39 protein-coding genes, 1 tRNA gene and 2 pseudogenes (1 of these 42 running past the window's edge) are annotated in these 57,671 nt (G+C 39.4%); 22 read left to right on the top strand and 20 right to left on the bottom strand.

Translation table 11 applies throughout. The features are described from left to right. Together ftsH and rsfS are read right to left on the bottom strand one after the other, a co-directional pair. Positions 1–332: the 5' end (the start) of an ATP-dependent zinc metalloprotease FtsH gene (ftsH, locus tag IPO27_15855; GenBank protein ID MBK8847916.1), read on the bottom strand. Its footprint begins 1,741 nt before the window's first position; only the first 332 of its 2,073 coding nucleotides appear in the window; the start codon lies at positions 330–332; its stop codon lies beyond the left edge, outside the window. Positions 333–471: 139 nt separating this feature from the next. Continuing rightward, positions 472–924, bottom strand: coding sequence for a ribosome silencing factor (gene rsfS / locus IPO27_15850; protein MBK8847915.1), 453 nt, complete (start codon positions 922–924; stop codon positions 472–474). A 69-nt stretch (positions 925–993) separates the two neighbouring features. On the opposite strand from rsfS, the gene IPO27_15845 reads away from it, so the two are divergent. Together IPO27_15845 and IPO27_15840 are read left to right on the top strand one after the other, a co-directional pair. Continuing rightward, a complete protein-coding gene (locus IPO27_15845) occupies positions 994–1,743 on the top strand; it encodes a biotin--[acetyl-CoA-carboxylase] ligase (GenBank protein MBK8847914.1) in 750 nt (249 codons plus the stop codon). A gap of 145 nt (positions 1,744–1,888) precedes the next feature. After that, positions 1,889–1,962: transfer RNA gene (locus IPO27_15840), tRNA-Arg, on the top strand. Between the two features lie 58 nt (positions 1,963–2,020). Here IPO27_15840 and IPO27_15835 read toward each other — a convergent pair. The 6 genes from IPO27_15835 to IPO27_15810 all read right to left on the bottom strand — a co-directional run bounded on the left by IPO27_15835 (position 2,021) and on the right by IPO27_15810 (position 9,474). Then, on the bottom strand, positions 2,021–2,944 hold the full coding sequence (locus IPO27_15835; protein MBK8847913.1) for a UDP-3-O-(3-hydroxymyristoyl)glucosamine N-acyltransferase: 924 nt from the start codon (positions 2,942–2,944) through the stop codon (positions 2,021–2,023). A gap of 3 nt (positions 2,945–2,947) precedes the next feature. Further along, a complete protein-coding gene (locus tag IPO27_15830; GenBank protein ID MBK8847912.1) occupies positions 2,948–3,238 on the bottom strand; it encodes an ATP-dependent Clp protease adaptor ClpS in 291 nt (96 codons plus the stop codon). A gap of 152 nt (positions 3,239–3,390) precedes the next feature. Continuing rightward, positions 3,391–4,128, bottom strand: a complete 738-nt coding sequence (locus IPO27_15825; GenBank protein ID MBK8847911.1) for a hypothetical protein — start codon at positions 4,126–4,128, stop codon at positions 3,391–3,393. Then, entirely contained in the window at positions 4,128–4,778 is a 651-nt protein-coding gene (locus IPO27_15820; GenBank protein ID MBK8847910.1) for a lipoprotein signal peptidase, read from the bottom strand. The genes IPO27_15825 and IPO27_15820 overlap by 1 nt, the downstream gene beginning before the upstream one ends. Before the next feature lie 243 nt (positions 4,779–5,021). Continuing rightward, positions 5,022–5,426 carry a TraR/DksA C4-type zinc finger protein gene (locus IPO27_15815; protein MBK8847909.1) on the bottom strand — a complete coding sequence of 135 codons (405 nt, stop codon included), beginning with the start codon at positions 5,424–5,426 and terminating at the stop codon, positions 5,022–5,024. 661 nt (positions 5,427–6,087) lie between these two features. Continuing rightward, positions 6,088–9,474: an isoleucine--tRNA ligase gene (locus IPO27_15810; GenBank protein ID MBK8847908.1), complete on the bottom strand. Its 3,387-nt coding sequence runs from the start codon at positions 9,472–9,474 to the stop codon at positions 6,088–6,090. 688 nt (positions 9,475–10,162) lie between these two features. Between IPO27_15810 and IPO27_15805 the strand changes: the two genes are divergently transcribed. The 4 genes from IPO27_15805 to IPO27_15790 are packed head-to-tail and all read left to right on the top strand — an operon-like array spanning position 10,163 to position 15,378. Then, positions 10,163–11,728, top strand: coding sequence for an alpha-amylase (locus IPO27_15805; protein ID MBK8847907.1), 1,566 nt, complete (start codon positions 10,163–10,165; stop codon positions 11,726–11,728). A 23-nt stretch (positions 11,729–11,751) separates the two neighbouring features. Beyond that, positions 11,752–12,768 (top strand): substrate-binding domain-containing protein, encoded by a 1,017-nt coding sequence (locus IPO27_15800; GenBank protein MBK8847906.1) that lies wholly within the window; start codon positions 11,752–11,754, stop codon positions 12,766–12,768. Between the two features lie 10 nt (positions 12,769–12,778). Further along, positions 12,779–14,269, top strand: a complete 1,491-nt coding sequence (locus IPO27_15795; protein MBK8847905.1) for a sugar ABC transporter ATP-binding protein — start codon at positions 12,779–12,781, stop codon at positions 14,267–14,269. A gap of 8 nt (positions 14,270–14,277) precedes the next feature. Next, the gene (locus IPO27_15790; protein MBK8847904.1) at positions 14,278–15,378 is read left to right on the top strand and encodes a sugar ABC transporter permease; all 1,101 of its coding nucleotides are present in this window, start codon (positions 14,278–14,280) and stop codon (positions 15,376–15,378) included. Positions 15,379–15,978: 600 nt separating this feature from the next. Here IPO27_15790 and trxB read toward each other — a convergent pair. Continuing rightward, positions 15,979–16,923: a thioredoxin-disulfide reductase gene (gene trxB, locus IPO27_15785; protein ID MBK8847903.1), complete on the bottom strand. Its 945-nt coding sequence runs from the start codon at positions 16,921–16,923 to the stop codon at positions 15,979–15,981. Between the two features lie 97 nt (positions 16,924–17,020). Between trxB and IPO27_15780 the strand changes: the two genes are divergently transcribed. From IPO27_15780 to IPO27_15755, 6 genes are all read left to right on the top strand, one after another. Beyond that, positions 17,021–17,566: a hypothetical protein gene (locus tag IPO27_15780; protein ID MBK8847902.1), complete on the top strand. Its 546-nt coding sequence runs from the start codon at positions 17,021–17,023 to the stop codon at positions 17,564–17,566. Beyond that, complete coding sequence (locus tag IPO27_15775) at positions 17,539–18,066, top strand: hypothetical protein (protein ID MBK8847901.1); 528 nt, start codon at positions 17,539–17,541, stop codon at positions 18,064–18,066. Before IPO27_15780 ends, IPO27_15775 begins: the two co-directional genes overlap by 28 nt. Continuing rightward, on the top strand, positions 18,039–19,751 hold the full coding sequence (locus tag IPO27_15770) for a PD-(D/E)XK nuclease family protein (GenBank protein MBK8847900.1): 1,713 nt from the start codon (positions 18,039–18,041) through the stop codon (positions 19,749–19,751). Before IPO27_15775 ends, IPO27_15770 begins: the two co-directional genes overlap by 28 nt. A 63-nt stretch (positions 19,752–19,814) precedes the next feature. Continuing rightward, positions 19,815–20,939, top strand: coding sequence for a lamin tail domain-containing protein (locus tag IPO27_15765; protein ID MBK8847899.1), 1,125 nt, complete (start codon positions 19,815–19,817; stop codon positions 20,937–20,939). 29 nt (positions 20,940–20,968) lie between these two features. Next, positions 20,969–22,288 carry a CotH kinase family protein gene (locus IPO27_15760; protein MBK8847898.1) on the top strand — a complete coding sequence of 440 codons (1,320 nt, stop codon included), beginning with the start codon at positions 20,969–20,971 and terminating at the stop codon, positions 22,286–22,288. A gap of 7 nt (positions 22,289–22,295) precedes the next feature. Then, positions 22,296–23,348, top strand: a complete 1,053-nt coding sequence (locus IPO27_15755) for a PorP/SprF family type IX secretion system membrane protein (GenBank protein ID MBK8847897.1) — start codon at positions 22,296–22,298, stop codon at positions 23,346–23,348. Positions 23,349–23,408: 60 nt separating this feature from the next. On the opposite strand, the gene IPO27_15750 is transcribed toward IPO27_15755, so the two are convergent. The 5 genes from IPO27_15750 to IPO27_15730 form a co-directional block, all read right to left on the bottom strand. Then, positions 23,409–24,329 (bottom strand): T9SS type A sorting domain-containing protein, encoded by a 921-nt coding sequence (locus tag IPO27_15750; protein MBK8847896.1) that lies wholly within the window; start codon positions 24,327–24,329, stop codon positions 23,409–23,411. A 298-nt stretch (positions 24,330–24,627) separates the two neighbouring features. Beyond that, positions 24,628–26,952, bottom strand: a complete 2,325-nt coding sequence (gene pbpC, locus IPO27_15745; GenBank protein MBK8847895.1) for a penicillin-binding protein 1C — start codon at positions 26,950–26,952, stop codon at positions 24,628–24,630. 42 nt (positions 26,953–26,994) lie between these two features. Continuing rightward, positions 26,995–28,482 (bottom strand): hypothetical protein, encoded by a 1,488-nt coding sequence (locus IPO27_15740; protein MBK8847894.1) that lies wholly within the window; start codon positions 28,480–28,482, stop codon positions 26,995–26,997. A 53-nt stretch (positions 28,483–28,535) separates the two neighbouring features. Then, positions 28,536–32,414: an alpha-2-macroglobulin family protein gene (locus tag IPO27_15735; GenBank protein ID MBK8847893.1), complete on the bottom strand. Its 3,879-nt coding sequence runs from the start codon at positions 32,412–32,414 to the stop codon at positions 28,536–28,538. Between the two features lie 745 nt (positions 32,415–33,159). Beyond that, positions 33,160–33,654: a DUF4199 domain-containing protein gene (locus IPO27_15730; GenBank protein MBK8847892.1), complete on the bottom strand. Its 495-nt coding sequence runs from the start codon at positions 33,652–33,654 to the stop codon at positions 33,160–33,162. A 42-nt stretch (positions 33,655–33,696) separates the two neighbouring features. Here IPO27_15730 and IPO27_15725 point away from each other — a divergent pair, with 42 nt between their 5' ends. Further along, entirely contained in the window at positions 33,697–34,251 is a 555-nt protein-coding gene (locus tag IPO27_15725; GenBank protein MBK8847891.1) for an NUDIX hydrolase, read from the top strand. A gap of 353 nt (positions 34,252–34,604) precedes the next feature. Here IPO27_15725 and IPO27_15720 read toward each other — a convergent pair whose 3' ends face one another. Further along, entirely contained in the window at positions 34,605–36,854 is a 2,250-nt protein-coding gene (locus IPO27_15720) for a hypothetical protein (GenBank protein ID MBK8847890.1), read from the bottom strand. A gap of 200 nt (positions 36,855–37,054) precedes the next feature. On the opposite strand from IPO27_15720, the gene cphA reads away from it, so the two are divergent. Then, positions 37,055–39,709: a cyanophycin synthetase gene (cphA, locus tag IPO27_15715; GenBank protein MBK8847889.1), complete on the top strand. Its 2,655-nt coding sequence runs from the start codon at positions 37,055–37,057 to the stop codon at positions 39,707–39,709. Positions 39,710–40,336: 627 nt separating this feature from the next. Here cphA and IPO27_15710 read toward each other — a convergent pair. Continuing rightward, entirely contained in the window at positions 40,337–42,226 is a 1,890-nt protein-coding gene (locus IPO27_15710; protein MBK8847888.1) for an arginine--tRNA ligase, read from the bottom strand. Between the two features lie 22 nt (positions 42,227–42,248). Then, the gene (locus IPO27_15705) at positions 42,249–44,438 is read right to left on the bottom strand and encodes a S9 family peptidase (protein MBK8847887.1); all 2,190 of its coding nucleotides are present in this window, start codon (positions 44,436–44,438) and stop codon (positions 42,249–42,251) included. Between the two features lie 377 nt (positions 44,439–44,815). Here IPO27_15705 and IPO27_15700 point away from each other — a divergent pair, with 377 nt between their 5' ends. From IPO27_15700 to IPO27_15685, 4 genes are all read left to right on the top strand, one after another. Next, entirely contained in the window at positions 44,816–45,277 is a 462-nt protein-coding gene (locus IPO27_15700) for a hypothetical protein (GenBank protein ID MBK8847886.1), read from the top strand. Continuing rightward, complete coding sequence (locus IPO27_15695) at positions 45,274–45,507, top strand: hypothetical protein (GenBank protein MBK8847885.1); 234 nt, start codon at positions 45,274–45,276, stop codon at positions 45,505–45,507. Before IPO27_15700 ends, IPO27_15695 begins: the two co-directional genes overlap by 4 nt. Before the next feature lie 87 nt (positions 45,508–45,594). Then, positions 45,595–45,954, top strand: a complete 360-nt coding sequence (locus IPO27_15690) for a TlpA family protein disulfide reductase (GenBank protein MBK8847884.1) — start codon at positions 45,595–45,597, stop codon at positions 45,952–45,954. 224 nt (positions 45,955–46,178) lie between these two features. After that, a complete protein-coding gene (locus IPO27_15685; GenBank protein MBK8847883.1) occupies positions 46,179–47,597 on the top strand; it encodes an HD domain-containing protein in 1,419 nt (472 codons plus the stop codon). Between the two features lie 847 nt (positions 47,598–48,444). Here IPO27_15685 and IPO27_15680 read toward each other — a convergent pair. From IPO27_15680 to IPO27_15670, 3 genes and pseudogenes are all read right to left on the bottom strand, one after another. Beyond that, positions 48,445–49,687 (bottom strand): annotated as a pseudogene (locus IPO27_15680) (imidazolonepropionase). A gap of 12 nt (positions 49,688–49,699) precedes the next feature. Next, positions 49,700–50,287, bottom strand: a complete 588-nt coding sequence (locus IPO27_15675) for a DNA-3-methyladenine glycosylase (protein ID MBK8847882.1) — start codon at positions 50,285–50,287, stop codon at positions 49,700–49,702. Next, complete coding sequence (locus tag IPO27_15670; protein ID MBK8847881.1) at positions 50,284–51,555, bottom strand: NAD(P)/FAD-dependent oxidoreductase; 1,272 nt, start codon at positions 51,553–51,555, stop codon at positions 50,284–50,286. The genes IPO27_15675 and IPO27_15670 overlap by 4 nt, the downstream gene beginning before the upstream one ends. 70 nt (positions 51,556–51,625) lie before the next feature. On the opposite strand from IPO27_15670, the gene IPO27_15665 reads away from it, so the two are divergent. The 4 genes and pseudogenes from IPO27_15665 to IPO27_15650 all read left to right on the top strand — a co-directional run bounded on the left by IPO27_15665 (position 51,626) and on the right by IPO27_15650 (position 56,814). Next, positions 51,626–52,429, top strand: a complete 804-nt coding sequence (locus tag IPO27_15665; protein ID MBK8847880.1) for a TIGR00159 family protein — start codon at positions 51,626–51,628, stop codon at positions 52,427–52,429. 50 nt (positions 52,430–52,479) lie between these two features. After that, positions 52,480–53,196 carry a DUF4197 domain-containing protein gene (locus tag IPO27_15660; protein ID MBK8847879.1) on the top strand — a complete coding sequence of 239 codons (717 nt, stop codon included), beginning with the start codon at positions 52,480–52,482 and terminating at the stop codon, positions 53,194–53,196. Between the two features lie 77 nt (positions 53,197–53,273). Further along, a complete protein-coding gene (locus IPO27_15655; protein MBK8847878.1) occupies positions 53,274–54,404 on the top strand; it encodes a Rieske 2Fe-2S domain-containing protein in 1,131 nt (376 codons plus the stop codon). 442 nt (positions 54,405–54,846) lie between these two features. After that, a pseudogene (locus IPO27_15650) lies at positions 54,847–56,814 on the top strand (DUF2075 domain-containing protein). Positions 56,815–57,671: the final 857 nt, after the last annotated feature.

Below are 57,671 nucleotides of genomic sequence, written 5' to 3'. Positions count from 1 at the left end.
TAGTAATGAGGCCCTTTGTTAGGGGTTCCGGTAAATGGATTTAAACGCAAATCTCTATATCGAGCATCATTCTTTAACCGTTCATCTTTTATGTAAATATCTACCTGAACTTTTGCCAATACTTCAATTCGTGCTACATCTTTTCGTTGCAGCATTTCGCTCGAAAAGTTTTTCCAATTGGTTTTTACAGGCCCACTATTGCTTACAGCAATAGCAGCTGCTGCTAATGTAAAAAGCAGGATACCATAAATCCAATAAATATTAAAACTGAATTTTGGCCCGCCTATCTTGGGTTTATTTTCGCGCTTATCCGCACCTTTGTTTTCCGACATTAAATTATCTTATTCGTTTTGTATATAAATGATGTTCTATTTGCAAGTCGCTTGTATGAGCTCTATATTGTTTGTCCGGCAATTTAATAGAATCAATTTTTAGTTAATTTAACTAATTACCAGTCTGACTTGATTTTTTCTATGCTATTTGTTTTATTTCTGCATCGCCCCAGAGCCTTTCGAGGCCATAAAATGCACGCTTCTCTTCTACAAAAACATGGGCAATTATGTCAAAGTAATCGAGGAGTATCCATTCGGCATTAGCCACACCTTCAACATGCGATGGATCAATTTTCAGAAGTTTATAAACGACTTCCTCAACGGAACGGGCTATTGCTTCGGCTTGTGTGGTGCTAGTACCATGGCATACAACAAAGTAATCGCACATACTACCACTCAGTGCCCGCATATCCATTACGGTTATCTGATGCGCTTTTTTCTCTTGCATTCCGGCAACAATGGCGTCAAGCAAGCTTAATTCAACTTCCTTCTTTTTGGGCTTAGCCGCCTTTTTTACAACTGCCTTCGCTGGTGCAGCTGTCTTTTTAGTTTTTACTTCTTTGGTTTGTTTATTTTTTATTTCTTTTGTCATTAAAACGTATTTCGAAAATAATGGTTGCGAAGTTACTTATTTGTTGAAACTATTACTATACATTATTGCATGCAGGACCAATTCTATTTTCTTGACATTGTTGACAGTACCAACATATATGCTGCCAATTTGTTAGCTGCTAACCCTAAAAGTTTCACAACGATTGTGGCGCGCTATCAAATTGCGGGCCGCGGGCAACAGCAAAATAAATGGGAAAGTAACGATGGCGAAAACTTGCTTATGTCAACTATTTTTAAACCCAATCAACTTCACACAACTAACCTCTACTCGCTTTACATGGCTTCTTCGCTGGCAGTGTGCGCCCTGTTAGACAACCACCTGAATACCAAATCTGTTATAAAATGGCCGAACGATATTTTGGTTGACGGTTCGAAAATAGCGGGTATTTTAATCGAAAATTCTATTCGTGGCACACTTGTACAGGATTGCATTGTGGGTGTTGGACTTAATGTAAACCAACATCATTTTAGCACCTACAATATTCCGGCTGCTTCGATGCATACCATTGGCGGAAGTAATTATGACATAAAAGAAATTGCTTATAAGCTTTTGCAAAGTATTAAAAAGTATTTGGGCTTGTTAGATGAGGGTGACTTTGAAAATCTTCGGAAAGAGTATCTCGCTAAATTATATGGTTTTCAAACCTTGATTCCTTTTCGAAAAAACAAAATGATATTTAACGGAAAAATTATAGACATAAGTGAGACAGGCGGTCTGATTGTTTCTGTGGATGATGATGATATGCACAGTCAAATCAGCTTTTTTCAACCTAAAGAAATTGAATTTGTTTTTGATTAACCTTATAAAATTTAAAAATAAACTAAAAACAAACTCAAAGGATAGCGGCCGTATTAGCGGTTGCTTCTAAATATCTTTCCAAAAAATATTTGCTTGAAAAAATAAAAGATTTACCTTCGCGCCTCCAAAATCAGAATATTCAATAGGTCGCGTAGCTTAACTGAATAGAGCACCTGACTACGGATCAGGAGGTTCGGGGTTTGAATCCCTGCGTGACCACAAAAAAAGCGAACTAAAAGAGTTCGCTTTTTTATTTTTACTATGCTGCTTGTTTAAATCAGGAATTTCGCTGCTTAACAAGTTGCTTTAAGAGCGCAACTTCTTTCATTTTTTCGCGAGCGTTTATTGCGGGGCTTCCAAAAACTACTTCGCCCGGTGCTGTATCAGTACCAACACCCGATTGAGCTAACACAACCGTGCCCTTGCCTATGGTCAAATCCTTGTTGATGCCTGCCTGACCCCAGATAATTACTTCATCTTCTATGGTTGTTACTCCTGCTATTGCCCCAAAAGCAGCTATTAATACATTCCTACCCAATATACTATCGTGCCCTATATGCACATGATTGTCGAACTTTGTACCGGTGCCAATATAGGTAGTAGCACTTACTCCCCTGTCAATGGTGCACAAGGCGCCAATCTCTACGTTATCCATTATACAAACATCTCCTCCACTCAACATTTTATCATAACCAACTTCTCGCTTTTTGTAATAAAAAGCATCGGCACCTATAACCGTATTTGCATGAATGATGCAGTTATTACCAATGCGGCAATTGTGATATACAACAACGCCACTATGTAATACGGTGTTGTCGCCAATGATTGCATTGGCACCAATTGATACGTTGGGGTGAATAACGCAGTTGCTTCCTATTTTGGCCGAAGGGTCAACCATGGCTGTTGAGTGTATAGCTGGAAAAAACCTAGCAACTAAAAAATTATAGGCAGCAAACGGGTCCAGATGAATTAAGATGGACTTACCATCAGGCACTTCAATCTCCTTATTTATTATAATGGTAGTGGCAGCTGAGTTTATTGCTTTTGCATAATACTTGGGATGATCAACAAAAGTTACATCTCCCGGTACTACCCTATGAATCTCGTTTATTCCACATACTTCCTGATTTGCATTACCCGCATAGGGGCATTGCAGCATTTGAGCCAATTGAGCTACAGTAAGAACCGGATTTAATCTCATGTATTAATCGATAGTTGCCGAAAGTCCCCTTTCTAAAAGTGCAGTACACATAGGTTCCAACTTTCGAAAGTCGCCTTCTTTCACTATACATTTGCCATTAAAATGTACAATATGTGCACATTGTTCAGCTTGGGTTTCATCATGATTGCAAATTTGAACCAAACTTGTAATTACCCAATCAAAGGTATTTACATCATCATTGAATAAAACTATTTTATGAGATGGTTTTTTTTCTTCAAGCACCATCACATCTTCTTCGGTGTCGTATTGATAAGAAAAATCAACTTTATTCATTTGCAGATAAAAAATTTAGGAGGTGCAAATATAGTAATAAAAAAATTTAGTTGACAAAGAGATTTTTTAAGAGCCTGTTCAAGATTTATCGGTCCTAAAAATGGTTAAAAAAAGCGCTCTGACAGTCAAATCATAATCAGCAAAAAAATTTGCTATCTATACCTTTTTATCATTTCGTAAAACTCAAATTTCTTTTTTACAAACATAATAAACTCATACTGCGAAGCACTTTTAAGAAATTGGTCATTGACATTGCAGAAATCGATAAAATTGTCAAACTTATCATTATCGAGGTCGATTATTTGGTTAGCAACATACTTGGCTAAAAGCTCGCGCAGCAATTCTCTTCTTCTATCATCATTTCGCCTTTCAGCTATCTCGCGCTTGGCTCGCTCGCGCTTGCTAAACTGCTGATACAAAAAGGTTATAGGACTTTGCATGGCATCGGCACCATCTATAACATAGTCCTTCTTTTGGTATCCTAGTTTCTCTATATCTTTTTGAATTTCTTCAAGGTCGCGTGGCGCAAATACAGTTACTTCTTTCAATTGCACTTTCAAAATGGTTAGGGCAATTTGCTTTTTTATCACTGGTTGATAGTCCTCAGTAACCAAACATATTTTCTGGTTGGTATAGCCGGGAGCACTGATAAGTAAGGTATCGCTGTGTAGCATCTTGAAAGAGAAACCTCCGGTAGCACCCGAAAATATTCCTTGACGTGTTCGCAGGTTTATCAGCATCAGGTTATTGATAGGCATTTTTGTTTCTGCATCTATAACGGTACCGGTTAATTGGACACTTCGCAAAGAATCGTTTGCCCACTGGGCAACCAGTTTTTGGTTACACAGCAAGGCGAATGCTATCAGCAGGGCGAAAAAGAGTTGCTTCATTAACTTATAGCCTCTGTTGTTTTTGAATTTTCTTCTATTGTTGAATCGGAATGTGGATGTTCTTCGTGAAACACTTTTTTCTGAAAAATAATCATGATGGCTATACCTACACTGATTGCACTATCTGCCACATTAAAAACAGGTCGAAAAAACTCAAAATGTTCACCACCCCAAACTGGGAACCATGAAGGGAGCACAGCCGAAACTAGCGGAAAATAAAACATATCAACCACCTTTCCATGCAAAACCGAAGCGTAACCACCATCGGGCGGTAAAAACTGTGCTACCTGATAGTCGCTTGCTGAAAACAAAACACCGTAAAAAACGCTGTCAATTATATTTCCAAGGGCACCGGCAAAAACCATTGAAAGTGTTATAATAAAATAATTGTTGCCTGTAGGAATCACTTTGCGAAACAAATAATATCCCATAGCGCTAACAAATACGATCCGGAAAAAACTTAAAGCAAACTTTCCCAGTTGTCCTTCAAACTCAAGCCCAAAGGCCATTCCATTATTTTCAACAAAATGAATAAAAAACCAATTGGTTACCTCATGATTCTCGCCCAGAATAAAATTGGTTTTGATGTATACTTTTGCGAATTGATCAATTAGTAATATTACGAATACAATGAGTAACGACTTTTTCAACGAATTATAGTTTATTTATTATTTGAGTTCATCATCATGCCCTTTTGTTTTTTTCCTTGCTAAATAGATTACCAATGGAGCAAAAATTAAAAGTGCAATAATCAAAATCAATATCGTAAAGGACATTATTTATTTAAATATTTTATTTTAGGCTTTGCCAAACTTATTATTTGCCAAAAAATAAACGGCAAAGATGAGATATTATTTCACCCTTGCCGTCAACCTTTAGAAGTGCCTTTTGGCTTAATTATCTTTATACTGTTGCAGCTTGGCTTCCATACTTTGGGTAGTATGAGGTACAGCGCGCAATCGCTCTTTAGGAATAAGTTTTCCGGTAACGCGGCACACACCATACGATTTGTTTTCAATACGGATTAATGCATTTTCAAGTTGTTCAATAAATTTACGCTGACGGGCAGCTAATTGAACTGCTTCTTCCTTGGCAAGTGTATCGCTTCCATCTTCAAGCATTTTAAAAGTGCTTGCAGTGTCATCCGTACCATGCTCATTCGCATGATTTATTTGCTCTTGCAACAAAGTATACTCCTCGCGGGCATCGCTAACTTTCTTTGTTATCAATTCCTTAAACTCAGCCAACTCGGCATCACTGTAGCGTTTTTTTTCGCTGCCGTCTGCATTATATTGCACTGGAGTTGGAGCAGGTTTAGGACCCTCCTTTATTGGAATAATTATAGGATTCAACAATGCCGGGTTGACGGGTTTGTCGCGTAGGGCAATTTTCGGTGGCGCAGGTTCTCCAGCGTTTTTTGCACGCGAAGGCCTCGACCTGGGTTTGCCCATCGGCTTCATTCCATGTCTTGCTGGAGCTGCACTTGTTGCTGGTTTAGCTGGAGCTGCACTTGCTGCTGGTTTAGCTGGAGCTGCACTTGATGCTGGCTTGGCAGGGGCAGCACTTGATGCTGGTTTAGCAGGGGCAGGCTTGGCTTCCTTTTTTGCTGCAGGTTTCGACTCCTGCTTCACATCTTTCTTTGCGCCTGGCTTTGGGGGTTGTGCCTTTACTGGCATATTAACAACAGCCCTTGCTCCTATCGGTTTTTGGGCTGGTTTTGCAGCTGCCTTTTTAGGTGCCGGTTTAGCAACCTTTTTAGCTATAGGCTTTGCAGCCTTTTTTGCTACTGGTTTGCTCACTTTTTTTGCTACCGGCTTAGCCGCCTTTTTTGCAGCAGGCTTAGCTGCTGGTTTAGTTGCCTTCTTTGTTACAGGCTTACCTATTTTCTTACTCTTTGCTTTTGTAGCCATTTTCTTTAGTCCTTTCTTTAATTTTTTAACTTAATTAAATTAATCTTAATCATGCCTTAGTTACTGATACGGCCGCTGTTGTATTCTCGTCAAGCTCAATGCTGACAGCGCTTTCAAGCGATTCAACCGGTAAAAACTCTAATGAGGCTGCTAAAATTTCGCTGCAAATATATACTTTATTCATTTCGATAGCCCTTTTAACTATATCGTTTGCATTTATACCTACTATAATTTTGTCTGTAACATCAAAATCGCTCTCCTTGCGTATATTCTGCAAGCGGTTTACTAGTTCACGGGCGATGCCTTCATTCTGCAATTCTTCGGTAATTGAAATATCCAATGCCACTGTTAAGCGCCCGTCTGTTGCAACCTGCCATCCCGGAATATCCTCTGAAAGCACCTCGATATCTTCGGTGCTTAACTCAAAAACCTGATTATTTACAGTAAATGTTTGTTTGCCATTCTTTTCAAACACCATTATTTGCTCTGCATCCATTTCCAGTATCATTGCTGACAAATCTTTCATGGCTCCACCGGCTTTTTTTCCCAATACCTTAAAATTTGCCTTGGCCTTTTTCTTTAATATACCAGATGTATCGCTAAGGTATTCCAATTGCTTTACATTTACTTCGCTAAGCACAAGATTCTTGATTAATTCTACCTGCTCTTGCACTTTTTGATCACCCACCGGGAGCAAAATTTTTTGTAGCGGTTGACGTACTCTGATATTTACTTTTTTGCGTAGCGACAAAACAAGCGAACTTATATCCTGCGCCATCTGCATCCTGAGCTCCAGGTCCTTGTCTATATTGGTCTTATTTCCCTTCGGGAAATAAGCGATGTGCACCGACTGATGTTGATCTATACCCGTTACCGAATTCAAATTTTGGAATAACACTTCGGCATAAAACGGAGATACAGGAGCAATTAACCTAGCAACGGTTTCGAGGCTGGTGTAAAGCGTTTGGTAGGCTGCAATTTTATCTTCCGAGTACTCGCCCTTCCAGAATCGTCTGCGACACAAGCGCACATACCAGTTGCTCAGATGATCGCATACAAAATCCTGTATGATACGTGTTGCGCGTGTTGGCTCATAATCGTTGTAAGCAGCATCTACTTCTATTATCAAACTATGGAGCAATGATATTATCCAACGGTCTATTTCCTGACGTGATGATAAGACTACTTCTTTTTCCTTAAAAGTGAAATTATCGATATTGGCATACAGTGCAAAAAACGAATAGGTATTATGTAAGGTTCCAAAAAACTTGCGTTGTATTTCAACAATACCATCGGTATTAAACTTCAGATTTTCCCAAGGGTTGGCATTGCTAATCATGTACCAGCGGGTAGCATCGGGCCCATATTTGGCAAGCGTTTCAAAAGGATCAACGGCATTGCCAAGGCGCTTGCTCATTTTATTTCCATTCTTGTCGAGCACCAGTCCGTTTGAAACTACATTTTTAAAAGCTACCGAATCGAATATCATGGTACCAATGGCATGCAGGGTATAAAACCAACCTCTTGTTTGGTCAACACCTTCGGCAATAAAATCGGCAGGAAAGGCGCGAGCTGAGTCGTTGCCTTTTGCAAAGGGCAAAGCGGAATCATCGCCCAGATAATGAAACTGAGCATAAGGCATAGCTCCACTATCAAACCATACATCTATCAAATCCAATTCGCGTTTCATCGGCTTACCCGATGGAGCTACCAAAACTATATCATCAATGTATGGACGATGCAAGTCGAACGCATCTTTATTATCGGCAGTTACACGCTCAGGGAATGGATTCGATTTCATAAAACCTGCCGCCACCGATTTGTTTATTTCAGTATGAAGTTCTCCTAAGGTGCCAATGCAAATTTCTTCGTTGGCATCATCAGTGCGCCATATCGGAAGTGGAACACCCCAATAGCGTGAGCGCGAAAGATTCCAGTCTTGCAAATTATTGAGCCATTCGCCAAAGCGGCCTGTACCAGTATGTTCCGGCTTCCAGTTAATGGTTTTATTTAATTCCGCCATGCGCTCTTTACAAGCCGAAGCTTTTATAAACCAACTATCGAGGGGATAGTAAAGCACAGGCTTATCGGTTCGCCAACAATGCGGATAGGTATGTTCATATTTTTCAATCTTAAATGCGCGGTTGCTTGTTTTAAGCTTTACAGCTATATCTACATCTACCGACACATACTCGCTTTCGGGTTGGTCTTTGTAATTTTTTACATACCTGCCGGCAAAGTCTGTAACGGTATCTATAAACTTTCCTTGCTTATCAACTAAAGTAAGACTGCCAATACCGTGTTGCTTAGCAACTCGAAAATCATCGGCACCAAAACTGGGGGCTATATGAACTATTCCTGTTCCATCTTCGGTAGTTACAAAATCTCCGGGTATAATCTTAAATGCATCGCCTGTTTCAGGTTGGGCATAAGGCAAAAGTTGTTCATAACGCATACCTGCAAGTTGAGCACCTGCAATGCTTGTTAGTTTGCGATATGGTATTTGCTTATCTGTTGCTTTATATGCAGCAAAATCTAACAATTCATTTTGCTCATTAAAATATTTTGAAACCAATGCCGAAGCCAATATAACAAAGATGGGTAAATTTGTATACGTATTATACGTATAAATAACATCATACTTTATTTTATCGCCAACAGCAAGTGCGGTGTTGCTGGGCAGCGTCCACGGGGTGGTTGTCCATGCTAACAAAAAAATTTCGGCCGTATCATTCTGTGATAAGTTTCTGGCATTCGATATTAATGATTGACTCTCGGCATTTTGCAGTAAACGAAACTGTGCCACTACCGTAGTGTCTTTTACATTCTTGTAGGTCCCCGGCTGATTTAGCTCGTGTGTGCTCAATCCTGTTCCAGCAGCTGGACTGTAAGGCTGTATGGTGTATCCTTTGTAAAGTAATCCCTTCTTGTATAACAGGCTTAGCAAATACCAACAACTCTCAATATAATAATTCTCGAATGTGATGTAGGGATTATCCAGGTCAACCCAATAACCCATTTTACGAGTAAGGTCATCCCAAACATTTTTGTATTTCATTACCTCCTTGCGGCAAGCATGGTTATAATCATCTACACTTATTTTTTTTCCAATATCCTCTTTGGTAATGCCCATCGACTTTTCTACGGCAAGTTCTATTGGTAAGCCATGGGTATCCCATCCACCTTTGCGATTAACAATAAATCCTTTCTGCGTTTTGTATCGGCAAAAAATGTCTTTAATAGCCCTACCCATAACGTGATGTATGCCCGGCATACCGTTGGCCGAAGGCGGGCCTTCATAAAATGTAAAAGCTTCGGCACCAGCACGAGCCTTAATGCTTTGCTCAAAGGTGTCTTCAACTTCCCACTTAGCCAATACATCAGCAGCCAATGCGACCAAATCAAGCTGCTTATATTCCTTATATTTATTCATAATTTTTTTTTTGGAAAAAGGTGGCCAAAGGTAAGAAAGTTGACATGATACAAAAAGCAGCTAAAAACATACGCAGCAATTCATACTTAATAAGCACTTAAAACAGCAGAAGCTTTAGCCTTCCAAATAAATGTATTGAAATTACGAAATAGGTATTGGGAATTAGGAATTGAGAATTACGAATTACGAATTAAGAGGCACCAAGTGACCCATTAATTAACGAATGTTTTGAATGAAATTGAAAAAACAATTTTCCATCTGAAACCAAAAATAAAATGATACGAAAAACCCAGCTCAGTATATGTAGCCCCAGTTGGGGTGCATTAGCTTAGTAATGATGTTTTGAAATGTCTAATTAAATTATCCTTGTAGATTTGAGTTTTTTGAAAACAATAAACACATGCAGAATATAGCGGCCGCGCACCCGTGGCGCTACAGGGCGCTGCCTCACTAAGCCACCAAAGTAATTGTAGCTTTTAAAAAAAAATACAAAATGTTGTGTCAAGAAAAAGCTAAACGTAGATGTTGGATGGCGCCCTTTAGTGCCACCGGTGCGTAGTTGACTTGAGGCTTGAATTCAGCACAAGTCCAGGGCATAAGCGCCCCTACCTTTTTTACCCTCTTTTTAATCCAACTTGTATAATTAGCTTGTATAAGAACTTATATTTAATTTTTCTACTTTCGTCCACCTATGAAAAAACTCCTGATTAGCATTTCCATATTGCTTCATTGCTTGTTTACTCATGCCCAATATAAGAATAGCAGCGAGGTTACCATTCAACTTGGAAAAAATTATAACATAGGTTTTCCGAATTGCGTGTGCTACGAAATTTTTGTCCGCTCATTTTGCGATAGCAATGGTGATGGCATTGGCGATATCAATGGAATCACCTCGCGACTCGATTATCTTAAGGAGCTGGGAATTGGAGCCATATGGATCACACCTTTCAACCCCTCACCTACTTACCACAAATACGATGTAACGGATTATTATGGTATCGATTCGGAGTATGGCACCCTCGATGATATGCGCACCCTTATTGCCGAAGCTCATGCCCGCCAAATTAAAATCATCATGGATTTGGTGGTTAACCATTGCTCGAGCGATCACCCTTGGTTTAAAGAGGCTTGCAAAAGCGAGTCTAATGCCATGCGCAATTATTTTGTTTGGAAAAAAGAAAATGAACTTTCAAAAAAAGATGATGGCTGGCATTATGTATATCGCAACAATAAGCCCGTAAAAGGAGAAAAGTATTATGGATTTTTTTGGGGTGGCATGCCCGATTTAAATTTTGATCATCCATCGGTTCGCAAAGATATTATCGAAATAGGAAAATACTGGTTGCGCGATATGGGTGTAGATGGTTTTAGACTGGATGCAGCTAAATGGATTTTTCCTCCCGGCAGAGAAAATGAAAACTATACCTGGTGGCAGGAATTTACTTCTGCCATGCGCGCTGTAAAGCCCGATGCATTTTTTCTTGGAGAGATAACTGACAATGCAACTGCTACCGCTCCGTATTTGCAGAATGCACTTACCTCCGTTTTTAATTTCGATTTGGGTTTTAAAATAATTCCCACCATGCAGGAAATGAACGATTCGGGAATTGTTGCCGTGGTAAATAATGCCAGAACATTTTATGCTAAACAGGCTCCCGGTTTTATTGATGCAACCTTTCTTACTAACCACGATCAAAATCGCATCGGCAGTGACCTGCAAGGCAATATGACCAAGATGAAACTGGCAGCTTCAATATTGCTGACACTACCCGGCACACCATTTATTTATTATGGTGAAGAGATAGGCATGCTTGGAAAAAAGCCGGACGAAAATATTCGTGAACCATTTTTATGGGATGCAAAAGATAAAGATGATGGACAATGTCAATGGTTGAAATCAATATACACAGTTTATGGAAAAGTTACTCCCTTAAAAGAACAACAAGATGATCAGCAGTCGCTGTATAATCACTATAAGCGACTGATAGATGTGCGCAATCACTTTAACTCGCTTCGCCTTGGAGAAGCGGAAGCAAGCCCGCTTTCAGATTTGAAGCACATGATCTATGTCATGAAATTTAAAAATGAGCAAATGATAGTAGTGCATAATCTGAATGATAAAGTTTTTGAAATAGACCCGATGATGATTGCCAAAGGCAATCACGAGGTTATATTTGCCAGTGGCGAAGGTGCATCTTTTGCAGGCAAGATAATGTCGATACCAGCAGGTAGCAGTATGATGGTTTTAGTAAAATAAATTTAAAGTAACGGTAACTATATATGAAGTTTTTTAAAACAAACATTTTTTATCTCTTGTTATTTACAGCAGCATTATTTGCTGGCTGTAACAATGGAGCACAAAAGAAAAAAGTAATTGGTCTGAGCATGGATACGTACACCGAAGAGCGGTGGGCCAAGGATGCTGCCATGTTTAAGAAAGAGGCAGAGCGTCTGGGCCTGGATGTAGAGATACAAGCATGTAATGGTGACGAAAATCTCCAGAACAAACACATCGAAAATTTTGTAACCAAACAAGTAGATGCCATTGTTATTGTTCCACATAACAGTAAGACATGCGCCACTGCCATAAAGCAGGCTAAAGAAGCAGGGATACCCGTAATTGCTTACGACCGATTAATTAACGATGCCGACCTTGATCTTTACATTTCGTTCGACAATCAAAAAGTGGGCGAAATGCAAGCGCAGTATATCCTCAATATTGCACCCGAAGGAAACTACATTCTTGCCGAAGGCTCCTCTACGGATAACAATGCACTACTCTATCATCAGGGCCACTTGAATGTATTGAAGCAGGCAATTGATGCAGGGAAAATAAAAATTATAATGGATCAATATTGTAAAGACTGGCTGCCTGCCGAGGCACTCAAGCAAACACAAAATGCACTAACATTATGCAACAATAATGTAGCAGCTATAGTTGCTGCCAACGATGGTCTTGCAAGTGGTTGCATACAGGCATTGAGCGAACAGCAATTGCAAGGCAAGGTGCCGGTGAGTGGTCAGGATGCTGAAGTGAGTGCAATACAACGCATAATAGATGGCACACAAACGATGACCGTTTACAAACCCATTAAACTTCTTGCAACGCAAGCTGCACAGGCCACAGCCATGCTCATTAATAAACAACCCCTGCAGGGTGTTAATGCTAAACTGAACAATAATTTTAAGGAGGTGCCAAGCATTCTACTGGCGCCCATTGCCGTTGATAAAGCAAACTACATGAGTACGGTTGTTGCTGACGAATTTATTGATAAAGGAAAATTAAAAATCCAATAATAAGGTCAGGATGTTGCAAATGCAAAATATATCAAAGCAATTCGGTCAGGTATATGCTTTGCAGGATGTAACCCTTACCGTAAACGATGCAACTATACACGCCATTTGCGGAGAAAATGGTGCAGGCAAATCAACCTTAATGAAAATCTTGAGCGGGGTATATGCGCATCATATGTTTGAAGGCACCATCCTTCTCGATCAGGTTGAAATGCAATTCGAAAACATCCGCCAAAGCGAACATGCAGGCATATCCATTATTGCACAAGAACTTGCCCTGGTACCCGAAATGAGCATTGCCGAAAATATTTTTCTGGGACACATGCCACTTAAAAGTGGCATGATTGATTATGCTACCATGCACAACGAAACTGCCAGGCTGCTCCACATGCTTGGGCTTGAACTTAGTGCCGATACCAAAATTACCGAATTAGGAATTGGGCATCAGCAATTGGTAGAAATTGCCAAAGCACTTTCGAAAAAATCAAAACTGCTGATACTTGATGAACCTACTGCAGCACTTACCGAAACAGAATCAAAAAAGTTGTTACAACTGCTTATCAATTTAAAGCAACAAGGCATAACGCTAATTCTTATTTCACATAAGCTGGAAGAAGTATTTGCCATTGCCGATAACATTACCGTTTTGCGTGATGGAAAAACCATAGCCACAAAAAAAACAACAGATATTACTACCGATGAAATAATTTCGTTGATGGTTGGGCGCGTGCTCACCAAGCTTTATCACAAACCTGAAATTGAAACCGGAGAAGTTCTTTTGGAAATAAAAAATTTATCAACACAACTGGCCGAAAAATCTGTACACAAAAATATAAGCCTGAATGTAAAGCAAGGCGAAGTAGTTGGTATAGCTGGCCTTATAGGTAGTGGCCGTACTGAGTTATTGCAACTGTTGTTTGGCGCACGCACATTTAAAACAGAAGGGCAAATCTTTTTTTCCAATACAGAATACCACGTCCGTAAGCCGCAGAATGCTATTGACAAGGGTGTAGTACTTATAACTGAAGACCGAAAAAAATACGGGCTAGTAACCGACCAAAGCATTTTGTTTAATAACACCTTGTCGTTTCTTAAATATTTTTTACGTGCAAACACCATTTCGCCAGAAAAAGAAATAAGCTATACCAATCAATGCATAACAGCCTATAACATAAAAGCCAACAATGTACAGCAGTCAATTGCATCGCTCAGTGGTGGCAATCAGCAAAAGGTGGCCATTAGCAAATGGCTCTATCATACGCCACAACTTTTACTTGCCGATGAACCAACACGCGGAGTAGATGTGGGTGCAAAAGCAGAGATCTATTCCATCTTATATAAAATGGCAAAACAAAAAACAGCAACCTTGGTAGTATCGTCTGATTTACCTGAACTAATGGGCATTTGCGACCGTATCTATGTTATGTGCAAGGGTAGTATAACAGCAATGTTTCATCGTAAAGATTTTAATTCTGAAAAAATAATGGTTGCAGCCGTGCAATAAAAAGAGGTATGATAAAACAATTATTTCAATCACGATTGGCATTTGTAATTATTGCACTTATCATTATTGCCATTGGCTTTAATCTTGTTACGGATGGGCTTTTTCTATCGCCACGAAATTTCACAAATCTGATGCGGCAAACTTCGGTAGTGGGGTTGCTCGCATGTGGAATGGTGTTGGTAATTGTTGCTGGCGAAATTGATTTATCGGTCGGATCTGCGGTAGCCCTTTGTGGTGGATTTGCAGCCATAAGCAATTGTTTATTTCAGCTTTCACCAATTGCCGCTGTGGTAGCAGCCATGCTTGGCGGCCTTGCCATTGGTGCTATTAATGGCTGCCTGGTAGCATATACGCGCATTCCTGCATTTATTGTTACACTAGGTGGATTGCTTATTTATCGTGGCTTAATAAAAGGTGTCACCAAAGGTGAAACGATAGGACCGATAGCTGATTCGATACAACAATTCGGCATTGGTTTTTTGCCTTCTTATGTAGCATGGATAGTTCTTGTATTATTCTCTTCGCTTTCTTTATTTGGAATTTACCAGGCTATGAAAGCAAAAAAGAATGTAATTCCTGCTGTGCTTGGCTTGCTGACAACACTTGCATTTGCTGCCATGCTCTTTAGTTACAAAGGTATACCGGCACAGGTATTGCTCCTTGCAGTGGTGGCATTGCTAGTTCATTTAGTATCAACAAAATTCCCATTTGGCAGACATGTGTATGCTATAGGTGGCAACCGCGAAGCTGCCTTTTATTCAGGAATAAATATTCGTGAGCATGTGCTCTATATTTACTTATTGCTTGGTGGCATGATTGGTTTAGCATCCATTGTTTATACAGCGCAACTTGGCAGCGCCACACCGGGTGCTGCACGCAACCTCGAACTTGATGCAATTGCCGCTTGTGTGATTGGCGGTTGCAGCCTAATGGGTGGCCGAGGAACGATTGCTGGTGCGCTATGTGGTGCGCTTATGATGGCATCGCTCGACAATGGCATGAGTCTGCTTAATGTGCAGGATTTTTTGCAGGATATAATAAAAGGTTTAATTCTGGTAGGTGCTGTAGCACTTGATATGGCTCCAATGGCAGCAAAAGCACGAAGATGATTTTATCAGGCCGGTTTGTGGTTTAGAAATTTCGATTTTTCTTTTATCTATTTTTCAAATTAATATCATCCTCAAATAATGAACCTGTCCCTTACTCTAATTGCTCCTAATTGTGCCTTGATTTTTTTTATCGGTTTCATTTGTATAAACCTTGCGCCCTGCTTTGGCTTATTGTTTTTTCCTTTAGCTTTTGCATTAACTCATCGCCTTGCTTAGGCTTATTATTTTTTCATTTCACTTTCTATTAAAATGTCGCCCCGCTTGGGCTTAATCAGCTTTATAAAAATCTCAGAGCTCCGTAGAAGCGATATCTTAATAGAAGCAAACGTGCCTCTTTTGTTTAGCTCCGTAGGAGCGACACCATTTTCCTCAAATATGCATTCCGTGTAAGAATTAATTTGATTTATAATATTTGATGCGCCCTAAATTCCTGGCGATTACAAAGGGCTTGTTACTAATAGTATGTTGTTGAAAATCCTACCAAGACATTAATCAGTATGCGCTCATTATTCCTCACCAATTTTTCTATTCAATTATTAAGGCTAATCAAAAACTAAAATTGACAAACAAATTTAGATACTGTTTATTTTAAAAATGACATTAATGAATCCCCTTGGCAGCAAGATACCTTTCGGCATCTAATGCAGCCATGCAGCCACTTCCTGCGGCAGTCACCGCCTGACGATAGGTTTTATCCTGCACATCTCCCGCGGCAAAAATTCCGTCTTTACTAGTTTTTGTAGTACCGGGCACGGTGTGTAAGTATCCTGTTTCGTCCATGTCTAATTGCTCTTTAAAAATATCTGTATTAGGCTGATGACCTATGGCTACAAAAAAACCGGTTACTTCAAGCACGCGCTGCTCCTTGGTTTGGGTGTTTATTAGCAGCGCTCCGGTTACGGTTTTATCACCAAGTATCTCTTCGGTTTGGTGGTTATACAACACTTCAATGTTTGCCGTATTTTGTACGCGATGCTGCATTGCCTTGCTAGCCCTCATTTCACTTTTACGCACAATCATATATACTTTGCGGCATAACTTAGCAAGGTAAGTTGCTTCTTCGGCAGCAGTGTCTCCTGCACCAACAATGGCTACATCCTGCCCCTTAAAGAAAAATCCATCGCACACGGCACAAGCCGAAACACCAAAGCCATTAAGGCGTTGCTCGCTCTCAATGCCAAGCCATTTGGCCGAAGCACCTGTACATATAATCACACTTTCGGCTTCTATTTCATGCTTTTCGTCAACCACCACTTTATAAGGCGGCATGCCTGCACTAAAGTCAACACTGCTAACATAGCCCCAACGTATATCGGTACCGAAGCGTTGTGCTTGCTTGCGAAAATCTTCCATCATCTCAGGTCCTTGCGTTCCATCAGGGTAGCCGGGATAGTTTTCTACTTCGGTGGTAATGGTTAGTTGGCCTCCGGGTTGCAAGCCAGCAATCATCACAGGTTTCATATCGGCACGGGCGGCATAGATGGCGGCAGTGTAGCCCGCAGGGCCACTTCCTATTATTAAACACTTTACTTTTTCCAACTTGATTTTCTTTTTTTGTGGTGGCGAATTTAACTATTCGTCTGTAATGCGAAATGTGTTAAGTAAAATTTCGCTATTCTTGTTGCAAGTTTAAAATCTACTGATGGTGGTTAAGTCCTTTATTGCGGAAGTTTACGAGCATGTTATTGCTAATTATTCAGAGGGCTATCATAAGCTGCAACTGATATTCCCCTCACGTAGGGCGTGCAAGGCATTTTCCGACTATTTTAAAAAAAATATTGGCAAGCCTACCCTGCTTCCATCTGTAATTTCTATCGATGAGTTTTTTAGAACTCATAGTCAACTGATAATTGCCGATACTTGGGTTTTGGTTTGTGAACTGTTCCACATTTATAAAAAATATTACGAAACAGACTTTGACACCTTTTACCCTTGGGGTAAAATTCTGATTAGTGATTTTGAAGAAATCGATAATCATCTGGCTGATGGCAATAAGTTATTCAGCACACTCGAAGATATTTCGCGCATCGAAAGTCAATTTGAATGGGCCTTTGAAGAAAAGACATCGATCCAACAATTTTGGCAATCGCTGCTTGGCGATGATTATCAGAATTCGGACATGCGAAAAACTTTGTTGCCAACTGGCAACATCTCCGGAGTGTGTATGCCGAATTCAGCGAATGGATGATTGCCAACAACCTGGCATATAGCGGATTTGTGAAACGAAATTTACTTGCCGATATAAAATTAAAAGGTCTTAATGCGCCTTATACCATGCATTTGTTTTGCGGATTTTATGCCCTTAGCAAAAGTGAAGAAGCAATTATTTCGACCTTAATAAAAAATCAAGTTGCCGATGTTATTTGGGATATAGATAATTTTATTACCGACCACAAATATAATCCTGCTGGCGAATATTTAAAACATAACAAACTGATTACATCAAAGTCACTTTTTAGAAATGACTACTTTGCTACACAGCACAAGACCATATCTTGCAATGGTTTTCCATCTAACTTTAGTCAGGTTCAATATGCAGGCAGCTTAATAGAAAATGCGGCAACTGATAACAAGGCACTGACGGTGGTGCTCCCTGACGAAACCATGTTGATACCGCTCTTGCACAGTATCGATATCCAAAAACAGATTTCAATATCACCATGGGCTTGCCGTTGCGCAACTCGCTAGCCGAACACTTGGTGCTTTCGTTTATGCAGTTGATCGAAAAATTTAAATTCGATAAATCTCAAAACCTGCTTCTTTCAAAAATTTATTTCCAAGATTTTATTTCTACTCCATTGCTTGCTTTCACACATCTTCAAAACAATAATACTTCGGATGTTATAATCGGAGGCAATTACCTTTACCTGTCATCCGTGGCAAGTAATTACAATAAAGGCATGGTGGATGTGATTGTGAATACCGCCCAATCGACTTCTATTAGCGCAAGTATACTGCAACTGATAGAGTATGTTTTAAATCATAATCTGCAAATTGATTTTGTAAATCGCGCCTTACTACAGCAGTTGGTATTGCTTATTAATCGAACCATGAAAAGCCTGGCGCACGTGCAATCGTCCATTGTTATAAAAGATATTTTGCGAACTGTAAAAGTTCCCTTTGACAGCGATAAGAATGCCTCCATTCAGCTTATGGGTTTTTTGGAAACGCGTTGCCTTGATTTTGATGAACTCATCTTGTTAAATTTAAACGAAGGTGTGTTGCCATCTGATTCCACTTTGAAAACCTACATTCCTTACACCTTACGCAAGGCATTTAAATTACCTCTCGAAGAAAATAATGAAAGCATATCTGCATACCATTTTTACCGTTTGTTGCAACGTGCTAAAAAAGTAGATTTAACTTTTAACACCGAAGTTAACTCGCTAGGGGCAGGCGAACCTTCACGCTACATCAGGCAACTGGAATATGACATTCTACAACAGTGTCCTTCTATTTCCTATTCCAAAAAAGTTATGGCTGCACCGGTTCCTGATATGGAACAAATTCAATTAGCGGTTACTAAAACAAACGACTTGATTGAAAAACTGCGCGACATGTACTGCACGCATCAGGTTAAATTTTCGCCCACGGCACTTAATATGTATATCGAATGTAAGCTAAAATTTTACTATCGCTACATTTTAAAAATTAAAGAACCTCAAAGAGAAGAGACCGAATTAAGCCCTATGCAAATAGGCAACATCATTCATCTGGTAATGGAAAATGCCTATAAAGACAAAGTAATACTTAACAGCAACTTACTTAGTCAGGTAGAAGAGCAATTGGACACGCTCTTATATGCTGCCTATGTTAAAGAATATGAAACGAAAACAATTCAAAATAATAATATCGTTACTTATGATGTATTACAAAATATCATTCAATCCATTATTGCTGTAGATAAAGCACGATTGCCAATAACGCTGGTAGCTTTGGAAAAAGAGTTTGAAGAAGAATTTAAAATCAATGAAAAAGACACGGTACTAATTAAAGGAATTATTGACCGGGTAGAAAAAGCTGAAGATCATTTTCTGATTGTAGATTATAAAACCGGCAAGGTGGAACTAACTGATACTCTCGAAAAAATCTTTACTGACAGTAAATACAAAGTCGCCTTTCAATTATTGCTGTATGCTGCCGCGCTTAAAGAACCTGCAGTTAAAGTTGCAGCATTTCCGCTTAAAAAAGTGAAAGAAGGGCTTGACTATTTATTCGATGGCAATATGATTACCGAATCGATGATGATTGAATTTAAGGACAGGCTGGCTCGACTTCTAAACGAAATAATAAACGAACCGGTAGACCTAAAACCCACCACTAGCCTAGGTAGCTGCAGCTATTGTGACTTTAAGTTGCTTTGCAGGCGATGATCTGTCAAATAAAAGTTTGCTGAATTAGAATATTTGCTAAGTTTGTGAATCTAATTCAACATCATGATTCAATCTAACTTAATACGAGCTATTCTATTCGTTTTGATGATAGGAAATGCCCAGGCACAAATAGTAATTAATGAGTGGTCGGCATCAAACGTTAATACAATCAATGATAATTTTAACCAAAAAGAAGACTGGATAGAATTATACAATACCTCGTCAAACCCAATAGACTTACAGGGATATTTTCTTACAGACAAACCATCTAATAAAACTAAATGGGAATTTCCAAGTGTGACTATTCCTGCCAACGGCTATCAACTAGTTTTTTGTTCGAAACAAAATACGGTAGTGGGCACGTTTGTACATACTAGTTTTAAGCTAACACAAACAGACTATGAAACCATTGTACTTTACACACCCAGTTTGTTGGTTATGGATTCTGTCACCATGATTCCTGCTCTCAAAGATCACAGTCGCGGTCGCACTACTGACTCAGCGCCAACATGGTCATTATTTGCTACACCTACCCCGGGCGCTGCCAATGCCAATGCGCTAACAGGATATGTTCCTGTACCTAATTTTGATACGCCTATTGGATTTCACAATGCTGCAATAAGTGTTGCCATTACATGTTCCGATTCAAACGCAGAAATAAGATACACCACCAATGGCGATGAGCCAACACAAGCTTCTACCCTATACACCGCGCCCGTAGCCATAAGCGCCACTGCAGTTTTGCGTGCCAGGGCATTTAGCACCGACCCTGCTTTCCATCCCAGCTTTATTGAAAGCGGAACTTTTTTTATCAATGTAAATCATGCTTTACCTGTGGTATCAGTATTTGGCGAAGGATTGAACGATTTGTTTGGTGGCACACAATTTTCTCCAACTACAGGAATCGAAATTTACGATGAAACATATACACTCATGGGTACATCATATGGTGAAGCCGATGAGCATGGTAATGATAGTTGGGCATATGATCAACGCGGTATCGATTTTATAGGCCGCGATCAATTTGGTTATTCGAGCGGAGTTAAAGCGCAGGTATTCAAACAGAAAGATAGAGAACATTACCAACGCTTGATTTTGAAGCCTGCAGCCAATGACAACTACCCATTCGAAGGGGTGCACATATACGCGATGCTTATTGCCATGAGCTATCGCAGCGTGGCAAACTAGAGCTTGATGAACGCACTACTCAGTCATGTGTGTTGTATCGCAACGGAGAATATTGGGGCGTGTATGAACTTCGCGAAAAAGTAGACGATCTAGATTTTACAAGCTATTATTATGATCAGGATGAACCAAACGTAGAGTTTTTACAAACATGGGGTTCTACCTGGGCACCTTATGGCGTAAACGCTCAAAATAACTGGAATACGTTTTTAGCCTGGGTCAATGCCAATAACCTGAATGTACCGGCTAACTATAATTACATCGATAGTGTATATAACATAGAAAGTTTGACAGATTACTTTATTCTGAATTCTTTTACAGTATGCCAGGATTGGCTTAACTGGAATACTGCATGGTGGCGCGGTCTTGACCCTGCGGGTAAAAAGAAAAAATGGCGCTATACCTTATGGGATATGGATGCCACCTTTGGCCACTATATAAATTATACCGGTGTTCCCAACACCGGACCAAGCGCTGATCCTTGTGACCCCAATACACTAAACGATCCGGGAGGACAAGGACATGTTCCGATTCTGAATAAGCTGATGCAAACAGATACATTTAAAGTGTACTACATCAATCGGTATGTTGATTTGGTAAATACCGTTTTTAATTGTAACAACATGCATCAGGTTCTGGACAGTATGATTGCTGCTATTGACCCTGAAATGGATGCACAATGCACCAAGTGGGGTGGAACCAAATCGGGTTGGCAAGCAAGTGTGAATACCTTAAGCAACTTTATTGACGACCGTTGTGTGCAGCTTATCAATGGCTTTATTAATTGTTATGATCTTAAAGGACCTTACGAAGTACAAATTAATGCTATTCCGAAAGCGGGAGGTGTAGTAAAATTTAATTCACTTTTTATTGATGATTATGTTTGGACAGGAAAATATTTTGGCAACATAAAGCAATACCTTGCTCCTATCCCCAATCCGGGTTACCATTTTACGCATTGGTCTATTGAAGGCGATACGCTTTTTCCATCAAACAACGATAGCCTTGTGTTTCTAAATATTGATACCAATATTAAAGTGATTGCACACTTTGAATTTGAGGATACCACCACTACAAAAAATGAAATTTTTGTACCTACTGCTTTTTCTCCCAATGGGGATGGAGAGAATGATGTATTCAAGGTATATGGTGATAGTATAGAAACAGTAACCATGGAAGTGTACAATCGCTGGGGCGAAAAAGTTTTTTCAAGCAATAATAAAAACGAAGGTTGGAGAGGCACCTATAAAGATCAATTGTTGAATTCAGATGTATTCACCTTCAGGGTTGAAGTTGTCATGGAAAATAAAAAACGAATTTCAAAAAAAGGATCAATCACTTTGATGCGTTAACAGTTATATGAAAAAATACACACAACATATACTATCAGGGTTATTGCCGTTTCTTTTTGCAGCAACACTGAGTGCTCAGGATATACACTTTACTCAATTTCACGAAGCACCTCTTACATTAAATCCGGCCTTAGCAGGAAATTTTCTGAATAAATACAGGTTTTGCTTAAACTATAAAAATCAATGGCCCACTGCCGGCAAGGGATACAATACCGTAAATGCATCGTTTGATATGCCTATGTTTCGTGACCCTAATGCCGGAAGCAAAAAAGTAAGCTATATGGGCGCTGGTATTAATCTATATAAAGACATGGCTGGAGAAGCCAACTTTGGTGCCTTTCATGGTTCGTTCAATGTTTCGGGGGTTGTACCAATAGCTGTGCATCATCAGTTATCGCTTGGGCTGGCAGCAGGAGTATCGCAGCGCAATGCGAATATAAACAATCTGCAATGGGGTTCTCAATTTCAAAATGGTGCTTATGATCCATCTATAAGTGGTGAGCCTGATAGACTTAGCACTGCTGCCTATCCTGATTATTCGCTTGGTTTCAATTATGAATTTAATACTGATGAGGAATCCTTTCAAGGTTTTAGTTCTAAAAAATTCAATGTTGGTTATGCCATCATTCATTATAATAAACCGAAAATTGGTGTAGGTAATTTTATTTCGGATGTAGTGTATCGAAAAAAAGTGTTGCACTTTAATGGTTCGTTTGATATAGGAGGTGGGCTTCGAGCTTTGCAACCAAGCATTGCGTATATCAGGCAAGGCCCTTCTAAAGAATTAATTATTGGATTTCTTGTTCGGAACCGCAAGGAAACCGAAGGTAAATTTACCAACTTGGTTGTGCCTGCTTCAATCAGCTATGGAGTTTACTTTAGGTTGGGCGATGCAATTGCACCAACTATTATTTATTCAAAAGGCAATTGGCAATTAGGCTTAAGCTACGACATCAACTATTCATCCAACATAGTTACTACGCGCTCAGTTGGAGGCCCCGAACTTTGCTTAAAAATTATGCCGCCAAGCAGGGTTCGCTTTATGCGAAAATATTCCTAATAAAAAAACCGGATACTTCAATTGAAGCACCGGTTAATCAAAATTGATGAGCAACTTTTTTTAATGTGCAACTACTAATCGTTGCATCGTTTGTGTTTCGCCAATAGTAAGTTTTACCATATACACACCATTCTTCACTTCAGTCAAGTCCAGGGTATTGGCATTTTCATTTGCTTCAAAATTTTGCGACACTATAACTTTACCTTGCAAATCAACTATCGAAAAATTCACTTGTTGGCCATCAAAACCATCGCTGAGTTCGAATTGAATTTTTTCGTTGGCCGGATTTGGATAAACTGCCAAACCTTCGAATAATGAATTATCGCTGCTTAAACGTTGTACTGCTGTGGTAAATGGAATCCATGGTGTCCATGGGCTTGTATTATTAGCTCCACAAAGTGCTCTAGCTTTCACTTTATAACTGGTACTAGCCGTCAACACATTACCAATGGTGATGGTAGTGTTTACCGTATTACGAATTAATAAAAATGGTACCGGATTATTTTGTCCATTTTCTACACGCACTCTATACGAAGTTGCACCTAGTACCGGACCCCATGTAAACTTAGCACCTTTGGCTGTAATGTTTGAAACAGTTAAGTTAGCAGGTGCAGTATTGCAGGCATTGCCGCCACCGCCACCAGCAACAAAAAAGAATACGTTTGACCAGTTACTGTTTTGGCCACCACAATTTGTTCTTACCTTAAACTTATAATTTGCACCATTGTTAAGTCCTTGTGGCATTATGCTGTTGGTAATACTTTGCAAGGTAATGGTTATCACTTGCGGATTGCCCTGTGCGTTTTGAATTTCGACTGTGTACGAGGATGCCCCTGGAACAGCATTCCATGCTAAGGTGGTGGCTCCATTAATTGAAGTTGCGCTTAATCCTGTAGGGATACCACAATTCTGTGCGTTTACATTAATTGCAAACAATGTCACAATAAGCGACATCATTAATTTGGTTAAATTTTTCATCATTAATTAAATTTTTAAATGTTAGACTGAATTACTAATCGATCGATCGCGAGACAATAGTATAACATATTTTATTACTCAAAAAAATATTCTACCTCAAACAGGAATCTTTCTGTTTGAAATGGATTTTATAAATCACGAGGCTTTAGAATGGATATAAAAATATAAAAAACAAACACAGACAGAACGCAGGCAACGTCTGCGTCAAGTTATCTACCAAGATTTGAAATGCCCGTTAATAGGCAATCTCAGCCACTGCGTGAAACAGAATATTCGATTACTGAACGAGAATAAAAGACAGTTAAAGGTTGCGTGCCGAGATGGTAACATCACTACTTCTACCTTTATCATCAATGCAGGTAATTTTAATATTACCGGTATGAGGCTTAAAAAATACTCGTTCGTCCGGTGCAGCAGCCTTGTATAACATATCATCAATATACCAATATACACGGGCTACATCACTTGCGGCTTGCGACTGCAGCAACAACTGCGAGCTGTCGCTTGCAGCTAATACATAATCAGCTTTGGCACTTGGCGATATTATCTGAGGCGAAGCATCGGTAGAAATATGAGTACAGAGTGGATTATGCGCAGGTAGTTTTGCAAAGGCAATTCCCTGCTGCTGATAAAATGATGTAAGCGCCAGACTGATGTTAGGACACCGTATAGTGTTATAGTTACCATCAGCAGGTTTACAGCCGCTGCAATACGAATACTTCATGTCGGGTGAAACAGCTACATCGCGATTGTGCATGCACCTCTCATAATTGCTAACCATGGGTATATACCAATCAACCGTTTTGTCAGAACAATCATCACCCGGCACTTTGCCGGTAGTGCTGCACACGCTTCGCAAAGCAAGCGCCCCCTTATCTTGCATCCAACTCTCCTTGTTGGCATCTTCTACGGCATTAAATAAAGAAATTAACAAAGGCGTGGACATATCGGCACCGGTAAGTTCTGGCACACCTTGTCCCGAAAAATTCCCTAACCACACACCTATGGTGTAACGGTGATTGTATCCTATGCACCAGGCATCGCGCCTCCCATAAGAGGTGCCGGTTTTCCAAGCAACAGGCTGACTGCGCTTTGTGTTGGAAAAATTATTGGGCATATCGGGTCGGTTAAGTTGCGTTAAGATGGAGGTGAGCATAAAAGCAGACTCCTTCGAAACTAATTGTACTTTGGAAGTATCGCAATGTTGCTGTAGATAATTCAGCGGTCTTAATTGTCCGTTATTTGCAAAACTGCTATAGAGTCTGCTAAGCTCTTCAAGTGTGGCACCACAACCACCTAATATAACGCTCAAGCCCAGTTGCTTTTCGTTGCGTGCTACGCTTTCAAAACCTGCTTGTTTTAGTCTCGAAACAAAGTGATTGATGCTTACATCATTTAGTGTTTTAACTGCAGGAATATTTAAAGAATTAATAAGAGCAAACTCGGTGGTTACCGAACCATTATGTTTCTGGTCAAAATTTTCAGGCACATATCCTGCTACATTTATTGGCACATCCTCAATTTGCATTTGGGGAGTAAGCAGCCCTTTGTCGAACGCGCAAGCATATAGCAAAGGCTTTAAGGTGCTCCCGGGGCTTCGCACAGCTCTTACTCCGTCAACCTGCCCTGCATTGGCTGCATCAGCATAATCAGGCGAGCCAATATATGCCAGCACATTTCCGTTCGTATTATCTAAAATTAAAACGGCAGCATTATTTACATTTATGCCACGCATACGCTGAGCATAAGTACTTGTTATACCTTGAGCAATTTCCTGCATTTTATAATCCAGTGTAGTAGCGATAATTGGTTCATTGCTCATACCTTTTATTCTATTACAAAAATGTGGAACATACTTTGGCAATGAGTGCCTCTTAAGTTGAAGAGGCTCGCCAATGGCATCAACTATTATAGTTCGATCAAAAACTTTTTCAGAATGAAAACGCAACAACCATTTGTTGCGCTGCTCCATTAGCTGCTGATAGTTATCGGGCTTGACCAACGAAGTTGGCTTATTTGGAATGATAGTAAGCACTACAATTTCTGCAAGGCTAAGCTGTTGGGGAGGCTTTTGAAAATAAATCATAGCAGCTGATTTTATCCCTTCAATATTTCCTCCATAAGGAATCAGGTTTATGTATGCCTGAAAAATTTCATCCTTACTGTAATGCATCTCCAACTGAATGGCATTCCAAATTTCTACCACTTTATTTGAATACGTTCTCTTCTTTGGATTACTCATACGCGCTACCTGCATGGTAATGGTAGAAGCTCCTGATGTTCGTTTAGCATAAAACAAATTATTGAACAAGGCCCTACCGGCTGCTATCGGATTAAATCCCGTGTGATAATAAAACCACTTATCTTCCTTTTGCAAAAATGTTTTTCGCAACAGCGGATTAACTTCGCTCAACTCCGTTTTTAATCGCCACTTATCATCGCTGCTTAAGTATGCATGCATAATTTTTCCATTACAATCCTTTACAATGGTTGAATAAGCAATTGTTAATCTGAAAGGAAATATCATGTCGAGCACCAATAAAATTACCACCACAGCAAGAATGCTACACACCACACGAGCAAGCCATTTTTTATACTTTGCTTTCCAACCAATTACAGTACTCATCGTTATTGTTTTGATTATTCAGTTTAACAGGAGCACTTGTCCTTAGTCAATAACAACTCTGCCGCCCCCGTGATAGGAATGATACTCGCCATTGTACATAGCATCGGCACTTACAGGCCCCATGCGGAAAGCACCCTTAGTAACACACCGTACCATGTAATAAAACTCTTTTGGATAATTGTTTACATCGGTGTATAGGTTGATGCGATCATCTCTGATGTCAGTATGTTGTGGCGTATAAAAAGTCTTAATCCATGCACACTCGGCAGTAGAGGATAAACGAGGGTTTTCAATTTCGAACCCGGCAGGCAACATATCAGTTATCACTACATTCTCAATATTCTTGCGGGTAGTTCCTACCACAGATATTTTCACAATTATCAGATCATTTTGTTTCAACGAAGCCGGATTAATTACCGTACCATTTCGGTTATAAAAAGTTTTGCGTACGGCCATGTATTTATCTTCCTCCTTAAATGTGCCTGACTTATTTATACCTTCACTTGTAAAGAAATAATACACATTTCCAGTGCCACTTGCAGTAATCGAAACCTTCTTACCCGTTAGGTCTTTTAAATTAACCACTGCATTTTTTTCTGCACAACTACCTACCGGCTTGCCATTAACGTATACAGTAGCAGTAGCATTATTCGATTTGTTTTTGCGTGCAATTTTTCCAAGGGCGATAAAGCTAAAGGCACACTCTTGCGTGTTCATATAAGTCTGTTGTTTTATCTGCTCCGAAATATGTTTTGCCATCTCATTTACTTGCGGGTTTGCAGGATCTACTTCGAGTAACGTATTTAATGCAATGGATTCGTCACGCAAGTAGGAGTAAAAACTACCTCCGGTTACCGACTCTGCTATTTCACCTGAAAAAGCTTTAGGCAAAATCTGCTGATAGGCGGCCTTATTTCCTGCAAGCGCATATGCGCTTGCCAGCATATAGCGTGCATCCAAACTCAATGATGTCAGATTGGCTTTGTAATAATTCATCGATGACATCTGTGCTTTGCCGGCCAATGCCAACACATATAAGGAGTAGGATACTTCGCGCGGTGCAACTTCCTTCTGCTGGTTGCTATTATAATAATAAGTCTCGGTGCGCCTCTCGCTCAACATGGATATTAAATAATTATAAAGTTTATTGAGAACGTTCTGATCTACATCAAAACCAGCTTTGCGGGCTTCGAGCAAAAAATGTGTGGCATAAACAGACCCGTACCAACTTTCGTAGCCTCCACCTTGCCAGTAGGCCAATGCTCCATTACCCATCTGCATACTTTGCAGTTTTATAATAGCCTGCATTACATTGTAGTTCGGATTATTTTCTGTTGCTCCACCGGGCATTTTCATATCTCGAACCAAATCGGTGAAGTATAATTGTGGAAACACTGCACTGGTAGTTTGCTCTACACAACCATGGGGATAACGTACAAGATAATCGAGGCTGCGGCCAAATGATACCAAAGGTGAACGGCTTACTATCAATCTTGCTTCGGTACTGCTTTCTATAAAACCACCAGCCAAATCAACCTCGGTCTTTGAGCCTGCAGCTATTGTTCCGGAGCCACTATTTACTATTAGGATGTTGCAGGGCGCGAGGTCATATTAACTTCCTCTTTAAATGTTTCTTTACCAGCGTATACGGTGGTAGTTATGGTACCCGCCCCTATAACTTGCTGTGTATAAACGCGCAGTTTTAATTGTGACTCGCTGTTAGGTTTTATGTTTACCTCACCGGGATTATCAACTACCTTGAAAGGGCCAGTAGCAGTAATGCTTACCTTGCCAGTAATTGCGCTTGCAGTAGTGTTGCTGAGGGTAACAGGCATGATGATGGTATCACCGGGACTTGCAAAGCGAGGCAAACCAGAATTGATTACGATAGGATCGGCCACTTTCATAAATGTTTCGGTACCATTAAATTTTTGATCTTTAAAAGATACCGCCATGATGCGCAACGAACCATTAAACTGAGGAATATCAAAACTAAACTCAGCCATACCATTCTTGTCAGATTGGATAATGCCACTCCATAACGCTACCAGATTTACACGTTTGTTGGTAATGGGATTTACACGTTTTGCTAAATCAAATTCGTCACCACCGGTGGCTGTACGTTTACTCATCACTTCATTAAACAACATGGGGTAAATATTGTAGGATGTTACACCTAATGCTCGTTGTGCGTAAAAGAAATCGTATGGATTAGGACTTTTATAATTTTTAATTTGCAATATACCTTCGTCCACAACGGCTATGGTAACAGGGGTATTGGGCGTAGTTTGCACTCGCACACTTTGTTTGGTACGCGAACGCGACTGTGTGGCAGCCTCTATTTTCAAATCTAATTTTCTTGTAGGATTTTCAACAATAATACTTTTAACTCCGGAAGCAACCACCAAAGGATTGCTGCCATCATCTTGCGGACGAATGACAATTGCATTAACATAGATATTGGGCAAATGCTCATCTTTAAGTGTAAAATCGAGCGTAGCAGATTTATTATCTGTGCTGATACTGTAATGGTTTAATACTTTATCCTGCTCAATGGTAACAATCATTTTACCGACAAACGGTGTCTTGAAAAGTAACTTCACTTTATCACCCACTTTGTATTTTTCCTTATCTGCTTCGATGTCAATATTTCCTTCATTATTAACTTCAAAGCTGTTATTGTTTGTACGGCCAAAACTGTATGCATAAAAATAATTGGTCACATAATTATTGCTGCCGGGCAGGCTAACGTGTACCTCATAACTGCCATTGTATAGCGGTGTGAATGGCAATGAAGTTTGCGAATTGATAACAATTTCCTTTTGCAGTTGTATGATATCGCGATACTGACTGTTGTAGCGATACCCGTTACCATAACGCTCCATTACCGAATACCACTCCTTACGAACAATGGTAACTTTTGCTTTGGCATTTGTCATAGGCTTGTCGTCAGCATTTACAGCACAAAGGTTTATAGTAACCGGTACATCGAGGCTTACATAATTATCAGCCATGTCAATACCCAGCAGGTACGGTTGGGTAATCAGCTCAAAAGAAGATTCGCGGTTTACCGGCCTCCCCGACTCATCAAACACGGTTGCAAAAATGCGTCCTTTCAAAATACCGTGATTGGCATATTCATTGGTCATAAAAAATCCTTCGCTCCATTGTCCATTGCTATTGGTTGTTCCGCTGCGTTCTATTATTGAGAAACTCCTATCGAATCGTGATAAACTAAAATTATATTGGCTGTACTTTTTGCTTTGAAAATATTGATTGCCCATGGTTAGCTCTGCTTTATAATTACGATTGGCAGCCGGTGGTCCAAATAAATTGGTTGCAGTAGCCAATGCAACTACACTATCGCCCAATGCGAATCGCTTTTTGCTTAATTCCAGCTTTACCGCAATTTTATCTGGCATAAACTCCTCTACGCTAATTGATTTGCGGCCTATTGGCTCGCGTGCTGCACTATACAATTCTACCTGGTAGGTTCCGGTAACAGCAGCAGCTGGTATAGGCACATCGGCCATGCAAGAGCCTTGCTCATCAAGTATTTTCTTTATTGATTTAAACTCGCGGCCATTAGGCATAAGTATGCGAAAACGCACCGGCATCTCTCCGGGCTTTTGCCATTTCATATCGCGTACAATAGCTGCCAGGTGCATAGTTTCGCCAGGGCGGTACAAGTCACGGTCACCATATATGTAGGCATCATATACCTGCTCGGTAATGTATTTTCCTCCTACATCAAAGCGCGCCTGTTCAATACGGTTGCTATAATTAAGTTTTATAAAATTATAATCGCTTCCATTACTTGCTGTTATTAATCCTACTTTATAATCGGGAAATACACCTTCGGGTTTATCAAATACAGCTACTCCATCGCTATTGGTGGTAATTGTTTTAATGGGTTGGTTTTTTGAGGTAACCAAGCCAACCTTTACTCCACTAAGCGACTTTGCTGCGCTTATACTGTTAGCAAATACAGTAACTGCCTGAGGCGATTCTTTTACAATTAATCCAATATCAGATATTGACATCACCTTGCTTGCCTGCACCCATTGCTGATCGGCACTTTGCACTTGCACCACATATACACCCGCTACGTTCTTTGCCTTATCTTCAAAATCGAAGTGAAGTATGCGCGAAGCATTGCGCTTCTCCAATGTTTTAGTTTCTACTTCCTGCGAATAAATAAGATCTCCATAGTCATCGATACTAAACGACTGATAATCGTAATAGTAATCTTCATCGTAATCATAATACCCATCGTATTGGATGCCCTTGCTAAGAAACTGCAACATATTATTTTCGTAAACTTTATATATCATTACTTTCACTTTAGGTATAGAAGTAATGTTAACAAGCACATTGCGAAAACCCTTGCTACCAAGATACATGGCCTTATTGCTGACAAAAGAAATGGACGGATTCAATTTTCCAAAAACCAAATCTTGCTCGAAACTTGACTTTAATGTACCACCCAATGCAGATTGTAGCGAAGTTGCCACGGCCAATCTATAGGTGCTATTAATCTCAAAATTTTCGGAAGTAAGCATACAGCCATAATCTGTTTTGGTGATTTCGAAAACAACATCGGGGTTGACGGTGATACTCTTAGCAAGGGTTGACTCTTCCAACTCGACCGAAGTATAAATCATAATAGAGCCTATGGTGCCGGTATGTTCTGTTTGAACATCGGTTATGGTGACTTTACTTTTGGAAGGAATAATACTTTCGTATGTAATGGGTGCTGGTGCTGTGGATTGCGAATAAGGAATGGGCAACCCTTTCTCAATTTTAATTAAAGCGGGTTGGTCATCATCGCTTTCGGGTACATTTTCCAATTCAAACTCAAGGCTTTCGCTTATGGACGTTGATGCTGACTTAACAGCCAACTCAGTTCCGCCACTTGTTACTTTAAGAAAGCGCAACACTTCGGCAGGATTAATTTTATAATTGAAATCGAGTTGCATTTTAAGTATAGCCTTATTGGCCTGGGCTGGCAAGGCCAGCCAGTGGAAGGATACATTGTTTAGCATAAGTCCGGCAGTAGCAGCTTTGAAAACGGAATTGCCCGAAAAATTTAATTGCTTATTGGATTTAAGCAATTGAGCTGTAACTAGCTCGATGGTATAAGCCGTGTTGGGTGCAAAGCGCTCAGATGGTGTGAAGCTAAACTCATGATCGCTAATCCATTTGGTGCGACCACTTACCGAAGGCGTAATTTTCAATAAACTTTCGTTTACAAAATTTCCGATGACTGAATCGCTCACAAGTTTGCGCGAGAAGGTAAAGTTGAGCGACTGCTCGGCAATGAGTTCATCGCCAAAATTGTGGGCAACCAGCGTGACTTCGTTTTCTTTGTTTTTGCAGGCACTTAATGCTAACAGCATGAAGAATAAAATATAGCGTACGTACGACTGCGCAGCGGCAGCTTTTTTTGTTATGACTAACATTTTTTAATTATTTGATTACAGGTGGTTTTTGTTTGATTGTTTTTTGCTACCATTAATGTCCTCGTATTGCCTCGCATGCTTGCAACGCAAGCAACGGTACTAACGGAAAACGTAAGGACATAAATAGCCGGATAAGTGCATTCAATAATCCAAAAAATTTAAAACAATTATGGCACTGTTGATAAAATAAATTATCGGCATTTTAAGAGTGATGAAAATGAGAGGGATTTTGAGAAGGGCTTCAAGCAGGGGTTGAAAATTTATTGCTGAAAATTTTCAGAAAAAGAGGTGGTTTCTACATGGCTTATGTTAAGCAGATTATTTTTAACTTAAGGATGGTTACAACATCTTGAAGTAAGATGTACAAATAACATCAAAATATATTCCATGAGTATATGATGATGCGTTAAAGAATTTGTAAATGTTTGTTTGGATTTTTTTTCGATGAAAGATGTTGGATTATAAAAATGCAACTTCAATAAATAAGTTGAAAGTGATGCAAGGCAATTAAAAAGCAACCTTACACGATAGTTGCTAACAGGCTTGCAGCGCAAGGGATATGGAGGGTTTAGCTCTTTTTGTTTTTTCGGCTAGGTGTGGTAGAGCAATGGCTGTGGGTGCCGAAAAACAAAAAAGCCGTAGCGCAGCGAAGCCCGAAGTAGCCCGGTCTTTTCATCAGGCAAAAAAAGTTGCCGGTTTGTGAGTTGATTTTTTGCCTGATGAAAAGATGCGCCCTGATAATTTTCTACTTCTTATTTTTGAATATAGCAGCCATTATAACGGCAAGCAGAGTACCAATTACTAATCCACCAAAAAAGATCTGTGCGAGATAATTTTTAAGGGTGAAGTAATCTTTAGCAAAATTTTCTGCCTTGGTGAGGTCTTCCTTTTTTTCAAGCGCTATTTGTTTGCTCACATCAATCATGTAAGTAAAGTAATTGGGATTGACTAGCAGGTGATAAATTAACTGACCGGCAATACCACATGCAGTAGCAATAACGGCTATGGCAAGTCCATGCCGAAGTAATTCTTTGAAAGTTGCCGAGCCTTGAAAAACCTGTGTTCTGATTTGCTTGGTGGCAATAACCGAACAGACAATTGGTATAAGCATAGCAAAGTTGGTAATGTAGGGATGCAAGCGAACATGTGTGGTATGCAATCCAAAAATAAATTCGCCAATTAACCAGGCAAAAGAAAGAACGCCTGTAATGAGGCCCCAACGCATTGCTAATTTATACATATGATGTACTTTTGATTTTTGATGCAATTGTAAAAATAATTTATGCAATATAATAATCCATGGACCACACTTGAGGGACACACCATGTATGAAAACAACTGGATACGGGTGCGTGAGGATAAAGTGTTGACTCCTGCTGGCAAACCGGGCATATACGGTGTAGTGCATTTTAAATCGATAGCGGTGGCTATTATTCCGCTTGACGATGATAATAACACGTGGATAGTTGGGCAATTTAGGTATCCAACGCAAACCTACGAGTGGGAGGTAGTTGAAGGAGGCTGCCCGGAAGGTTCGAGTCCGGAAGAAACTGCACATCGCGAGTTGCTTGAGGAGTGTGGCATACAAGCCCAAATAATGAAACCGATACTTGAAATGCAATTGAGCAATTCGGCAACGGATGAAGTGTCGGTGTCATATGTAGCGCGGCAATTGTCGTTTACTGAAAGCGAACCTGAGGAAACGGAAAAGTTGGTGGTAAAGAAGATTTCGTTTGATGAATTGTTTGAAATGACCTTACGAGGTGAAATAAAAGATGGACTATCGGTAGCAAGTATATTCAAGTGTAAATGGATGCTTGATAAAGGATTGATTTGAATTTTACCTTGCATACCGTTGATGCATAAGTAATAGTCCAATGAATTGGACTAAACTTCTGCTATTACGGCATTACCATTGTATAATTTAAAAATAGTTTTGGACTATGTTTAAATTACAATTGGTATTCTATAATAATTGATGGAAGCCAACGAAATTTTTTGGTAGGCTGTAAATGATGCAGTAAGAAAATTTCATGAATGAAAACGGGAGAATGGCCGGAAAGATACCAGCATCAAAGCATACAGCTATGCAATAGCCAAAGTGATGAAATAACGTGCAGTGTAAGCAGGTAAATATTCAACTTAACAACTAATTCCTAACATATTCAAGAACTCAAGTTGATGCTGCCTCTATTTAACGATAAGTACCTTGGCAACAAATTGCTTATCGTTAGCAGTAGCACGAAGGCAATATACGCCAGAGGCAAAATCGCTGGTTGAAACGCGGCAAGGCAAATTACAATTGTTGCCTGAAAAAATTATACGACCTGCAACATCAAATACTTCGAAGCTAGCAATGCCACGTATATGGCGTATGTATATCTGCTGCTCTGTGGCATTGTAAAATGCCGAAATACCACTACCCCCGATATCCTGAATGGAACTGATTATTACCGAAGGTGATGCGCTGCTGCAGCCATTACTATCAATGCCCAAAACATAATAGGTGCCCGGTGCGGGTGGCACCAGGTAATTTAATGTGGACAATACCACTGTTGGATTACCTACTTCGAACCACTGATAAGCAAACATGGGTGAGCTATAAAGCGTGTCGTTACTTTGTGACACTACGGGTGGTGGCGGGCTTTGAAACTCCGTCACAAAATTGACTATGGTAATAGAATCGCAACCTGCACTATTGCAAGCAACCAACTTAACATCGAAGCTTCCATAGCTTGCATAATATATGCCGGTAGGATTTTGCAAGGTTGAAGAAGAAGGTATGGCTCCAGTAAATGTCCATTGCCATGAAGTGGGCAGGTTGGTAGATATATCGGTAAAATCGATAGCCTGCTTTTCGCACCAAATGGTATCGCTGCTGCTAAAGGCAACATTGGGAATGGCGCAAGCACCAGGGGTAATATAAATGGAATCGGTAGCACTACAATTGTTTATAGTTACCGTTACATAATATGCGCCTGTATCGGTAGCAGTATAGGTTGCGAGGGTACTTCCATTATTCCACAGGAACGTACCGGTGCTACCTGCATTTAACTGAATGGCTTGCCCGGGGCACCAGGTGGTATCGTTACCAAGGTTAACAGCCGGGGCAGCAATAATGGTAATTATATTATTGATGGTATCGCTGTTGCCAAGGCTATTTACTGTTATTAATTGTACCGAGTAATTGCCGGGTGCAGTAAACAAATGTGCAGGATTATTAATGTAAGATGCATTAGCAGCCCCCGAATTGGGGTCGTCAAAATTCCATTGTACAGCAACAATGCCTGAGCTGGAACCAATAGTAAAATAGGTGCTATCGCCAAAGCAAAACCCTTGCGCAGTGAAACCAGGGGCTACCGCAAAGGCAGCATGATTAGGCAATCCAAGCGTAGATTGATTAGTTCCAAGTGTTACTTGTTGATTGACAAAATTACAACTCAAGCCCGGATTATCGGGGTCGGTTATAGCGCCCAAATAATTAACACTATAATTAGCAAGGTAAATTTTTCCGTCTGGTGCTAATTGCAACGCTCCTGAAAAAGCGGATGTACTGGTACCTACCAAAACCTCACTTGCTATAATTGCTGCTGCATTAGGCAATGATATATCATACTGATATACCTGAGAGGGAGTGATTAATGCCATATATAAAAATTGCCCTGATGGCGAAAACTCGCATCCATAAGCACCGCTAGAAGCAAATTTTTGAGGGAGTAATACATTGTTCGAAACAATCCCTGTGGCATTATGATAATCATACACTTCGAATTGATTAATATTCCAATAGCATGCAGCAAGTTTGTTTCCGGCAAGATTGGTTTTTAAATACCCGATTACGCCATTCGAATTTATCCCAACGGAACTTACTACCGGGGTAGAAGACAGGCCTGCGGCAGTAAGCAAATAAGATTTGAATGTATTGGTAAGATTTTCTTTTACAACTATCCATATATCAACCCCATTGGCATGGTTAACGGCACACACTTTTTCATCTGAGTTTGGACTGAATATCACATTCTTGGTTGAGGTTATATCGCCCAGCCCACCATTCAATGTAATATCCACTATAGAATATGTTGCTTGATATACAATGTCTCCCGTTACAAAAACATAATACTGATTGGAATTGCCAACTGCGGGAACAATGATTGCTGACTGGGTGCTGCTGGTACCACCAAGCAAACCGGTGCCATTGGGCATAATCTGATGCAACTTATTCCACACGGTTAAACCATCTGAATAAAAAAGCAACTGCCCATTGCCATCGCAAATTGTCGCGGTTCCTTCATCGGTATATGTTAGCCCCCCGTTAATAGACACTGGTGCACCTGAGTTAAAATCAAGGCCTGCAAACCGCCCAAAATGCCAAATGTTGGTGAGGTTTTGTGCTGCGCTTATTTGACATATAAGCAGTATAACCGGTAAAATTCTCTTCATGTTTTTAAAATTTTTTAGCCGAAATTAGGGAATGCTATTTTAGGCTTGTTTAAGTTGGCTAATTTACAAATTCCTTATACATGATTGCAAAAATGATAAAAAAGCAACACTGTTTTTTTTTATTGAAATTAAAATTTTCATTTTTTAAAATTAGTTTACTTACTTAGCCCAAAACAAAAACTCTTAAACAAACTATTTATATGAGGATATTAGAAATACGAGCCATGCGAGGCCCAAACTTTTGGAGCATTAGAAGACATAAGTTGGTTGTGATGAAACTTGATATTGAAGAACTGGAAGAACAGCCAACGGATCAGATAGCGGGATTTGCCGAACGATTAGAAAAGTTTTTACCAAGTATGTTTTCGCATCGATGTAGCGAAGATTACGAAGGCGGTTTCTTTCATCGTGTGCGCATAGGTACCTGGATGGGTCATGTGATAGAGCACATTGCACTCGAAATACAAACACTTGCCGGTATGGATGTAGGCTTTGGCCGCACCCGCAGCACGGGAGAAGCCGGGGTGTATCATGTAGTATTTGCGTACGAAGAAGAAAAAGTAGGAGTATATGCAGCTAAGGCGGCAGTAAAAATTGCACAGGCAATAGTTGACAATAAACCCTATGACCTTACCGATGATATACAACGCATGCGCGAGTTACGCGAAGAAGAACGCCTTGGACCTAGCACCGGTTCAATTGTTGAAGAAGCAGTAGCGCGCAATATTCCGTGGGTTCGCCTTAACCAACACTCGTTGGTGCAATTAGGCTATGGTGTAAACCAAAAGCGTATTCAAGCTACCGTGGCATCAACTACCGGAAGCATTGCTGTTGAAATTGCATGTGATAAAGAGGACACCAAAAACCTACTCGAAGCACAATCAATACCTGTACCGCGGGGCCGAATAATATACAGCGAAGAAGGACTGCAAGATGCCTTAGATGATATTCGTTTTCCAGTCGTTATTAAGCCTGTAAACGGCAATCATGGACGTGGTGCCACCATTAATATAAATAGCTGGGAAGATGCTGTAAATGCTTTTGCGGTAGCCAAGAAAATTTCTCGTGGTGTGATTGTAGAAAAATACATTACCGGATTTGATCATCGGATATTGGTAATTGATTACAAGATGGTTGCGGCCGCAAAACGAACACCTGCAGCGGTTACGGGAGATAGCAAGTCGACCATCCAACAATTAATTGACAAAGTAAATACCGACCCGCGCAGAGGATTTGGCCATGAAAAAGTATTGACTTCAATAAAAGTGGATGAAATGACACTGGCTATTTTAAACGAAAAAAATATGACCCTCGAATATGTTTTGAAAAAAGACGAGGAACTGTGGCTAAAGCGAACTGCCAACCTAAGCACAGGAGGCACTTCTGATGATGTTACTGACATTGTGCACCCTTACAATGTATTTATGTGTGAACGTATAGCCCGCATAGTTGGTTTAGATATTTGTGGTATAGATATAATGACTCCCAACATTAGCGAACCGCTTGACGAAATTGGGGGTGCGGTACTTGAAGTAAATGCAGCTCCCGGATTCCGTATGCATCTTAGTCCGGCATCAGGTTTGCCACGAAACGTGGCAGCGCCTGTGGTAGATATGTTGTTCCCTCCCGGAAGCAATTCGCGAATCCCAATTGTTGCTGTTACAGGTACCAATGGAAAAACCACCACTACCCGATTGATTGCACATATGTGTAAGTATATGGGACACAAGGTTGGGTTTACAACTACAGATGGTATTTATATACAAAATCACTTATTGCAACGAGGCGATTGTACAGGCCCTGCAAGCACCGAGTTTGTGTTAAAAGATCCAACGGTAGATTTTGCTGTGCTAGAATGTGCACGCGGTGGTATCTTACGTGCAGGTCTTGGTTTTCATAAATGCGATATAGGTATTGTTACCAATGTTGCTGCTGATCACCTGGGATTGAAAGGGATAAACTCGGTTGAAGAAATGGCCAAAGTAAAAGCTGTAGTTGTAGAAAGTGTGATGCCTTCGGGTTATGCAATCTTGAATGCTGATGACCCACTGGTAGCCGACATGAAACATAATCTGGAATGTAAAGTTGCATTCTTTTCACTCAATGAAAACAACCCCATCATACGCAGACACACACAAAACGGTGGGCTTGCAGCAGTTGCCGAAAATGGATATATCACAATCATGCGTGGCACATGGAAAATGCGCGTAGATAAAATAGTGAACATCCCACTAACTTTTTCGGGCAAAGCAATTTTCATGATACAAAATATTTTGCCGGCTGTACTTACAGGCATTATTCGCAATTTCAAAATAGAAGATATAAAATTAGCCCTTGAAACATTTATTCCTTCGCCAGCACAAACTCCCGGACGTATGAATATGTTCCAGTTTAAGAAGTTTACTGTAATGGTTGACTATGCACATAACCCGGCAGGATTCCAGGCAATAGCCAAGTTCCTGGAGCGGATAGAAGCCAAGCCAAAGGTTGGAATTATAGCCGGAGTAGGTGACAGACGCGATGAGGATATTATTCAATTGGGAGAACTTAGTGCAAGCATGTTTGATGAAATTATTATCAGACAAGACCGCAACATGCGTGGCCGCAGCGAACAGGAAATTATTGACTTATTATTGTCAGGAGTACATAAGGTAGACAAAACCAAAACTGTAAAAGTAATTAAGACCGAATCGGAAGCGATAGACTTTGCTGTGAAAAACGCCAAGAAGGGATCCTTTATTACCATTTGCAGCGATGTGGTTCCGGATGCGCTTGATCAAATAATGAAATACAAAGAAGAAGAAGATAAGTTTACTATAACTGATGCTGATATTCCCAACCTGACAAGCAACTAAGAAGAGATGTATTTGCTTGTATAGGCAATGTATGCAAAAAGAGATTTGTTAACGCACATGGTATACCATGTGCGTTTTTTTTCTGTTGAAAAAAATAGTTGAAATTCACAAATGAGCTTGTGGCTTGCATCCCTTTAATACACATCAGCTGCTCTCCTCCGCCTATTGAGCGTAGCCGAAATAGCGGAGGGGCGAACTTGCACCACCACTGGCGCGAGCTTGCAGCTCGTGCCTCAAATAATTTTTCTTTTCGATAACAATTTAGTTTCCATTACCAGACCACTACAATTTAATAATTTTTACCAAACCCTCCCCACTTACCCACCTCATCTTACAAAAATATACTCCCTCTGCAAACTCCCCAATATCTACCGTCTTATACTGGCTCCATTGAGCTACCCTCTCCGTACGTATACACTCACCGTTACAATACACCCCAAACCCCTTTCTGTCAACGCTCCACTTCGCCCCGAAGGGGGAGAGCTGAAAAAACTACCTTTATTTATATTGTATTTAAAGAAGGCAGCTGTAAGTTTTTTAGTTATTAGTATAATGCAAATATAATTTTTATTTTATACTCCTATTGGATTTATAAAGGTTAACCATCTGAGTAACGCTTGCTTAGTTTTACATTCTTTCAGGCATATCAATTCCTAATAAGTAAAATGCAGATTTTAAAACATGAGCAGTTTGGTTGCTCAGTTGCAAACGAAATTCAGATGTTTCAATTTGTGTATGATCAATAACCACGTGATCGTGATAAAACTGATTGTATGTTTTTGCTACCTCATAAGCATAATTAGCAATTATGGCAGGGCTCAATTTTTCGGAAGCCTGCTGTACTATCGATGCATAGTCTACCAATGTTTTCAATAATGCAATTTCTTTTTTATCGGCTTGGTAGGAAGTGTAATTCTTATTTTCATATTCGTTATAAACATTATCCATAGCTGCTTTACGCAACACTGATTTTATGCGGGCATAACTGTACTGAACAAATGGGCCGGTAAATCCATTAATATCGATTGACTCCGTAGGATCAAAGAGCATTCGTTTTTCAGGATCAACCTTGAGCAAATAAAATTTCAAAGCCCCCATGCCGATCGTATGATACAATTGCAGGGCCTCGGCTTCGGGCATGTCGTTAGTCTTACCCAATTGCTTTGTAACTTCGGCTGCAGCCTTTATTGTTTCTTCTACCAGGTCATCCGCATCTACCACTGTACCTTCGCGCGATTTCATTCTTCCCGAGGTAAGGTCAACCATGTTATAACTAAAGTGTATCATATTTTCCCACCAGGCATAGCCAAGCTTTTTAAATACCAGTCGCAATACCTTAAAATGATACTCTTGCTCATTACCTACCACATAAATCATTTTGTCGAAATGAAAATCCTGCTGCCGCAACATAGCGGTGCCAAGATCTTGCGTTATGTAAACCGAAGTCCCATCGCTGCGCAACAATAATTTCTGATCAAGTTTTTCATCTGTTAAATCAACCCAAACACTGCCATCATCCTTTTTATAAAATACATTTTTTGCTAACCCTTCTTCCACAATCTTTTTTCCGTAGAGGTAGGTATCACTCTCATAGTATATCTTATCAAACTCAACACCGAGTGCTTGGTAAGTAACATCCATGCCATCATATACCCAACCATTCATTTTTTTCCATAGAGCCTTCACTTCACTATCGCCCGCCTCCCAATTGCGCAGCATTTGCTGTGCCTCTTTAAATATGATTGTTTCAGCTTTTGCAAACTCTTTTAGCTCACCCTCGGCTTTATCTTTTGCTTCCTGTTTTTCGGCCTTTGCAATTTTTAATTGCAAAGCATCGTATTTGGCTTTAATCTCAACGCTTGTAAATGCACCTTCGTTCCACCTCTTCAATACATCCATAGCTTCCTGTTGATATACTTTATCAAATGCTACATAATATTTGCCAACCAGCTTATCCCCTTTTGTTCCTGTTGATTCGGGGGTTTCGCCATTACCATACCGTTGCCATGCCAGCATACTTTTGCAAATATGAATGCCGCGGTCGTTTACGATATTTACCTTTGATACTTTATCGCCAGCTGCTGCCACAATGCGGGTAAGTGCATAGCCTAGCAAGATATTGCGCATATGACCAAGGTGTAAAGGCTTATTTGTATTGGGCGATGAGTATTCTATTACGACATGTTTTGCCTGCCTGTTTACCGCTACTTGTGTTAGCGAATCATTCAACTTGTTCAGATACAATTTTCTGTTTAACGAAAGGTTGAGAAATCCTTTTACAATTTCATATTCGGTAAATGTATCAGCTTCTTTCAACAATGCATTGCCAATAGTATTGCAGGCTTCCTCAGGTTTTAGTTTAAGCAAAGGTGCAAGACCAAATACAAGCAGCGTTACATCTCCCTTAAACTCGGGTTTTGTTGGTTGCAAAATAATTTTAGGCAATGGTATGGCAACATTCAATTCAGATTGAATGGCATCTTTAATTTTCTGTTTAAGTTCTTGCTCGAGAAACATAGGTTGCTTACGGTAACTTTTTTTATAAATTCTCCAAAATAAATTTAGTCATAGCTGTATACAAATGCAGCCTTGCTCCCTTGGTGCGAATGCCATGATTGGCATTTGGATAATCGAGCATCGTATAAGGCACATTATTTTTTACCAGTTCATTTACCATCATCATGGCGTTTTGGTAATGCACATTATCATCAGCCACACCATGCACTAGCATATATTTTCCTTTCATGTTTGCAACAAAGTTGATTGGCGAATTGTCATCATACCCGCTTTTGTTTTCCTGTGGTGTTTGCAAATAACGCTCGGTATAAATACTATCGTAATAACGCCAGTTCGTTACAGGAGCCACTGCAATACCCACTTTAAAAATATCACTTCCCTTACACATACAAAGCGAAGTCATGTATCCACCAAAACTCCAACCCCATATGCCTATACGATTGCCATCAACAAAGGGTAGCGTTGCAAAATATTTTGCTGCTGCTATTTGATCTTCGGCTTCAAGTTTTCCTAATTGCTTGTACGTGCATTTTAAGAATGCATCATCTTTAGGCGTGGTGCCACGGTTGTCTACAGAAACCACTATGTAACCAAGGCTTGCCAGATGCTGATACCAATAGTCGTTTGCATTGCGCCCGGCATTAAGCACGGTTGGTGCTCCCGGTCCACCATACACGTACATCAGTACCGGATACTTTTTGTTAGCATCAAAATTCTGAGGCTTTATCATCCATGCCTGCAACTCAATTCCATCTTTGGTGGTAATGGTCATAAATTCCTTCTTGCTGATTTTGTAATCACCAAGCTTTTTTGCCAGGGCAGTATTTTCCTCCAACACTTTTATTTTTTTTCCTGATGTTTCATATAACTCAACCAATGGAACCGAGTTGGCTGTGTTATGCGTCATAATCGCATATTTAAATCCTTTACTAAATGTAGGAGTATTGATGCCATCAGCATGTCCAATAATATTCTTTTTTCCGTTGAGGTCGATGCTGTAAACTTGCCTGTCGGCAGGTGTTATATTAAAGCTGCTGTAGTAAAACATTTTTTTCGCTGCATCATAACCATAATAGTTAATAACATTTTTCTTGTCGGTGGTAATTTGTTTTACTAGTTTTCCTTTCATATCCATCCACATCAGTGCATTGTAGCCGTTCTTCACGCCCATCCAAATAAAATTTTTCTTATCGGCAGTAAACTCAAGCGCATCATTAATATCAATATATGTACTGCTTGTTTCCGTGTACAGGGTGCTAACTGCGCCACTATTAGCATCGCACAATAATAACTCAAGGTTATTTTGTAAACGGTTCATTCGGGTAATGCAAAGCGTGTTTGCATCTGCTGTCCATTTAATGCGCGGTATGTATTGATCATTGGCTGCATTGATTTGGGCTTTAGCCTTTTGATTGGTTTCGAAACTAAAGATGTGTATTTCAACTTTCGAATTTTCTTCACCGGCTTTGGGATACTTGTACTTAACTTCGGTTGGATATAGCGAATCGAACATGGTAAGCGAAAACTCGCGCACCCTGCTTTCGTCAAAACGATACCAGGCAATGTGCTTTCCATCGGGTGCCCATTCAAATGCTTTGCTAAACGAAAATTCTTCTTCGTAAACCCAATCAGGTGCACCGTTAATAATGTGGTTAGGTTTGCCATCGTGCGAAATCATTTTTTCGGTATTGCTCCCAATGCGTTGCACGTATAAATTATTGTCGCGCACATAGGCTAGGTCGTTTCCATCTGGAGAAAAATCTGCTAACTGTGCCTTTACACCATTGGTAATGTTGTACATCTTCTTCTCAACCAAATCATACACATAGTAGTCGGCCTTGAATGAATGACGATAAATAGCCTCCATCTTGCAAGTGAATAAAATTCGTTTTTCATTGCTGCTAAATGAGTACTCGTCAAATGCGAGAACCTTGCCGGCACCATCCACCAGTATTTTACCTTCAAAAATTGTTTTGATTTTTTTGCCCGTAGCGTATTCATACAGGGCAATATCACTTGTTTGATTTATGGTGTCATTGTCTAAAGCAGTGTAGGTAATACCATTATTCATGGATTTGATACCAGTAATAGATTCAGCTCTAAAGGCAAATTTTCCAAATATTTCCTGGAGCGTAAAATCTTTTTGTGCGATTGATGAAGTACAAACAAAATACAGCATCACTACAACCAAAGGCATTTTTAGCTTAATCATATCTCTAATTTAATTAATGTGGTTAAAGGTTGTGCAAGATGGATAAAATGTTTTATAGTTCAAAAAAGACCTGCTGATTTAGAGATTTACGATCAATATAGTTGGATAAGCTATGCAACAAAAGCAATAGCGTAGGGTAGAAATTCGAGCGTGTGGCTTTATATTTCATTATCCGTGCATATATTTAGACTATGTTCTGTTTAATTCTTTGGTGTGTACAAAGTAAGAATCAATCATTCATAAGCGTTTGGTATTTGGGTATATCGATTAGTGATTGTATCCAACTAATTATTATTTCAAATTACTTTGGCATTCTAAATCGATAATTATTAATGCATTCTTTCATATTTTAGTCGGATTATTGCTTATTGGGAAGTATGAAAAACAAATTTTTTACAATAATTATATCCGGATTATTGCTTGCAACAAATGTGAGCGCTTTTTCGAAAAACATAATAAAGATTGAATTTCAATCTTTATTAAAGCCACCTGCTTCTCCAAAAACTTTTTCAGCCCAACATGCCTTTAAACTCAATAGGTCGATAGAATCTAATTCATCCTATTTTGCATTTGCTATTTATTTGCAAAATGAGTTGCAGGCTTTTTTTGATGGAAGTGATTTTTATAAAATTTCGAATATAGATAGTACCATTTTAAAATTTGAAAATAAAAATTCTGCACCTGAAATTATAGATTCGGTAGTTAGTGCAAACCTGCACATTACACAACCTGTCTGGCTCTTGACAAAAGGCAATTCAATCGAAATTTTAAAAGAGGATTTTAGACTAACTTCAGATTTGGCAAATGAAAAATTTACAAACGAGAAAGTCAGAATGTGACTGACAGCATCATTATTAGTTATAATGAAAAAGAGTTAATCAGTGGTTACAAGCAATTTTTGTATCGTGATAAGGTTAAAAATTATTTTCAATTAATTTTTGAAAATCTAACTTACGAAGAAATTAGTGACCCAATTGAGTTTCAGGTATTGATTGATTCTTTAGCAGCAATGCGGTATATCACAAAAGATGGATTTGCACCTGAGGAGGAGGATGCATTTGTAGATTAATTAGATACGCTTAAGTTTATTATTCCATTTACTGCCTATAAGTTTAACAATGATTCTATTTCGATTCCATCTGGCAATAGCAAATTAATGCTACTTGATTTTTCATATGCTAGTTGCCTCCCTTGCATTAACGCGATTCCCATGCTTAATGCTGTTTTTAAAAAGTACAAGCCAACAGATTTGGTTGTGCATTGGATTGATCCTGTCGATTTTAAAGATAAGACTTTTGCCAAAGGGCAGTTTGCAAAACTTGGAATTGAGTTTGAAGTGTTGTTTGATGAACAGCGTTATTGCCTGTCGTTATATAATATGAATACATATCCTGAAACTTTCCTTGTTGAAACCCAAACCGGAAAAATAGTTTATCATCATAGAGGCTATCTAGTAGACACTGGTATTGAGAAGGAGTTGATGAATGCTATAGATGGTTATTTGAAAGTGCACTAAGTGTAAACAGTAATGCTATCAGGCTTGACCAATCAATAGGCAGACATAGTATAAATGTGTATGTCATTTCACGGTATTACATTTCCTTTATGTAAGCACCTATGATTTTAGCTTTTAAAGGCAATCACTCTTTAAATCGCAGCACATTTTATTCTTGCAATTATTTGCAGTAATCTTGCGCTTGGAAATTTTATATTGAATCAAAAAAATGTGCGTTTGATAGAATGAAGTTCGACTTAGTTAAAAAGGATAAAGTATTAAAAGCAACATCTGCTATTGCCGACAAGCAAGGCATAAAAGCATTTGTGATAGGCGGGTGGGTGCGCGATTTGATTTTGAAACGCCCATGCAAGGATATTGATATCGTATGCGAAGGTGATGGAATTTCATTGGCACAAGCGGTGTTGCAAAAAATTAATCCATCGGCTAAATTAACCGTGTTTAAAAATTTCGGTACTGCACATTTCAAACACAACGATATAGATTACGAATTTGTAGGTGCCCGCAGAGAAAGTTACAATAGTGATTCGCGCAAGCCTATTGTAACCGATGGCACTCTTGATGATGACCAACGGAGACGTGATTTTACAATCAATGCATTAGGCATTTCACTCAATAAGGAAGATTTCGGACAATTGAATGACCCGTTTGATGGATTGGCGCATTTAGAAAGTGGAACTCTTAAAACTCCGCTTGAGCCCGGCATTACATTTAGTGACGACCCATTGCGAATGATGCGTGCTGTGCGCTTTGCAACTCAATTGAGTTTTAACATAGAGCCGGAAACGTACACTGCGTTAAAGAAAAATGCACATCGATTAAAAATTGTAAGTCGCGAACGTGTCATTGATGAGTTGAATAAAATTATTTTAACCCCGCAACCTTCAAAGGGATTTGTAATATTATTTAATACCGGATTGCTTCAGGAGTTTTTTCCTCAGTTTTGTTTGTTACATGGGGTAGAGCAGAAGGAAGGGCGTGGCCATAAGGATAATTTTTATCACACACTTGAAGTGCTTGATAATATTTGTGAATCTACCGATGACCTTTGGTTACGTTGGTCTGCCATCTTACATGACATTGCCAAACCGGCAACCAAAAAATTTGAGCCGGTCCATGGCTGGACATTTCATGGGCATGAGGATCGTGGTGCACGTATGGTTCCTAAAATATTTGCACAGCTAAAATTACCGCTGAACGAGAAAATGAAATTTGTGCAAAAGATGGTTTTGTTACATCTGCGCCCCATCGTATTGGCTCAGGAAATTGTAACAGACTCTGCAGTGCGAAGATTGTTATTTGATGCTGGTGATGATATTGATAGCCTGATGAAACTCTGTCATGCCGATGTTACTACCAAGAATGAATACAAAATAAAAAAGTATAAGCAAAACTTTGAACTGGTAAAGCAAAAATTAGTTGAGGTAGAAGAAAAGGATAGGATACGCAATTGGCAACCGCCAATTGATGGTGCTTTGATTATGAAAACATTCAACTTGCAACCAGGTCGAGAAGTTGGCTTGATAAAAACTGCCATACGAGAAGCTATTCTAGACGGAGAAATCACTAATGAATTTGATGCTGCTTATCAATTAATGATTAAAACGGGAGCAAAACTTGGGTTAAATGCAGTAACGGTATAAAGCTATTTTTACAATACAACTATTGCCATATACGTTGCATGCTTAGGGCTAGCTGTTTAATATCGATATTCAATAAAAGTAATAATTCAGCAGCAGAAACAAAAAAATTAGTGCTCGTAAAAATTACCAAAGCATTAAAAAACTCTTGCATCAAGACCAGCATATATGAGTTCAAAACAATTCTCCTTGAAAGAAATTTGAACTCACTACAATCATCAACTAACATCTGATAATCGCCAGAAATTTTTGAGGCGCTTAATTGCGGCTATCAAATTGATTTTTGATCTGAATATACTTTCGAAGAAAACGGTGTCGCTCCTACGGAGCTCTTAGATTTTTAATGCAGCAGACCATTCCCCTGTGAGGCAATGTGATTAAGTTAAGGAATTAAATCCAATTGCCTGCGCTCACCCGTAGCCCTAAAGGGCACCTCCACGTAGATTTCGTTACAACGGACTGTCTCCCTTTAGGGATTCAGGGTGCGCTGAGGGCTTAACTCAATGACATTCCCCTGTGAGGCGTTAGGTTAATGAATAGGCAACCGATAAAAAATCAACAATTCCTAAGTAGAAAAAAAAGAAATTCTCCTTGCCTCTTCGAATCTCCGTGCGCCACCAGTATTTAATCTTCAAAAAAAAAGAAACTCTCTATGCCTATCAGTGTCCCCTTGCAACACCAGTATTTAATCTTCAAAAAAAGAAATTCACCGTGCTCCTCCGCATCTCCGTGCGCCACCAGTATTTAATCTTCAAAAAAAAAGAAATTCTCTGTGCCTCTCCGTGCCTCCGTGCGCCACTCGTATTTAATTATCAAAAAGCACACAAGCACCTATAAAAAACAGCAAGTCCTACTTATACAACGCTGCATTAATATACACCTGATCTATACAATTTTCGGTAAACGCATAAGGCATGTAGTGCAATGATGGCAATTCTTTAGTCACTATAAAATTTGCAACCTTGCCTTTTAGATAGGGTGCCATGTGTAGCAATACAATCCATAGCAGCTGCGCTGTTAATAGTTGCCGCCACAATTGCTTCTTCGGGAAACATTTTCAATTTGACACATGCTAATGAAAGTACAAAAGCCATACTCCCACTGGGCGAAGAACCGGGGTTGAAATCTGTTGCAAGGGCAAGGGGCAGTCCATTATCAATCATCATACGAGCCGGTTGATAATGCAAACCAAGGAAAAATGCTGCCGAAGGCAACAAGGTTGGCATCGTGTTGCCAGGTAGCAGACAAGCAACTTCTTCGCTACCTATGTGCTCGCAATGGTCTACCGACAAAGCGTTGTGAGCCACGGCCATTTGCACCGCACCAATATTGGCAAGCTGATTGGCATGAATCTTTGGTTTCAATCCATATTTTTTTCCGGCTGCAAGAATTTGATTTGCCTCCTCGATGCTATAAAAACCTCGATCACAAAATACATCAACAAAATCAGCCAAACGTTCGTTTGCAATAGCTGGCAGCATCTCGTCAATAATTAAATCAATGTAGCCTTTTCTATTTTCCTTATATATCAAAGGCATTGCATGCGCTCCCAGAAAGTTCGCTTTAATGGTTATGGGAAAATTCTTTCTTAACTGTTGAATTACGCGAAGCATTTTAAGTTCGCCATCTACTGTTAGGCCATAGCCGCTTTTAATTTCGATGGCTCCTGTACCAAGCAATATCATGGTGCGCAGCCTTGCTGCTGCACAATCGTACAAGTATTCTTCGCTAGCCAGGTTTAGAGCTTTTGCAGAATTAAGTATGCCTCCTCCCCTAGCGGCAATTTCTTCGTAACTCATACCATGTATTCGGTCAACAAATTCGCGCTCGCGCGAACCCGCATAAACAATGTGCGTGTGCGAATCGCACCAGGCAGGCAATACAAATTTATTTTTCAAATCAATTACCTCAGCGTCTTGCAAGTGGCTGTCGTCCAACACTTGCATGCTGCGTGAATTATCTATAAATCCATCTGCGCAACTAAGCCAGGCATTATCTATCGCATCTAGTTGAGCCATGTCTGCCCCCTTCTTTACTCCACTATCTTTGGTAAGTATCAGTTGCTTTATATTGGTAAATATTTTCTTATTCATAAAATAATCTTTTTAACGTATATCGCCATGGTTAACAACAAAACGATAGGGCCAGTTGGCTGCTTCGCCAGCATAAGCAACACCAATACGCGGTGTTGCCTTTATGAGGGCCTTATCAAAATTGATATGTTCATCGGTAATCCAAATTTTACTTCCACCTATGTTTATGCCATTACAATGCAAATCAATACCCATGGCCTTTGCTACCATGCCGGGGCCGGCAGTTAGCCTTTTAGCATGTACACCCTTGCCTCTGCGCTGTTGCATGTGAGCTTCACCTGTTACCGGTTTTAAAGCACGAATCAATATTGCGTGAGGAATTTCCTTCTCATTAGTAACAATATTAAATAAGTGATGCATGCCATAACACAAATATACATAAGCGATACCGCCTTGCTTAAACATGGTTTCGGTTCGTGCAGTTCTGCGGCCTTTGTAAGCATGCGAGGCCTTATCGATTGCTCCTTCATATGCTTCGGTTTCGGTTATGATACCTGAGGTGATTGCTCCATCAATTTTTGTGTGCAAGGTCTTGCCAATAAGGTTTTGGGCTAGCATTACTACATCCGGCTGCAAAAAATAATCCTTACTAATCTTCATTCATCCAATTTTCTGTAGGTGGGTTTTAATATCAGGCGAATGGCACGCTCGTAATTAATGTAATTATACATCCAGTTAATAAACACAATGAGCTTGCTACGAAAGTTTACCAGCAGCAGCAAATGCAAAGCCATCCATGCTAGCCAGGCTATGTAGCCACTGAGTTTGATGCCGTAGGCTTCAAACACTGCTTCGCCACGGCCTATGGTTGCCATACTTCCTTTATCAAAATAGGTAAACTCCCTCCATTCATTCATAGCCAAAGTGCGGAGCATATTGTTTGCAAGATTTTCTGCCTGTTGCTCAGCAACAGGAGCAACCATGGGATGTCCGTTTGGAAATTTGGTATCACCTTCGATACTTGCAATATCGCCAAGTGCAAAAATATTTTGATTACCCTTTACAAGATTTTTTCTGTTGGTTACTAATCTTCCACTACGTGTGAATGATTCAGCTGACAGGCCGTTAATCGTACTGCCACGAACACCTGCAGCCCATATTACCGTATAACTTGGCAGCTCCATGCCATTGCTAAGCTTAGCTAAATGGCCATCATACGATAGCAGTTTTGTATTGAGCCAAACTTCAACTCCAAGTTTTTGTAATGAGTCTATTGCCTTTAGCCGCAGCGATTCGCTAAACATAGAAAGCACTTCGCCTCCTGACTCTACCAAATGCACATGCATTAATTTTTTATCAATCTCTTTATAGTCATGTGGCAATACGTGTGCCTTCATTTCGGCAATGGCACCGGCAAGCTCAACTCCGGTAGGCCCTCCACCTACAACAATAAAATTAAGGGTCTTGGCTATGGCATCTTTTTTCCTTAACGATAAGGCACGTTCAAACTCTTGCAAAATATCGCTACGCAAATCAAGTGCTTCGTTTACACTCTTCAGTGTTTGACAATTTTTCTGCAAATCTGCATTACCAAAAAAGTTGGTGACAGCACCGGCACATATCAGCAGATAATCATAACTGAACTCACCGATAGTAGTAGCTATCGTATTTTGGTCAGCATGAATATGTGTAAGCTCGCACATCCTGAAGGTTACATTACGGTGTTTACGCAGAATTTTACGTATAGGATAAGCAATAGCATCAGGCCCCAGCCCACCCATCGACACTTGATAAAGTAAAGGTTGAAAGGTGAAATAATTGTTTTTATCGATTAAGGTTATGTCAAATGGCTTATTCTTTAGCTTCCTTAATAAAGCTAATCCGGCAAAGCCTGCACCTATTATTATTAATTTTTTACGCTCTTGCATTTTGATAATTCATTCAAAAAGGCAAACATTGCAAAGTTGTAGTTTATGTATCATAATACATAATTAAAGAATGGAAATTTTCAAAATAGGTTTTTTAACTGTTAGGTTACTCGATATTATCGATATCGCGATTGTTGGTTTTATTCTATTTAAGCTATACGATTTACTAAAGGGTGGCATTGGCATTAATCTTTTTGCTGGAATTCTTCTGTTTGTATTTGCTTATTATTTGTTTAAAAACGTTTTGCATCTTGAACTGCTGAGCGAGTTGCTTGGCCAATTTATAAATGTTGGTGTGCTTGCTTTGTTAATATTGTTTCAACCTGAGTTGCGCAAATTTCTGATTATTATGGGTACCAACAGCATTACCATTCGTAACTTATTCAAAAAACAAATTACCAACTGGCCTGCATTTGGGGCCGAAGAAAAAAAGCCATTAAAAATTACGTCTATTACCAAAGCTTGCCGCAACATGTCGGAAAGTAAAACGGGAGCCTTAATTGTATTGGCAGGAAATAATGATTTAACCTATTATGCAAATAGTGGCGACCTTATAGAAGGCGAAGTAAGCAAGCGACTAATAGAAACCATTTTTAATAAACAAAGCCCCATGCACGATGGCGCTGTCATTATACAAGATGGAAAAATATTTGCTGCCCGCTGCCTGCTACCGATAACGCAAAATGATGAATTGCCGGCAGCACTGGGCACACGACACCGTGCGGCTATAGGCATAACGGAGCAATCGGATGCCATGTCAATTATTGTAAGCGAAGAAACTGGCGAAATAGCTGTGGCAGAATCAGGTAACTTAAATTTAAATGTGAGCCTAACTGAACTTGAAAACTTAATTAAGAAATTCGAAACACAATAATACTGGTACGATTTTCTTTAACTAATAAATGAAACTAAAAACCGAATGATATGAAAAAATTAATTTTGGCAATTGCCATTGTAACCATCACACTGCCATCGTGCGATACCGTTATGCAAACTGCACAAACAGTGCTCTCAACACCAACCAATGAAGAAGCCGCAGGCGGCTTGCGCGATGCGCTGTCGCAAGGTGTAGGCAAAGGGGTTGATATACTTGCTGCCACCGGAGGATTTAATAAAAACAATGCCATACGCATTTTACTTCCACCCGAAGCAGTAAAAATAGAAAGCACCCTTCGCAACCTAGGCATGGGTAGCGAGGTTGACCGTGTTATTACCAAACTGAACGAAGGTGCCGAAAAAGCTGTTAAAACTGCTAAGCCCATTTTTGTAGATGCTATAAAGAAGATGACCATTACCGATGCGTTGAACATAGTAACCGGAGGCAATGGCAGCGCCACCAACTATCTTAAAAAAACAACCACACAAAGTCTTAACACTGCATTTAAGCCTGTGATACAAAGCTCGCTCAATCAGGTCGGTGTAACAAAATATTGGGACGATTTGGTTAAAGTGTACAATGCCTTGCCCACCACTACCAACAAACTTAATCCGGATTTAAATTCGTTTGTAACCGATAAAGCGCTGCAGGCATTGTTCGGAAAAGTGGAACAAGAAGAAAACCTTATTCGTAAAGACCCCACCAAACGCGTAACCGCACTAATGAAAAAAGTTTTTGCTTATGCCGATACCAAGAAAAAATAGCTGATAGATTGCTTGCTATGGAGTTGTTTGCTGTTTTTAAGATATCAAGATTTTTTTATTGATTCAAAAATATATTTATGAATTACATTCAAGTTTGCCCGATAGATGAATTGCCAAATAACTCTCAAAAAATTGTCAACGTTGGAAAACGAAAAATCGCTCTTTTCCACTTCAATGGAAAACTATCTGCTATAGCCAATGCATGTTTACATAAAGCCGGTCCATTAGGTTTAGGAGTGGTAAGTGCTAAATATGATGGCATGTATGTAACCTGCCCATGGCATGGTTGGGAGTACAATATCGAAACAGGCAGTGCGCCTCCCGGATACCCTGACCAACAAGCACTTTATGAAATAAAATCAGAAGGTGGCTATATTGTAGTAAGCCAAGAGCCTATAGTTAAAGCACATAGAGCGCACCACCATAATCCTTTGTTGGAGGATTTAATAAAACTGAAATACCAAACCTCGGAAAATAGTTTAAATATTTTAGGTATTAGCACTACCAATTTATCGCCCTCTTTACCAAGGTTTTCTACTTCGGAAGATGCTTTAGAAAAATCACTGGCTTATGCATCTGAGAAATATGGAGCAGCTACAAAAATGGTCAAATTAAGAGAATTGGAATTCCGCAATTGCGAAGGATACTATTCGCAACATAGCCATGCTTGTACCTGGCCTTGCAGCATTACCGAAATGAATCCGGAAGATGGGATGACCGAAGTATATGAAAGCATGATTTTATGGGCAGATATTGTCATGGTATCAACGCCAATCCGCTGGGGCAATGCCTCTGCATTGTATTACAAAATGGCAGAGCGATTAAATTGTGTACAAAACCAAATTACTATCAATAGTAAAATATTAGTAAAAAATAAAATTGCTTCGTTTATTATTACTGGCGGACAGGATAATATACAACAGGTTGCCGGACAAATGATGTGTTTCTTTACCGACCTCGGATTTACATTTCCTCCGTTTAGCTTTTTGGGATGGAGTCGTGGATGGACTGCTGAAGATATGGAAAAAAATGTTATGCTATTTAAAAAGAGCGAATACATAAAGCGCACTTCTATAGAAATGGTAGACAATTGCGTAGAAGTACTGAAGCAAATAAAAAATATAAACAGCTCCAAAATTCAAGCTCCAAAACCTAAACGAATTGATTCGTTAAGTATAGACATAGAAAACAAAGATATGAACGTTTAATGCTTAATACAATTACGCAAAACATTTAGCCACTAATACGCACCCACACTCGAGTAGAGTAAATATTGGGGCTTGGCATTTAGACCGCACTATTGTGTTGCACTCCATTTGGCACCAGGATATTTTTTCTGAAATTATTACTGAGGTTTTGTATGTTTGGAAACCAAATCCAACTAAAAGTTTTAAGGTTATATGTTCTAGTTTCAAAAACAAATTGCCCAATGGTAGATTGCATACTATAAAGTTTGATGTTATTGCGTAACAAAAGTAATAATAATATACAAAAAACGCAATTGCGTTTTTGTATATTAATTTCTAACTAAATAAATATGAAGCACTACGGGCTAAGTATAAATAAAATTAAAAATAATGACTTGCGTCAAGCGGGGAGTTAGCGGTCATGCTAGGAAGACAACCGACTATTAACAATTAAGAAATTAAAATGACAAGAAGTTACTACTCAAATACAATTTCTGACTTCTTAAAAGATGATGAAACTCGAATTCTTGGACAGTTAAGTTTACACCACAACCATGCACTGGAAGACTTACAAAAAAACGCTTGGGTTAAGCAAATAACAATTCTCAAAGATACTCTTCAAACTATTAACAACGGACAAATTTATTTTGAGTTTTCAATCCCTCGAATGGGAAAACGGGTTGACAATGTTTTAATAATAAACGACCTAATTTTTGTTTTAGAATTTAAAGTTGGTGACAATCAATACCAGAAACACTCAATAGAACAAGTAGTTGACTATTGCTTGGACTTACAAAATTTTCACGAAGGTAGTCATCATGAAAAATTAATCCCTTTATTGATTTCTACAAAAGCAGAACCGATAGAAAACTTATTTACAAGTGATGACAATTTATTTGAGCCTTTAAAAGCTAATCAACAAAATTTAAGTGCCGTAATAAACAAGACACTTTTACAAAGCAACGGAAAACAAATAAATGCTACTGACTGGGAAAATTCAATTTACAAACCCACTCCAACTATAATTGAAGCTGCACAAGCTCTCTACAAGGGACACAATGTAAAAGAGATTTCAAGGCACGATGCAGGAGCAATCAATCTATCAAAGACAACAGACTGCATTAACAACATAATTGAGACTGCAAAAAGAGAAAATAAAAAGTCAATTTGCTTTTTGACTGGAGTTCCTGGTGCTGGGAAAACATTAGCAGGACTAAATATAGCTAACGAAAGAATGAAAGCGGATGAAGATGAACATGCAGTTTTTCTTTCTGGAAATGGACCGCTAGTAGATGTTTTGAGAGAAGCCTTAACCAGAGATGAGGTTGCAACGTCAAAAGAAAACGGTGAATCACTGACAAAAAAAATTGCCGCAATAAAAGCTAACGCTTTTATTCAAAATATTCATCACTTTCGAGATGACAATTTAATTTCTAAGAAAGCACCAGTTGAAAAAGTTGTGGTTTTTGATGAAGCACAAAGAGCTTGGGCAAAGGAACAAGTAAGCTCCTTTATGAAACGAAAAAAAGGAGTTGAAGACTTTGATATGTCTGAGCCCGAATTCTTAATCAGCGTCATGGATAGACATGAAGACTGGTGTACAATTATTTGTTTAATCGGTGGTGGACAAGAGATAAATACTGGTGAAGCTGGAGTTTCTGAATGGCTTTCTTCTTTGAAAAACAACTATCCTCATTGGGATATTCATTACTCAAATTTGATTTCTACAGACGATAATTATTTATCAGACATTGAATTAAGAAATTGGGTTCAATCTGTAGCCACCGAAAAACATGAATTGCATTTATCGGTTTCTGTAAGGTCTTTTCGTTCAGAGAAAATTTCGGAGTTAATGCACGAAATTTTAGAGGCAAAACATGAAAGAGCAAATACACTTTTAGGTGAAGTCAAAAATGATTTTCCAATATTAATTACAAGAGACTTGACAACTGCAAAAAAATGGTTGAGAACTCAAGCAAAAGGAAGTGAAAGAATTGGACTAGTTGCAAGTTCCGGAGGTAGAAGATTAAGACCTTTAGGAATTGATGTTAAGAAACGAAATATCTGCTCCTAATTGGTTCTTGAATAATTCTGATGATATTCGTTCTTCATATTTTCTAGAAGAAATAGCAACTGAATTTGATATACAAGGATTAGAAATTGATTGGGTTTGCTTGGCGTGGGACATCAACTATTATTTTGAAAATGGGATATGGAATTGTCAATACTTTTCCGACTAAGGTGGCAAAATATCCACAACGAAAACGACAAAACATATTTGCAAAATGCATACAGAGTGCTATTGACCAGAGCCAGACAAGGACTAATAATTTACATTCCAGAAGGTGACGACCTTGACCATACAAGACCAAAAGAACTTTATGACAGCACATTTAATTACTTTCAATCATGCGGAATAAAGAATATATAACGACATCGGAAAAAGAAGCACGAACCGGTAACATTTAGCCGTATAGACGAAAGCCCCCCTGCATCGCAGCAAACGAGGGGCTTTTGTCTATAGGCCTGCTCCGTATTCTTTAACGGGGTGTTCAGCGACACCGGCATGGGGTGTCGTCATAATTGAGTGGCTTTGCTGTGGAGGGGGGGCGTGCTAAATTGCTTAGGTGTAATAGTAAAGCAATTTTACTTTTTTGGGTGTTTAACTATGAGTGTATACGATTACAATTGTTATTAATATTCAGTTTTTTCAATAGTACCCCTACCCAAAATTGAGCGTACTTTATTACCATACAGTTTTTTTTCATTGCGATTCCGATTACCAACGGAGTAAGTAATTTTTAATGTTTTCATCGATTAGTGTTTTGTTTAAGTGGTGAACCCCTGTTGCGCAATGGTTTTTCCAAATTTTTCATATGCAGTTCTTCTCGATTTTTTCTATAAAAAAAATTGGCCCTAAAGGCCAATGTCATTAAGTTAAGCCATCCGCGCACCCTGAATCCCTAAAGGGAGCCAGTCCGTTTTAACGAAACCTGCGTGGAGGCGCCCTTTAGGGCTACAGGTGAGCGCAGGCAATTGGATTTAATTCCTTAACTTAATGACATTGCTCTAAAGGCTTCTTATTAAATTCGTGAAATATTTAAGATTAATTCAAATAAATAACGTTCTTAGAATTCTAAAAAACATCCTAAAGCCAAAAGTAAATTTATGAAATATACATTTATAATTCTCGGAATACTAGTCGCACAAAATATTTTTGCACAAATTGATACGCTAAAGAAACTGACTTTTAGCGCCTATGGCGAATTGTATTACAGCTACGATTTT

Source organism: Bacteroidota bacterium (genome assembly GCA_016714535.1).
GTDB lineage: Bacteria > Bacteroidota > Bacteroidia > AKYH767-A > OLB10 > JADKFV01.
This window is presented reverse-complemented; position numbering and strand designations above follow the sequence as displayed.

Coding starts and splice junctions, on each gene's coding strand:
- IPO27_15710 (MBK8847888.1), bottom strand. CDS start 42,226: ATGTTTCTCGAGCAAGAACTTAAACAGAAAATTAAAGATGCCATTCAA.
- IPO27_15655 (MBK8847878.1), top strand. CDS start 53,274: ATGAATTACATTCAAGTTTGCCCGATAGATGAATTGCCAAATAACTCT.
- IPO27_15830 (MBK8847912.1), bottom strand. CDS start 3,238: ATGAATAAAGTTGATTTTTCTTATCAATACGACACCGAAGAAGATGTG.
- IPO27_15800 (MBK8847906.1), top strand. CDS start 11,752: ATGAAGTTTTTTAAAACAAACATTTTTTATCTCTTGTTATTTACAGCA.
- IPO27_15690 (MBK8847884.1), top strand. CDS start 45,595: ATGCTACTTGATTTTTCATATGCTAGTTGCCTCCCTTGCATTAACGCG.
- rsfS (MBK8847915.1), bottom strand. CDS start 924: ATGACAAAAGAAATAAAAAATAAACAAACCAAAGAAGTAAAAACTAAA.
- IPO27_15720 (MBK8847890.1), bottom strand. CDS start 36,854: ATGAAGAGAATTTTACCGGTTATACTGCTTATATGTCAAATAAGCGCA.
- IPO27_15845 (MBK8847914.1), top strand. CDS start 994: ATGCAGGACCAATTCTATTTTCTTGACATTGTTGACAGTACCAACATA.
- pbpC (MBK8847895.1), bottom strand. CDS start 26,952: ATGAGTACTGTAATTGGTTGGAAAGCAAAGTATAAAAAATGGCTTGCT.
- IPO27_15675 (MBK8847882.1), bottom strand. CDS start 50,287: ATGAAGATTAGTAAGGATTATTTTTTGCAGCCGGATGTAGTAATGCTA.
- cphA (MBK8847889.1), top strand. CDS start 37,055: ATGAGGATATTAGAAATACGAGCCATGCGAGGCCCAAACTTTTGGAGC.
- IPO27_15795 (MBK8847905.1), top strand. CDS start 12,779: ATGTTGCAAATGCAAAATATATCAAAGCAATTCGGTCAGGTATATGCT.
- IPO27_15670 (MBK8847881.1), bottom strand. CDS start 51,555: ATGCAAGAGCGTAAAAAATTAATAATAATAGGTGCAGGCTTTGCCGGA.
- IPO27_15735 (MBK8847893.1), bottom strand. CDS start 32,414: ATGTTAGTCATAACAAAAAAAGCTGCCGCTGCGCAGTCGTACGTACGC.
- IPO27_15780 (MBK8847902.1), top strand. CDS start 17,021: ATGGTGGTTAAGTCCTTTATTGCGGAAGTTTACGAGCATGTTATTGCT.
- IPO27_15685 (MBK8847883.1), top strand. CDS start 46,179: ATGAAGTTCGACTTAGTTAAAAAGGATAAAGTATTAAAAGCAACATCT.
- IPO27_15790 (MBK8847904.1), top strand. CDS start 14,278: ATGATAAAACAATTATTTCAATCACGATTGGCATTTGTAATTATTGCA.
- IPO27_15825 (MBK8847911.1), bottom strand. CDS start 4,128: ATGAAGCAACTCTTTTTCGCCCTGCTGATAGCATTCGCCTTGCTGTGT.
- IPO27_15770 (MBK8847900.1), top strand. CDS start 18,039: ATGGGCTTGCCGTTGCGCAACTCGCTAGCCGAACACTTGGTGCTTTCG.
- IPO27_15730 (MBK8847892.1), bottom strand. CDS start 33,654: ATGTATAAATTAGCAATGCGTTGGGGCCTCATTACAGGCGTTCTTTCT.
- IPO27_15725 (MBK8847891.1), top strand. CDS start 33,697: ATGCAATATAATAATCCATGGACCACACTTGAGGGACACACCATGTAT.
- IPO27_15805 (MBK8847907.1), top strand. CDS start 10,163: ATGAAAAAACTCCTGATTAGCATTTCCATATTGCTTCATTGCTTGTTT.
- IPO27_15755 (MBK8847897.1), top strand. CDS start 22,296: ATGAAAAAATACACACAACATATACTATCAGGGTTATTGCCGTTTCTT.
- IPO27_15705 (MBK8847887.1), bottom strand. CDS start 44,438: ATGATTAAGCTAAAAATGCCTTTGGTTGTAGTGATGCTGTATTTTGTT.
- IPO27_15750 (MBK8847896.1), bottom strand. CDS start 24,329: ATGATGAAAAATTTAACCAAATTAATGATGTCGCTTATTGTGACATTG.
- IPO27_15835 (MBK8847913.1), bottom strand. CDS start 2,944: ATGAGATTAAATCCGGTTCTTACTGTAGCTCAATTGGCTCAAATGCTG.
- IPO27_15700 (MBK8847886.1), top strand. CDS start 44,816: ATGAAAAACAAATTTTTTACAATAATTATATCCGGATTATTGCTTGCA.
- IPO27_15665 (MBK8847880.1), top strand. CDS start 51,626: ATGGAAATTTTCAAAATAGGTTTTTTAACTGTTAGGTTACTCGATATT.
- IPO27_15660 (MBK8847879.1), top strand. CDS start 52,480: ATGAAAAAATTAATTTTGGCAATTGCCATTGTAACCATCACACTGCCA.
- IPO27_15765 (MBK8847899.1), top strand. CDS start 19,815: ATGATTCAATCTAACTTAATACGAGCTATTCTATTCGTTTTGATGATA.